At 59.0% G+C, this 57164-nt stretch carries 54 protein-coding genes, 1 pseudogene and 1 riboswitch; of the genes and pseudogenes, 26 read left to right on the top strand and 29 right to left on the bottom strand.

Annotated elements, in window-relative coordinates:
• Window positions 1-101 precede the first annotated feature (101 nt).
• The 8 genes from ahpC to H8F21_RS04615 all read right to left on the bottom strand — a co-directional run bounded on the left by ahpC (window position 102) and on the right by H8F21_RS04615 (window position 8921).
• On the bottom strand, window positions 102-665 hold the full coding sequence (ahpC, locus tag H8F21_RS04650; RefSeq protein WP_203480051.1) for an alkyl hydroperoxide reductase subunit C: 564 nt from the start codon (window positions 663-665) through the stop codon (window positions 102-104).
• Window positions 666-810: 145 nt separating this feature from the next.
• Complete coding sequence (locus tag H8F21_RS04645) at window positions 811-3339, bottom strand: fimbria/pilus outer membrane usher protein (protein WP_203480052.1); 2529 nt, start codon at window positions 3337-3339, stop codon at window positions 811-813.
• 20 nt (window positions 3340-3359) lie between these two features.
• On the bottom strand, window positions 3360-4100 hold the full coding sequence (locus tag H8F21_RS04640; RefSeq protein ID WP_203480053.1) for a fimbrial biogenesis chaperone: 741 nt from the start codon (window positions 4098-4100) through the stop codon (window positions 3360-3362).
• A gap of 63 nt (window positions 4101-4163) precedes the next feature.
• Window positions 4164-4610, bottom strand: coding sequence for a fimbrial protein (locus H8F21_RS04635; RefSeq protein WP_236042901.1), 447 nt, complete (start codon window positions 4608-4610; stop codon window positions 4164-4166).
• 273 nt (window positions 4611-4883) lie between these two features.
• Window positions 4884-6242, bottom strand: coding sequence for a glutathione-disulfide reductase (gorA, locus tag H8F21_RS04630; RefSeq protein WP_203480055.1), 1359 nt, complete (start codon window positions 6240-6242; stop codon window positions 4884-4886).
• 95 nt (window positions 6243-6337) lie between these two features.
• Window positions 6338-7177: a UTP--glucose-1-phosphate uridylyltransferase GalU gene (galU, locus tag H8F21_RS04625; RefSeq protein WP_136476857.1), complete on the bottom strand. Its 840-nt coding sequence runs from the start codon at window positions 7175-7177 to the stop codon at window positions 6338-6340.
• Between the two features lie 185 nt (window positions 7178-7362).
• Window positions 7363-8274 (bottom strand): c-type cytochrome, encoded by a 912-nt coding sequence (locus H8F21_RS04620; RefSeq protein WP_203480056.1) that lies wholly within the window; start codon window positions 8272-8274, stop codon window positions 7363-7365.
• The gene (locus H8F21_RS04615; protein ID WP_203480057.1) at window positions 8271-8921 is read right to left on the bottom strand and encodes a c-type cytochrome; all 651 of its coding nucleotides are present in this window, start codon (window positions 8919-8921) and stop codon (window positions 8271-8273) included. Before H8F21_RS04615 ends, H8F21_RS04620 begins: the two co-directional genes overlap by 4 nt.
• A 250-nt stretch (window positions 8922-9171) precedes the next feature.
• On the opposite strand from H8F21_RS04615, the gene H8F21_RS04610 reads away from it, so the two are divergent.
• The gene (locus tag H8F21_RS04610) at window positions 9172-9900 is read left to right on the top strand and encodes a DUF899 domain-containing protein (protein WP_203480058.1); all 729 of its coding nucleotides are present in this window, start codon (window positions 9172-9174) and stop codon (window positions 9898-9900) included.
• 7 nt (window positions 9901-9907) lie between these two features.
• On the opposite strand, the gene H8F21_RS04605 is transcribed toward H8F21_RS04610, so the two are convergent.
• Entirely contained in the window at window positions 9908-11050 is a 1143-nt protein-coding gene (locus H8F21_RS04605) for a DUF1624 domain-containing protein (protein WP_203480059.1), read from the bottom strand.
• Window positions 11051-11127: 77 nt separating this feature from the next.
• Between H8F21_RS04605 and H8F21_RS29495 the strand changes: the two genes are divergently transcribed.
• Window positions 11128-11223 (top strand): hypothetical protein, encoded by a 96-nt coding sequence (locus H8F21_RS29495; protein ID WP_332509650.1) that lies wholly within the window; start codon window positions 11128-11130, stop codon window positions 11221-11223.
• 9 nt (window positions 11224-11232) lie between these two features.
• Here H8F21_RS29495 and H8F21_RS04600 read toward each other — a convergent pair whose 3' ends face one another.
• On the bottom strand, window positions 11233-12225 hold the full coding sequence (locus H8F21_RS04600; protein WP_203480060.1) for a bile acid:sodium symporter family protein: 993 nt from the start codon (window positions 12223-12225) through the stop codon (window positions 11233-11235).
• A 79-nt stretch (window positions 12226-12304) separates the two neighbouring features.
• On the opposite strand from H8F21_RS04600, the gene H8F21_RS04595 reads away from it, so the two are divergent.
• Window positions 12305-13117, top strand: coding sequence for an AraC family transcriptional regulator (locus H8F21_RS04595; RefSeq protein ID WP_136476864.1), 813 nt, complete (start codon window positions 12305-12307; stop codon window positions 13115-13117).
• A gap of 100 nt (window positions 13118-13217) precedes the next feature.
• Window positions 13218-14384 carry a class C beta-lactamase gene (gene ampC, locus H8F21_RS04590; protein WP_203480061.1) on the top strand — a complete coding sequence of 389 codons (1167 nt, stop codon included), beginning with the start codon at window positions 13218-13220 and terminating at the stop codon, window positions 14382-14384.
• Window positions 14385-14386: 2 nt separating this feature from the next.
• Here the strand turns inward: ampC and H8F21_RS04585 are convergent, their stop codons facing one another.
• The gene (locus tag H8F21_RS04585; RefSeq protein WP_203480062.1) at window positions 14387-15010 is read right to left on the bottom strand and encodes a glutathione S-transferase family protein; all 624 of its coding nucleotides are present in this window, start codon (window positions 15008-15010) and stop codon (window positions 14387-14389) included.
• 343 nt (window positions 15011-15353) lie between these two features.
• Between H8F21_RS04585 and ppnN the strand changes: the two genes are divergently transcribed.
• The gene (gene ppnN, locus H8F21_RS04580; RefSeq protein WP_136476867.1) at window positions 15354-16727 is read left to right on the top strand and encodes a nucleotide 5'-monophosphate nucleosidase PpnN; all 1374 of its coding nucleotides are present in this window, start codon (window positions 15354-15356) and stop codon (window positions 16725-16727) included.
• A gap of 181 nt (window positions 16728-16908) precedes the next feature.
• Window positions 16909-17592 carry a TIGR04211 family SH3 domain-containing protein gene (locus H8F21_RS04575; protein ID WP_203480063.1) on the top strand — a complete coding sequence of 228 codons (684 nt, stop codon included), beginning with the start codon at window positions 16909-16911 and terminating at the stop codon, window positions 17590-17592.
• A 252-nt stretch (window positions 17593-17844) separates the two neighbouring features.
• Here H8F21_RS04575 and dsdC read toward each other — a convergent pair whose 3' ends face one another.
• Window positions 17845-18789: a DNA-binding transcriptional regulator DsdC gene (gene dsdC, locus H8F21_RS04565; RefSeq protein WP_203480064.1), complete on the bottom strand. Its 945-nt coding sequence runs from the start codon at window positions 18787-18789 to the stop codon at window positions 17845-17847.
• Between the two features lie 2 nt (window positions 18790-18791).
• Window positions 18792-20144, bottom strand: a complete 1353-nt coding sequence (dsdA, locus tag H8F21_RS04560) for a D-serine ammonia-lyase (RefSeq protein ID WP_203480065.1) — start codon at window positions 20142-20144, stop codon at window positions 18792-18794.
• 186 nt (window positions 20145-20330) lie between these two features.
• Here dsdA and fusA point away from each other — a divergent pair, with 186 nt between their 5' ends.
• On the top strand, window positions 20331-22436 hold the full coding sequence (gene fusA, locus H8F21_RS04555; RefSeq protein ID WP_203480066.1) for an elongation factor G: 2106 nt from the start codon (window positions 20331-20333) through the stop codon (window positions 22434-22436).
• 119 nt (window positions 22437-22555) lie between these two features.
• Window positions 22556-23278 carry a GNAT family N-acetyltransferase gene (locus H8F21_RS04550; protein ID WP_203584084.1) on the top strand — a complete coding sequence of 241 codons (723 nt, stop codon included), beginning with the start codon at window positions 22556-22558 and terminating at the stop codon, window positions 23276-23278.
• Here the strand turns inward: H8F21_RS04550 and H8F21_RS04545 are convergent.
• Window positions 23275-24168 carry a LysR family transcriptional regulator gene (locus H8F21_RS04545; RefSeq protein ID WP_203480068.1) on the bottom strand — a complete coding sequence of 298 codons (894 nt, stop codon included), beginning with the start codon at window positions 24166-24168 and terminating at the stop codon, window positions 23275-23277. The two genes, H8F21_RS04550 and H8F21_RS04545, sit on opposite strands and share 4 nt — an antisense overlap.
• A 111-nt stretch (window positions 24169-24279) precedes the next feature.
• Between H8F21_RS04545 and argC the strand changes: the two genes are divergently transcribed.
• Both argC and H8F21_RS04535 read left to right on the top strand, forming a co-directional pair.
• The gene (argC, locus tag H8F21_RS04540; RefSeq protein WP_203480069.1) at window positions 24280-25209 is read left to right on the top strand and encodes an N-acetyl-gamma-glutamyl-phosphate reductase; all 930 of its coding nucleotides are present in this window, start codon (window positions 24280-24282) and stop codon (window positions 25207-25209) included.
• Window positions 25210-25273: 64 nt separating this feature from the next.
• Entirely contained in the window at window positions 25274-26719 is a 1446-nt protein-coding gene (locus H8F21_RS04535) for a SulP family inorganic anion transporter (RefSeq protein WP_203480070.1), read from the top strand.
• An 8-nt stretch (window positions 26720-26727) separates the two neighbouring features.
• Here the strand turns inward: H8F21_RS04535 and H8F21_RS04530 are convergent, their stop codons facing one another.
• Window positions 26728-27579: a CAP domain-containing protein gene (locus H8F21_RS04530; RefSeq protein ID WP_203480071.1), complete on the bottom strand. Its 852-nt coding sequence runs from the start codon at window positions 27577-27579 to the stop codon at window positions 26728-26730.
• A 136-nt stretch (window positions 27580-27715) separates the two neighbouring features.
• Between H8F21_RS04530 and H8F21_RS04525 the strand changes: the two genes are divergently transcribed.
• Entirely contained in the window at window positions 27716-28330 is a 615-nt protein-coding gene (locus H8F21_RS04525) for a cell wall hydrolase (RefSeq protein ID WP_203480142.1), read from the top strand.
• A 69-nt stretch (window positions 28331-28399) separates the two neighbouring features.
• On the opposite strand, the gene H8F21_RS04520 is transcribed toward H8F21_RS04525, so the two are convergent.
• Window positions 28400-28942 (bottom strand): RrF2 family transcriptional regulator, encoded by a 543-nt coding sequence (locus H8F21_RS04520; protein ID WP_203541658.1) that lies wholly within the window; start codon window positions 28940-28942, stop codon window positions 28400-28402.
• A 248-nt stretch (window positions 28943-29190) separates the two neighbouring features.
• Between H8F21_RS04520 and H8F21_RS04515 the strand changes: the two genes are divergently transcribed.
• Entirely contained in the window at window positions 29191-30393 is a 1203-nt protein-coding gene (locus H8F21_RS04515) for an NAD(P)/FAD-dependent oxidoreductase (protein WP_203480074.1), read from the top strand.
• A 12-nt stretch (window positions 30394-30405) separates the two neighbouring features.
• On the opposite strand, the gene thpR is transcribed toward H8F21_RS04515, so the two are convergent.
• Window positions 30406-30945, bottom strand: a complete 540-nt coding sequence (thpR, locus tag H8F21_RS04510) for an RNA 2',3'-cyclic phosphodiesterase (RefSeq protein WP_203480076.1) — start codon at window positions 30943-30945, stop codon at window positions 30406-30408.
• A gap of 183 nt (window positions 30946-31128) precedes the next feature.
• Here thpR and lpxO point away from each other — a divergent pair, with 183 nt between their 5' ends.
• The 6 genes from lpxO to H8F21_RS04480 all read left to right on the top strand — a co-directional run bounded on the left by lpxO (window position 31129) and on the right by H8F21_RS04480 (window position 37955).
• Window positions 31129-32028: a lipid A hydroxylase LpxO gene (gene lpxO, locus H8F21_RS04505; RefSeq protein WP_203480080.1), complete on the top strand. Its 900-nt coding sequence runs from the start codon at window positions 31129-31131 to the stop codon at window positions 32026-32028.
• Between the two features lie 105 nt (window positions 32029-32133).
• A complete protein-coding gene (locus tag H8F21_RS04500) occupies window positions 32134-32478 on the top strand; it encodes a carboxymuconolactone decarboxylase family protein (RefSeq protein ID WP_136476882.1) in 345 nt (114 codons plus the stop codon).
• Between the two features lie 83 nt (window positions 32479-32561).
• Complete coding sequence (locus H8F21_RS04495) at window positions 32562-33119, top strand: GNAT family N-acetyltransferase (RefSeq protein WP_203480082.1); 558 nt, start codon at window positions 32562-32564, stop codon at window positions 33117-33119.
• Window positions 33120-33165: 46 nt separating this feature from the next.
• Window positions 33166-33372: riboswitch (cobalamin riboswitch) on the top strand.
• A 107-nt stretch (window positions 33373-33479) separates the two neighbouring features.
• Window positions 33480-35621: a TonB-dependent receptor gene (locus H8F21_RS04490; RefSeq protein WP_203480084.1), complete on the top strand. Its 2142-nt coding sequence runs from the start codon at window positions 33480-33482 to the stop codon at window positions 35619-35621.
• A gap of 154 nt (window positions 35622-35775) precedes the next feature.
• The gene (locus tag H8F21_RS04485) at window positions 35776-37449 is read left to right on the top strand and encodes an MFS transporter (RefSeq protein ID WP_203584083.1); all 1674 of its coding nucleotides are present in this window, start codon (window positions 35776-35778) and stop codon (window positions 37447-37449) included.
• 74 nt (window positions 37450-37523) lie between these two features.
• On the top strand, window positions 37524-37955 hold the full coding sequence (locus tag H8F21_RS04480; protein WP_203480089.1) for an MAPEG family protein: 432 nt from the start codon (window positions 37524-37526) through the stop codon (window positions 37953-37955).
• Window positions 37956-38036: 81 nt separating this feature from the next.
• On the opposite strand, the gene H8F21_RS04475 is transcribed toward H8F21_RS04480, so the two are convergent.
• The 7 genes from H8F21_RS04475 to H8F21_RS04445 form a co-directional block, all read right to left on the bottom strand.
• Window positions 38037-39272, bottom strand: coding sequence for a saccharopine dehydrogenase family protein (locus tag H8F21_RS04475; RefSeq protein WP_136476887.1), 1236 nt, complete (start codon window positions 39270-39272; stop codon window positions 38037-38039).
• A gap of 27 nt (window positions 39273-39299) precedes the next feature.
• Window positions 39300-40397, bottom strand: a complete 1098-nt coding sequence (locus tag H8F21_RS04470) for a carboxynorspermidine decarboxylase (protein ID WP_136478966.1) — start codon at window positions 40395-40397, stop codon at window positions 39300-39302.
• 153 nt (window positions 40398-40550) lie between these two features.
• Window positions 40551-41759: a sodium/glutamate symporter gene (gene gltS / locus H8F21_RS04465; RefSeq protein ID WP_203480092.1), complete on the bottom strand. Its 1209-nt coding sequence runs from the start codon at window positions 41757-41759 to the stop codon at window positions 40551-40553.
• Window positions 41760-41804: 45 nt separating this feature from the next.
• A complete protein-coding gene (hutG, locus tag H8F21_RS04460; protein ID WP_203480095.1) occupies window positions 41805-42743 on the bottom strand; it encodes a formimidoylglutamase in 939 nt (312 codons plus the stop codon).
• A 21-nt stretch (window positions 42744-42764) separates the two neighbouring features.
• Complete coding sequence (locus H8F21_RS04455; protein ID WP_203480098.1) at window positions 42765-43490, bottom strand: IclR family transcriptional regulator; 726 nt, start codon at window positions 43488-43490, stop codon at window positions 42765-42767.
• A gap of 136 nt (window positions 43491-43626) precedes the next feature.
• Window positions 43627-44190 carry a hypothetical protein gene (locus tag H8F21_RS04450; RefSeq protein WP_203480101.1) on the bottom strand — a complete coding sequence of 188 codons (564 nt, stop codon included), beginning with the start codon at window positions 44188-44190 and terminating at the stop codon, window positions 43627-43629.
• Window positions 44191-44267: 77 nt separating this feature from the next.
• Window positions 44268-44480, bottom strand: coding sequence for a PLD nuclease N-terminal domain-containing protein (locus tag H8F21_RS04445; RefSeq protein ID WP_136476892.1), 213 nt, complete (start codon window positions 44478-44480; stop codon window positions 44268-44270).
• A gap of 148 nt (window positions 44481-44628) precedes the next feature.
• Between H8F21_RS04445 and H8F21_RS04440 the strand changes: the two genes are divergently transcribed.
• Window positions 44629-45636, top strand: coding sequence for a GlxA family transcriptional regulator (locus H8F21_RS04440; protein ID WP_203480104.1), 1008 nt, complete (start codon window positions 44629-44631; stop codon window positions 45634-45636).
• Here H8F21_RS04440 and rarD read toward each other — a convergent pair.
• Window positions 45596-46537 carry an EamA family transporter RarD gene (gene rarD / locus H8F21_RS04435; protein ID WP_203480107.1) on the bottom strand — a complete coding sequence of 314 codons (942 nt, stop codon included), beginning with the start codon at window positions 46535-46537 and terminating at the stop codon, window positions 45596-45598. The two genes, H8F21_RS04440 and rarD, sit on opposite strands and share 41 nt — an antisense overlap.
• Window positions 46538-46636: 99 nt before the next feature.
• Between rarD and H8F21_RS04430 the strand changes: the two genes are divergently transcribed.
• Window positions 46637-47113: an Lrp/AsnC family transcriptional regulator gene (locus H8F21_RS04430; RefSeq protein ID WP_203480110.1), complete on the top strand. Its 477-nt coding sequence runs from the start codon at window positions 46637-46639 to the stop codon at window positions 47111-47113.
• Between the two features lie 12 nt (window positions 47114-47125).
• Here the strand turns inward: H8F21_RS04430 and H8F21_RS04425 are convergent, their stop codons facing one another.
• A complete protein-coding gene (locus tag H8F21_RS04425) occupies window positions 47126-47587 on the bottom strand; it encodes an FAD/FMN-containing dehydrogenase (RefSeq protein WP_203480113.1) in 462 nt (153 codons plus the stop codon).
• Between the two features lie 124 nt (window positions 47588-47711).
• Here H8F21_RS04425 and pdxR point away from each other — a divergent pair, with 124 nt between their 5' ends.
• The 3 genes from pdxR (at window position 47712) to H8F21_RS04410 (ending at window position 51402) form a co-directional block, all read left to right on the top strand.
• Window positions 47712-49205, top strand: coding sequence for a MocR-like pyridoxine biosynthesis transcription factor PdxR (gene pdxR / locus H8F21_RS04420; RefSeq protein WP_203480116.1), 1494 nt, complete (start codon window positions 47712-47714; stop codon window positions 49203-49205).
• A 189-nt stretch (window positions 49206-49394) separates the two neighbouring features.
• Window positions 49395-50231, top strand: coding sequence for a bifunctional allantoicase/(S)-ureidoglycine aminohydrolase (locus H8F21_RS04415; RefSeq protein ID WP_136476898.1), 837 nt, complete (start codon window positions 49395-49397; stop codon window positions 50229-50231).
• A gap of 544 nt (window positions 50232-50775) precedes the next feature.
• Window positions 50776-51402, top strand: coding sequence for an START domain-containing protein (locus H8F21_RS04410; protein WP_203480119.1), 627 nt, complete (start codon window positions 50776-50778; stop codon window positions 51400-51402).
• On the opposite strand, the gene H8F21_RS04405 is transcribed toward H8F21_RS04410, so the two are convergent.
• Window positions 51403-52284: a LysR substrate-binding domain-containing protein gene (locus H8F21_RS04405; protein WP_203480122.1), complete on the bottom strand. Its 882-nt coding sequence runs from the start codon at window positions 52282-52284 to the stop codon at window positions 51403-51405.
• A gap of 126 nt (window positions 52285-52410) precedes the next feature.
• On the opposite strand from H8F21_RS04405, the gene H8F21_RS04400 reads away from it, so the two are divergent.
• On the top strand, window positions 52411-53031 hold the full coding sequence (locus H8F21_RS04400; RefSeq protein WP_413242999.1) for an ankyrin repeat domain-containing protein: 621 nt from the start codon (window positions 52411-52413) through the stop codon (window positions 53029-53031).
• A gap of 69 nt (window positions 53032-53100) precedes the next feature.
• Here the strand turns inward: H8F21_RS04400 and tatA are convergent.
• Together tatA and pobA are read right to left on the bottom strand one after the other, a co-directional pair.
• Window positions 53101-53244 (bottom strand): annotated as a pseudogene (gene tatA / locus H8F21_RS04395) (twin-arginine translocase TatA/TatE family subunit); the annotation flags it as partial.
• A gap of 15 nt (window positions 53245-53259) precedes the next feature.
• On the bottom strand, window positions 53260-54447 hold the full coding sequence (pobA, locus tag H8F21_RS04390; protein WP_203480128.1) for a 4-hydroxybenzoate 3-monooxygenase: 1188 nt from the start codon (window positions 54445-54447) through the stop codon (window positions 53260-53262).
• Window positions 54448-54644: 197 nt separating this feature from the next.
• On the opposite strand from pobA, the gene H8F21_RS04385 reads away from it, so the two are divergent.
• On the top strand, window positions 54645-55550 hold the full coding sequence (locus H8F21_RS04385; RefSeq protein WP_203480131.1) for a helix-turn-helix domain-containing protein: 906 nt from the start codon (window positions 54645-54647) through the stop codon (window positions 55548-55550).
• 197 nt (window positions 55551-55747) lie between these two features.
• A partial coding sequence (gene tssI / locus H8F21_RS04380; protein ID WP_203584082.1) for a type VI secretion system tip protein TssI/VgrG occupies window positions 55748-57164 on the top strand: 1417 nt, incomplete at its 3' end.

Here is a 57164-nt window from a genome sequence, read left to right as displayed (position 1 = left end):
ACGGTAGAAATAAAAACGCCCGGGCGAAAGCGCCCGGGCGTTTTGCGGGGCGGTGACAACGTCAGGTGCGGTGGCTCACCGCCCTCGGCTGGATCACGGTCTTAGATCTTGCCGACCAGGTCCAGCGATGGCGCCAGGGTAGCTTCGCCTTCTTTCCACTTGGCCGGGCAGACTTCGCCTGGGTGGGCAGCGACGTACTGGGCAGCCTTGATCTTGCGCAGCAGTTCGCTGGCATCACGGCCTACACCGCCATCGTTGAGTTCAACGATTTTGATCTGACCTTGCGGGTTGATCACGAAGGTGCCACGGTCAGCGATACCGGCTTCTTCGATCAGCACGTCGAAGTTGCGCGAGATGACGTGGGTAGGGTCACCGATCAGCGGATACTGGATCTTGCCGATGGTTTCCGACGTGTCATGCCAGGCTTTGTGGGTGAAGTGGGTGTCGGTGGACACACCGTAGATTTCCACGCCCAGGTCTTTGAATTCGGCGTAGTTATCGGCCAGGTCGCCCAGCTCGGTCGGGCAGACGAAAGTGAAGTCGGCCGGGTAGAAGAACACAACGGACCATTTACCCTTGAGGTCGGCTTCAGACACTTCGACGAACTTGCCCTGGTGGTAAGCAGTGGCTTTGAACGGTTTTACCTGGCTGTTGATGATAGGCATAAGTGACTCTCCTTCAGGGGGTTGAAAAAACTGATGGGAGAATCGTAGCCAATACACTCACTCAATGCTCATTGGTAAACCTCATGTTGTTGATTGGTTTTGGCTATAAGCGCCCACCTCTATAGCTGAAAGGCGTCTTACAACATCAGGGCGAGACTCGGCCGCCTGGCTCACAGATCGCGACCAGTACGGCGGGACCATTGCCCTTGGCTTGAAGCGCAGGCAGTTGATAACTCACCCAGCAGCGTTGCTGTTTACCCTGCCCCCAACGCACTTGCAGGCTACCCTGCGTCTCGATTCCGCGCACATGCAGGCGGCTACCCTGCCCGACCATACCCAGTTCATCCCCCGCCTCATTGATAACGCTGGCACCGAATGGCAACACACTGCCATCGGCCAGCCGTGCATCGATCAACGCACTGCGCCCGCTACGCGTGGGGTAGTAAAGCAAGGGAGCAGCGCCAGCCCGCGGCACAACCTGCTGACTGCTGACCTGCAACTCTACATCCTGCGAAGTGCCCTTGGGGTCAAGTTCTACGGTATTGAGGCTGTAGGGCGACAACTGTGGCAGCACGCCGTATCCGTAACGATCGAGGCGCACCTGCGGCGCTTGCTTGAGCCGTGCGTGCTCCGCTCCGGGGGCATGCACGATGGCAAAGCTTTCGCCTAACGACTGCGCACCTGTCAACCCACCGGCATGAGCGACGACTGCGCCGCGAACACCCACGGAAACCTGCCGATAGTTGCTGTGCTGAAGCAACGAACCACTCATTTCGGAGGCTGCGCCGCTGTATCGCAGGCTTGCATCCACACCCGCAGTGTTGCGTTGCTGGTGATGTGCGGTGGACAGACCTAGGCCATAACTCCACTCGCTATGCTCACCCGCTGTTGTTGTCAAACGCGTGATACTGCTGCTCTGCCCCTTACCAACACCGTTCCAACTGCTGCTCAACGAGCTTCGCCTTTGTCGACCAAGCGGCATGCTTAGCGCCAAGCCAAACTGATTGAAATGCCCGGTCGAGGCAGACTGCTCTCGGGAGGCGGTTATGCCATAACCTAGTGAACCGTAACGATTGAAATAGCCCACTGAATAACTCAGACCACTACCTGCTTGCCGCGAATAGCGCATACGCGCGGCCTGCAGACTTAAACGACCACGTTGATCACCCAAACCCTGGTTGACAGCAACACTTGCGCGCACGCCTACCTGTTGATTGGTCAAATTGCCCGCAATATCACCCTGCCCGCGGGCGAAGTCATTGAAACCGTAATAGCCCGGGCGATTGCCGCTCAGACTGACGGTCAGATCGGTCATCGACGTCGCGATTACGTGTCGCCAATGGAGGCGTAGTGCTTCGCCACTGGAGGCTCCCAGCCCGGTCGGCTCTGCACGTGAACCCAGAACGGTCAGTGCAACTGCGCCTACCTGACTGTTGAGTGTCAGCCCCATGGCAGCCGAATGGTAGCCATCGGCACCCAGCACACCACCATGGAGACTTATGTAATTGCTCAAGCCCTGCTGCCAACTGCCTTGCAAATGCTCGGGCCCGACGTTGCCAAGGCCATCACGCCAACGCCCGAGGCTGAAGTCAAAACGACTGGCTCCTGGGCGAAGGGCCAGCGGCGCAGCCTGATAAGGCACGGTATAGATGCGCTGGTTGCCATCGGCTTCTCTGATTGTGACTTGCAGATCATCACTGTAGCCATTGGAATACAGATCGCTGATTTCGAACGGCCCAGGCTGAACTGTCGACTCATGCACCACAACGCCTCGCTGACGTATGGTCAGCAGCGCCGTACTGTAGGCAATGCCACTGACCGTCGGTGCGAAGCCACGCCGCGAAGCAGGTAGCATGCGTTCGTCGCTACCCACTCCGAGTCCCAGATAGCCGATGCTGTCGAAGACTTCACCTCGGCTGAAAGCCTCACCCAGTGTCAACTGCGCCTTCCACATCGGCACATCACGTCGCACATAGGTGGCAACCGGTTGGTAGCGCTGCTCGACACCTTCGCCCGCCTGCAGGTTACCTTCATGGCGCCAATACCAGGCGCCGGTATTGGCGCCGCTGCGCAGACCCAGAAAGGACTGGTTCCAATGCTGACTATCTGCCCTGCTCTGCTGGCTGAACAGGTTCAGGCGGTAATCGACGAATGCTGCTTGCGTCCCGCTGCTCCACTGCTGGGCAGGCAAATAGTCACGCGCATCGGACAACAATGCCTGCTGGGCGATCTGCAGATTTAGTCGTAACGCGGAGTGGTCCAGTTGCTCGCTGGCCTGCAGCCCCAGCGCAGACAAGGGTACGCAATTGTCGTTTTCACGCAGTTGCGCTTGCGCAGAGGCTGCCAGCCGGGATTGATCGATTGCCAATGCATCAAGCAAGGTTGCACTGTAACAAGGGTGGGCTTGGTTATCGTCGCCCTGCCGACGCAATAAAACCGGCCAGCGCCCGCTCCAGTCCTCATTGATCACAACATCCAGCAGTTGCTCACCCTCGGGTATGGCGTCGGCCAGCTGGAATCGGCTCACATCGGCGGCCGGGCCACCCTCGCCTTGCAGGAAGCGGGGATCGAATTCGAGTGCCAGCGCCTGCGCCGCACTGACCGCCAGCCACATGCCCAGGCAACATAGCGCCTGAGCCCGTCGCCATTGGCGACCGGTGCAATATCTGTTCATGGTTATTGGCCCCAGTGCACTCAGTACCTGGGCACCACTTCGGCTGGCGTGCGGGCGGGCAGCACCGTGCCGTAGTCGTTGACGCTGGCGAAGTGCACCACAGCAATCGCAGCCTGGACGCGCTGCAGGTCTTTCACCGCGAACAGCTGGACCGACAACGGCGCGATATGGCTGCTGATTGCCGGGTACTGGCGACCGTCGACATGCACCGACAACTCACTGAGGTTGACGTAGAAGTGGCTAGGGTTATGGGCTTCGAGCATCCACCCCTCAGCGCCTTGCAGCAAACGCCAGCTCACCGATTGCGCCGCTAGTTGAGCATTACCTTCAAGCCCTTGGGGGCGATAGAGCAGCTTGATACGAGAACGCACGGCCAGTTGCAACGCGTTACCCTGGCCCTTGGGAGGTATGTCCAACACGTTAAGCCAGTAAAGGCTCTCGCGGTCAGAAGCAAATTCATGTTCGCTCTGGAACAGCCGTAGCGTCTGCCCCTTGCCGGGATCGAGCCGGAACAACCCTGGCGTCAGACTGAATGGCACGTTCAGTTGCTCCACCGGCACATCTGCTTGTCCGTCATCGACCCACGCTTGCACTAACGAGGGATGCTGGCCTTTGTTGCTGAGGCTGACGGTAACCTCCCCAGCATCGGCCGGATAAATCACCCGCGTGGTGGCAATCACCACGTTTGCATTGACCGCCCCGCTGAACATGCAGGCAGCCAGCAGCCACCCGCGCCACATTGGCAGGCAAAATCCTTTCATATGGGTTTCCTGAAGCAACCAAAGCAGAAGAAGGCAGCCCGATTGAGGGCTGCCTCGGCGCAATTACGGGTACACCAGGGTGTATTGCACGCGAGTGTTTACCGGTCCTGGAGTCGTGCCCCCCAAGGAGTAGTACTCAGCGTAATAGTTGAGCACCGCCCGGCCGCTGACAATATCGACGACCTGGGAGTTCTGGTTGCCTTGGGCGCCTGCCAGATCCATCACTGCTTTATTGCCATTGCGCAATTGAACCTCGACATTGGTGCTGCCACTGGCATCAACAATCAACCGCCCTTGCGGGCTGATGGTTGGACCGGGTTCAAAATAGGTAGAGACGCGATTCAGGCCAGGAGAGCAGTTGGTCAGCCTCAAGTTGAACGGCGTTTCGCCGGCAACCTGACCAGGATTGATCAGCAGACTGGCAGCCACAGGCGGCAAGGTCACGGCGACATCACTGCTCCCGCCATTGACCAGACAGGTGCCGGCCAGAACGCTACCGCTGAAACTCATCTGACCATTGGCTTGCGCCAGCCCAGCCCCAAAGAGAAGGCAGCAGCTCACGGCGAGAAGGGATTTTTTTGAAGGTTTCATAGTGACATTCACTTGAGAAATGATTGGGACAATCAGGCCTCACCTGACTGGACGCTCGATTGCAGCGCCCGGCCAGTATCTGGAATGTCCCTATCGGCGAATGTCAGCTGCGGTCAACCGAGCCAACCGCTTTCGTTACGCTAAAAGTAGGAAACAGCACGTTCACTTCGCACGTAAACACGCAGTCTCGACTTAACGCGATACGGGTGTACGCAGTGTCACGAACTCTTCGGCAGCCGTCGGATGCACCCCGATGGTTTCGTCGAACTGCTGCTTGGTTGCCCCCGCCTTGAGCGCAATGCCCAGGCCCTGAATGATCTCGCCGGCCTCCGGACCGACCATATGGCATCCCAATACACGGTCGGTGTCGGCATCGACCACCAGTTTCATCAGGGTCTTTTCCTGAATATCGGTCAAGGTCAGCTTCATCGGCCGGAAGCGGCTCTCGAAAACCTGCACGTTGTGCCCTTGCTCCAGCGCCTGCTCTTCAGTCAAGCCGACGGTACCGATAGGCGGCTGGCTGAACACGGCGGTCGGTATGTTTTGGTAGTCCACCGGGCGGTACTGCTCGGGCTTGAACAAACGTCGGACCACAGCCATGCCTTCGGCCAGCGCCACGGGCGTCAGTTGCACCCGACCAATTACATCACCAATGGCCAGAATCGACGGTTCGGTTGTCTGGTACAAATCATCCACGCGTATGAAACCACGAGAATCCAGCTCCACACCGGTGTTTTCCAGGCCCAGATTGTCGAGCATCGGACGTCGACCCGTGGCGTAGAACACGCAGTCTGCAACGCGCTCGCTACCGTCTTTGAGTGTGGCCTTGAGGCTACCGTCATCCTGGCGCTCGATGCGTTGGATATCGCTGTTGAATTGCAGGTCCATGCCGCGCTTTTCCAGCTCTTCTTTAAGGTGCGTGCGCACAGCGCCATCGAAGCCGCGCAAGAACATGTCACCACGATAAAGCAGCGTGGTTTTCGCGCCCAACCCTTGAAAGATTCCGGCAAATTCCACAGCGATATAGCCACCGCCAACTACCAGAACACGCTTGGGCAACTCTTTGAGGAAGAAGGCTTCGTTGGAACTGATCGCCAGCTCTTTGCCCGGGATATCCGGAATCTGTGGCCAGCCGCCGGTAGCAACGAGGATGTGTTCGGCGGTGTAGCGCTGGCCGTCGACTTCCACTGTGTGGGCATCGGCAAGCTTGGCATGACCTTCGAGCAAGGTAACGCCACTGTTGACCAACAAGTTGCGGTAGATACCGTTAAGTCGTTCGATTTCACGGTTTTTGTTGGCGATCAACTGGCCCCAGTCGAACTGAGCATCCTCAAGTGACCAGCCAAAACCTGCGGCCTGCTCGAAGTCATCGGAAAAGTGCGCACCGTAGACCAGCAGTTTTTTCGGCACACAGCCGACGTTGACACAGGTACCGCCCAGGTAACGGCTTTCGGCAACCGCCACCTTTTTACCGAAACCGGCGGCGAAACGCGCAGCACGCACACCACCGGACCCGGCACCAATCACAAACAGATCAAAATCGTAGGACATATCGACGCTCTCAAGTTGCAAGTTTCAAGCTACCAGCCACAAGAAAAAGCCGTATGCGATCCACTTGCAGCTTGTAGCTTGCCGCTTGAAGCTATTTAGTAGGCCTTACCGGTCTTGTAGAAATTCTCGAAGCAGAAGTTGGTGGCATCGATGTAGCCTTCGGCGCCGCCGCAGTCAAAACGCTTGCCTTTGAATTTGTAGGCAATGACGCAACCGTTCTGCGCCTGCTTCATCAAGGCGTCGGTGATCTGGATCTCACCGCCTTTGCCTGGCTCGGTTTCTTCGATCAGCTTGAAGATGTCCGGGGTCAGGATGTAGCGACCGATGATTGCCAGGTTCGATGGCGCATCTTCCGGCGCAGGTTTCTCGACCATGCTGTTCACCCGGTAAATGTCGTCACGGATCATTTCGCCGGAGATCACACCGTACTTGTTGGTCTCTTGAGGATCAACTTCCTGAATGGCGACAATCGAGCAACGGAACTGGTTGTACAGCTTGACCATCTGTTGCAGCACGCCATCACCTTCAAGGTTGACGCACAGGTCGTCCGCCAGCACGACGGCAAAGGGCTCGTCGCCGATCAGAGGGCGACCGGTCAGAATTGCGTGGCCCAGGCCTTTCATTTCGGTCTGACGGGTGTAGGAGAACGAGCATTCATCGAGCAGACGACGGATGCCGACCAGGTATTTTTCCTTGTCGGTGCCTTTAATCTGGTTTTCCAGCTCGTAGCTGATGTCGAAGTGGTCTTCCAGTGCCCGCTTGCCACGACCTGTAACGATGGAGATCTCGGTCAGACCCGCTTCCAGCGCTTCTTCAACGCCGTACTGGATCAGTGGCTTGTTTACCACCGGCAGCATTTCCTTGGGCATGGCTTTGGTAGCAGGCAGGAAGCGAGTGCCGTAACCGGCTGCCGGGAACAAGCATTTCTTGATCATATACGTCCTTAACAGGGGCTTTGCGTACGAAATTCGGCGCAGTCTAATCAGGCGGCAGTCACCTTACAATGCCCTGCCACCGCTGGCCGATGCCATGATAGAGAAATCCTAGTGTAGATAGTTCTCATCGAAGGTAAATATTGCGCTGCTCGCAGGCCGTATTAAGCCTGCGATAGCGAGTTTTCCTAAAGGACGCCCTTTCCGATCAGCACCCCTTCAACCGTTTGCCCGTAGAGATTGACCCCGTCGTTGGCGTGATACTTGACGCGGGTTTTCTCGATCGAACCGTCCACCAGACGTGGATCCTGAGGGCGTTCGTGGCGGTTGATATAGGCTGCAACGTCCCAGGCTTGCTGGTCACTCAGGCTGCCGGGCTTGCCCAGGGGCATGTTGTACTTGATAAACGAGGCCGCAGTATTGATCCTATGCATGCCTGCGCCCCAATTGTAGGAATCTTTTCCCCAAAGGGGTGGCATCACATAGTCCGCAGCAACTTTTTGCCCCTGGCCGTCAGCACCGTGACAAATAGCACACTGCTGCTGATAGACCTGCTCCCCGCGCTTGAAGTCATATCCCTGCGCCGGCTGCGCCACCTCCGGGTAGCCGCGCCCCGGGGTTTCCACCGCAATCGGCGCTTTGCTCGCCAACCAGTAGGCATACACCGACAACGCTGTCATTTCCGCGCTGTCAGCCGCAGGCGGCGTGCCGTTCATGCTGAACTGAAAGCAGCCCTGAATGCGTTCGGCAAAGGTGTTGACCTTGTCGTTTTTCTTGCGATAAGCCGGGTACATCGGGTACGCGCCCCAGAGCGGCGCCGAATTACCTAGGCGGCCTTGATCGAGGTGACAGTTGCTGCAGTTGAGGCCGTTGCCGACTTTGTCCGGCAGCAGCCGCTTGGTATCGACGAACAGGGCATGACCCTGGCGGACCATCTTGCCAAACGCGTTGTCCGGCAGCTCGCTTTCGGCAGGCGGGGTAAAGCCTGGGGCAGCACTCGCCGCAGGCACCTTGATCTGCGACTGGTCGTCCATGGCAATCGGTGCGGCGTGAGCGCTGCCCACTGCCAGCGCCAGGGCGCAAAACATCAATGGCTTCATGGTTTCACCTCCTGGCTGGCCGGATTGGCAAAATACTCGGCTACCGCCTTCACCTCTTCTTCGCTCATGGCCTTGGCTACGCCAACCATCAGTTGGTTCGGGTCATTACTGCGACTGCCATCACGCCAGGCATTGAGTTGCGCGACCAGATAGGCAGCAGGCTGCTGCGCCAAGGGCGGGAAATGCTCGCCCACGCCGACGCCACCTGGCCCGTGACATTGCACGCAGCCTGGAATCTTGCGGTTCCAATCGCCATAAAGGGCAAGCTTCTGCGTGGCATTGATCGCCATCTGCTGCCTGCCCGGACCTGCCACAACATCGCTGGGCATGGCCGCCAAGGTCGTAGTCACCGCCTGGATTTCCTCATCGCTGAGGGCTTTGGCCAGAGGCTCCATGATCGGGTTCTTGCGACTGCCATCGCGAAAATCATGCAGCTGTTTGCTCAGGTAGGCGGCTGGCAAACCGGCCAATCGTGGGAAACCAGCGGCCGCCATGCCCTTGCCATCTACCCCATGACATCCCAGGCAGGCCATGGCGGCGGGGTTCTGCCCACCTTGACTGAAGATTTTTTGGCCGTCGGCGGCCTGGGCTGCGGTCACGGAAAACAACAGCAGGCCACTCATCAGGATTCGATCCAGTGGGATCATCACAGACTCCATTTTTTTGTTATAAGCTTAGGCTTATTATTCATAAGCCTATGAATAGTAGGCCTATCCATCCGCAGCAACAACGTTGAAGGCACGACAAAGTGGCTAATCGCCAGATGAATCGTTTTAGCCTCTATGGTTTGCGCCATCGCGCCACCACTCATCAGCCAATCACGACCAATACGTAGAGACTGTCGAAACGCACCTGCCCCGGACGACCATAGATACATTCCTCCCCTGGAGCGTAACCATGGACAACTACAACAACCCACAGGTGGTTTCTCGCAGTGAATGGCTCAGTGCCCGCCGGCAACTGCTCTTGCATGAAAAAGCCGTCACCCACCAACGCGATGAACTGGCCAAGGCCCGCCGTGCCCTGCCATGGGTACGCGTCGAGCAGAACTTCAGTTTTGCAGGCCCCACAGGGCAACTGAGCCTGGCCGATCTGTTCGCCGGACGCAGTCAGCTACTGATTTATCACTTCATGTTCGCCGATGGCTGGAACGAGGGGTGTGGTGGATGCTCATTCCTGGCCGACCACTTCGACGGCGCCAACCTGCACCTGGCGCATCACGATGTGTCGCTGGTCGCTGTATCGCACGCGCCCTTCGCGCAATTCCAGGCATTCAAGCAACGCATGGGCTGGAAGTTTCCCTGGGTGTCGTCACACGGCAGCCACTTCAATCAAGAATTCGGCGTCAGCGTTAGCGCTGATGGCAGCAGCCAATACAACTACGAAGCCTACGCGGGGAACGAGACCGAGCTACCGGGCTTGAGCGTGTTCTATCGCGATGGCGCCGGAACGATCTTCCACACCTACTCAAGCTATGCCAGGGGCCTGGACATCCTGGTCGGTGCCTACAACTTCCTCGACTTGATGCCCAAGGGCCGCAATGAGCAAGGCACCATGGACTGGGTACGCCATCACGACCGTTACCAGGGGGTCGACACAGACAAATCTCACTGCTGCCACGATTGAGCAGAATTCAGAAGTATTTGAGCCAGGCCACATCCCGACGTTGCTGTTTCAACGCAGCGAACCAGCGCGTCGGGTAATACAGCGCCACTGCCAATCCCAGGCTGAACAGCCAGACGCTGGCAATTTGATCAAAACCGAAATGCGCACCCTGGTTCAACCCCCACCAGGTCACTGCTACCAGGTACATTGCCTTGAGCACGTAAAGGTGCAGCAGATAGAAAAACATCGGTGCAGCGCCGAACAGCGCCAATAGTGTCACCCAGCGGCGCGCCTGATAACGCTCCAGCGCCGCGAGCAGGATCAAGCAAAGACCCAGCGTAGGCAGCAGGAACATCAGTGATGGCGGATATTTGCGCGCCGCGAGAAAGCTCATGGTGGTGCGCAGTGCATCGCCTGTAGCGACCCAAGGTTGGTCGCCATAGACGTTCAGCAATCGGATGCTCACAAACGCCAACAGCAACCCCATCCCCCAACCAAGCAACATTCCCAGGCGCCTTGCCGGTGCGACACTTTGAGCGAACCAGGGGCCTGCGCACCAACCAAGGAAAATCACCCCAATCCATGGCAATACCGGATAGGTAGTGCGGGCCTGGGTGATGCCACCTAGCTCGATGAACGCTCGCTGGTGCAGGATCGCCCAAGGGGCAAACCAGCTTGAATCGTTGTCGAGCACCAATGGATCAAGCAGGTTATGACCAGCCACGATCAGAACGCCAAGGCCGAGCAATACCCGGCCCGGCAGATGCAAGGCAGCAGCCAGGACAATCATGCAGATACCGATGCACCAGATCACCTGCAGCCACAAGGTTTGCGGCAGCAAGGTACCGTTCCAGGCCAGGTTGACCAGCGTCAGCTCCAACAGCACCAGGAACAGTCCACGCTTGAGCAGGAACACCGAGGTCTCTACGCGGCTGTGCTTTTGGCTGTAGAGCCAAGCAGAGAGTCCGGTAAGAAAGATGAACACGGGTGCGCACAGGGCACTGAGCAGACGCGTAAAGAACAGCTCGGGAGCAACGTTCAGGGCATCGATAGGGTCACTCACCTGACGATGCAGGAAGAAGGTTTCACGAACATGGTCGAGCAACATCAAAAGCATGACCAACCCCCGGAGGGCGTCGATTGATTGCAGGCGGGCATGAGGGGTAGACATGAGCAACTCACGGACGGTTATTACGATATAATGTAACACTATATCGCTATCAAACTGTATCCCTACCCTACCCCTACATTCTGAAGCTGCACCGTATCCTCCATGTCTACTGCTTCCTGTTGCCGTTTTGCCTGATCGACAGTACCGGCGGGGCCGTCCCGTTTACCGTTTGACGCAGCTGGTCAAGGGCATTCTGCTCTGAGCACCGGCGCTTCACTGCGCGCCGCGTAGCGCTGGGCCAATACCGCGCAGACCATCAGTTGAATCTGGTGGAAGATCATCAACGGCAAGATCATCGCGCCAATACCACCACCGACAAACAGCACCTGAGCCATCGGCACACCGGTGGCCATGCTTTTTTTCGAACCTGCAAACAAAATCGTAATGCGGTCTTCAAGATTGAAGCCCAGCCTGCGCGCAAGCGTTGAGGTGCACCAGAGCACCACGGCCAGCAGCAGGCAACAGACCAACACCAACCCGGCCAGGCGCGAGGGCGGTACCGACTGCCACAAGCCACTGACCACCGCATCACTGAAGGCGGTGTAAACCACCAGCAGAATCGAACCCTGATCGACCACTTTCAACCAACGTGCATTGCGCATCACCCACTGCCCAATCCAGCGTCGTGCAAGTTGGCCTGCAACAAACGGCACCAGCAGTTGCAAAACAATCTTCAACACTGCCTCCAGGCCCGAGCCGCTGTCACCTTCCACGCCCATCAACAACACCACCAGCAATGGCGTGAGGGCAATGCCCAGCAAGCTCGACGCCGCAGCACTGCAGATAGCCGCCGGAACGTTGCCTCGGGCCAATGAGGTAAAGGCAATGGCTGACTGCACCGTCGCCGGCAAAGCGCACAAGTACAGCACCCCCAGGTACAGCTCATCACCCACCAGTGGCAACACCAAGGGTTTGAGCGCCATGCCGAGCAACGGGAACATCACAAAGGTGCAGGCGAATACCAACAGGTGCAGGCGCCAATGCCCTGCCCCGGCAGCCACGGCTTCACGCGACAACTTGGCCCCATGCAAAAAGAACAACAGGCCGATGGCAAGGTTGGTCAACCAGCCGAACAGTACGGCACCGTCGCCTTCGCAGGGCAACAAGGTGGCCACGAGAATCACCCCCAGCAGCGCCAGGGTGAAATTGTCGAACAGCATCCGCAGGTACTTCATCATCGATCCTGACTTGTTATTGTGTGGCGCCAGACGATAAGGTCTTTTCGATTCCTCCACTAACGCCAGAACGCTGCCAGTGTCGCCAAACGGACAAACCACCTCGCAGGAGCCACAAGCGCTCGAGCATCTGCCCCAGCTCCCACGCCCGGTCTATGGCCATGTCCAGACCTTGCCAAATATCATTCTGGGCTACCGTCATAGCCATCCCTGGGGGCAATTGTCCTATGCCATTGGTGGCGTCGTGCAGGTGCATACCGACAACGGCTTCTACATGGTGCCGCCACAACGTGCGGTGTGGGTTCCGGCACACGTTGCACACCGCGTCAGTTGCACCGGCAATACCTGCCTGCGCAGCCTGTACCTGGAGCATGCCCCCGACCGTTGGTCGTCCACGCAATGCCGGGTGATTGCGGTCAGTGCGCTGCTGCGCGAGCTGATCCGAACTTTCAGTGAGTTGCCTGTGCACTACGACCTCAAGGGTGCCGACGGGCGCCTGGTGCAGGTGCTACTCGACCAACTGAGCCTGGCCAGCGAGCAGCACCTGATGCTGCCACTTCCACGCGACAAGCGCTTGCGCGAGTTGTGCCTGCATTTGCAGGAGCAACCGGATGCGCAAACAGGGCTCAATGACTGGGCGCAGCAAGCGGGCGTATCGGAAAAAACCTTGAGCCGCCTGTTTCAACGCGAGACAGGCCTGAGCTTTCGCCTTTGGCGCCAACGCATGCGCCTGCTCAGCGCATTGCCGGCCCTGGAGCGTGGCGAGCGCGTTACCGACGTGGCCCTGGCCTGTGGCTACGATTCTCTGTCGGCCTTTATCGCCGCGTTCGGCAAGCTATTCGGCCTGCCCCCGGGCGAATACTTTCGTGTCCGAGCCGATCAGCCGCAATAGCCAGGCGCGCTTCAGAAACCGCGGACAGGCCTGTTACCCTTGGGCCTTACCTCTTCACTCGTTGGCGCCGAGCGGCCGCCATCTTCCGAGTACTGTTTGTATGATCAGAACCCCATCCGTAGCAACACTCCTGACTATTTTCGCATTCGCCTTTGGCACAAGCCAAAACGCCGCTGCGGCGCTTGAAGAGGGGCAGATCGAATCAAGCGTAAATGCTGCTATCGCCCCGCTGATGAAGCACCAAGCCATACCCGGTATGGCCGTGGCGGTATCCTTCAACGGCAAGCAGCATTATTTCAACTACGGCGTAGCCTCCAGGCAGACGGGCCAGCCAGTGAACGCCGACACCTTGTTTGAAATTGGCTCGGTGAGCAAAACCTTCACCGCAACCCTCGCCGCCTATGCCCAGGCCAACGGCAACCTGTCACTGGGCGACGCGGCCAGCAAGTACTGGCCGGATCTCAAAGGCACCTCGTTCGAGGGTGTCACGTTGCTCAATCTTGGCACCTACAGCGCTGGCGGTTTGCCGTTGCAATTTCCCGAGCAGGTCAAGGACCAGGCAAGCCTGCGCGACTACTACCGCCACTGGAAAGCCGACTTTGCCCCTGGCACTTACCGGCTGTATTCCAACCCCAGCCTGGGGCTGTTTGGCTACCTTGCAGCCAGGAGCATGGGCACACCGTTCAGCGAGCTGATGCACAAGCAGCTGCTGCCACAGCTGGGTTTGCAGCATACCTTCGTGCAGGTGCCCGAGGCTCAAGCAGGGAACTATGCCTGGGGCTACGACAATAACGATCAACCGGTGCGGGTCGGGCCGGGGGCACTGGATGCCGAGGCTTACGGACTGAAAACCACATCGGCAGATTTGCTCCGCTACGTCGAAGCCAACATGCAGCCAAAGGGCCTTGAGCCTTTGTTACAGCAGGCCATCGCCACCACCCAGACCGGCTACTATCGCGTCGGCGAGATGACTCAAGGCCTGGGCTGGGAGCTGTATCGCTATCCGCTGACGCTGGATCAATTGCTGGCCGGCAACTCTGCCTCCATGACGCTTGATCCTCATAAAGTGGCCTGGCTCAAGCCGCCGCAGCCGTTGCAGGAGGGCACGCTGCTGAACAAGACCGGCTCAACCAACGGTTTCGGCGCCTACGTGGTTTTCGTACCCTCAAAGCGTATCGGTATTGTCTTGCTGGCGAACAAAAACTACCCGAACGCCGAGCGGGTAAAAGTGGCTCACGCCATTCTTGCCACCCTGGACCCGCAATAACCTCAGGACGTGCCGTTGCGACCGTGCAAACGGTAGCCCTGGCGTTCTGTCAAACGCTCGTAGTATGCCTGGACGCCAGGCAGCGGCGGATGCTCCAGCGGCGTCTGGAACCAGCGGTTGACCGATAGGCCAATGGCGATGTCAGCCAGCGAGAACGCATCACCGCTGACGTAGGCACCGGTGCGCTGCAACTGACGATCGAGGATTGTCATGTTTCGCGCCCAATTGTCGCACGCCGCCGCCAGGGCCTCGGGGTCCTGGTGTTTGGGCGACTGGCGCACCAACGACAGGAATGCATAGCTCCAGGCTCCATTGAGGTCGGTAGCCTGCCAGTCCAACCACTGATCCACGCGGGCCCGCAAGTGTGCTGGGGCCGGGTACAAGTGTTTGCCACCATACTGGTTGGCAAGGTAGCGGATGATGCTGTTGGACTCCCATAAAACGAAATCGCCATCCTCGATCACCGGCACCATGGCGTTGGGATTGAGCGCCAGGAAAGCCTCGCTGTGTGTCGACTGGAACCCTGAGCCCCAGTCTTCGCGCTCGAATGCCAGGTTCAGTTCGGCGCAGGTCCACAGCACCTTGCGCACATTGATCGATGAAGCCTTGCCCAATATTCGCAGCATCCTTTCACTCCTGTGCTTGCTGTTGATTCAGCTGTCGCAAAAACAGACTGAACAATTGCGACTGTGATGAAACACCGAGCTTGGCGTACAGGTTTCGACGATACAGGATCAGGGTCAACTGTAGCTCGTCTTCACCGATCACCGACCGAAAGTAGTTTTGAAAGTAGTTGCTGGCGTGCAAGACGCTATTCTCACTGCAATACTTGCCGTGTCCGACCTACAGACAAATGGCCGCCAAGGGCGCTGGAAAAGCCTTACGCACAAAGGCACTCGTTGCTGCGACATTTTGTCGGTATGGTGGTGTGCAGAAGATGGACGTTTACCCGCTCACAGGAAAACCAGAATGCCCCAACGTGAAGTAATCAATGCATCTGTAAGCCCAAAAGGCAGCCTGGAAACACTGTCTCAACGTGAAGTACAGCAATTGAGTGAAGCCGGTTCCGGCAGCCTGTACACCCTGTTTCGCCAGTGCGCCCTGGCAATCCTCAACACTGGCGCTCATGTCGATAATGCCAAGACCATCCTTGAAGCCTACAAAGACTTCGAAGTACGTATTCACCAGCAGGATCGCGGCGTGCGCCTGGAGCTGTTGAATGCTCCCGCGGACGCCTTCGTTGATGGCGAAATGATCGCCAGTACCCGCGAAATGCTCTTCAGCGCCCTACGCGACATTGTCTATACCGAAAGCGAACTGGCCAGCCAGCGCATCGACCTGGAAAGCTCCCAGGGCATCACCGACTATGTCTTCCACCTGCTACGCAACGCCCGCACTCTGCGCCCGGGTGTAGAGCCGAAAATGGTCGTGTGTTGGGGTGGCCACTCGATCAGCACTGAAGAATACCAGTACACCAAAAAGGTCGGTCACGAACTGGGCCTGCGCAAGCTGGACGTCTGCACCGGCTGCGGCCCAGGCGTAATGAAAGGGCCGATGAAAGGCGCCACTATTGCCCATGCCAAGCAGCGCATGAGCGGCAGCCGCTACCTGGGTCTGACCGAGCCTGGCATCATCGCCGCCGAGGCGCCCAACCCTATCGTCAACGAACTGGTGATTCTCCCGGATATTGAAAAGCGCCTCGAGGCCTTCGTGCGCGTCGGTCACGGCATTATCATCTTCCCCGGTGGTGCTGGTACCGCCGAAGAGTTCCTTTACCTGCTCGGCATCCTCATGCACCCGGACAACCGCGACTTGCCGTTCCCGGTAATTCTCACGGGTCCGAAAAGTGCCGAGCCGTACCTGCAGCAGTTGCACGCCTTCGTGCATGCAACCTTGGGTGATGAAGCACAGAACCACTATCAGATCATCATCGACAACCCGGCCGAAGTGGCCCGACAAATGGTCGATGGCCTCAAGGAGGTCAAGCAGTTCCGCCGCGAGCGTAACGATGCCTTCCATTTCAACTGGCTGTTGAAAATTGAGGAAAGCTTTCAGCGTCCCTTCGACCCGACGCACGAAAACATGGCGAGCCTGCAATTGCGCCGTGAATTACCGGCCCACGAACTGGCTGCAAACCTGCGCCGAGCGTTCTCCGGGATCGTCGCCGGCAACGTCAAGGACAACGGTATCCGCCTGATTGAAGAGAAAGGCCCGTATGAAATCCACGGCGATACTGCCGTGTTGCAGCCACTGGGCAAATTGCTTGAAGCCTTCGTGGCCCAGCACCGCATGAAGTTGCCTGGTGGTGCCGAGTATGTTCCCTGCTATCGCGTTGTAACTTGATCTTCGCCCTCCCCTGAGTTGCGGGCACAGTCTGTGCCCGCAATATTTGCTGTTATTTTCCCTCCTCCTTCAGTGAACCTGCCTACAGAAAAATGGTCTTTCTGCTGGCGGCTTGCGTGCACGCCCGTGTTCACCGGCCCAGTCATCGGGCTTTTATTTTTTATTTCACGCGAAGACCACAATGCCTATCTCTCGTCCTGTTCCTGCGGCGCTTGCCTCTGTTTCGACCTTTTCCCTGCGCCCGCGCAACAGACTCGCCCTCGGCCTGATCGCTGCGCTGACAGCCCTTGGCAGCCCAGTGCATGCCGAAGAAACCACCAGCAACGAGCGCTGGGTCAGTGACAGCCTGACCACCTTCGTACGCAGCGGCCCTACCAACGGTCACCGCATCGTCGGCAACCTCAAGTCTGGGCAGAAAGTCACCTTGATCGACACCCAGGGTAACTACAGCCAGGTGCGCGGCGAGTCCGGCGATATCGTATGGATTACCAGCAGCGACCTGCAATCTGCTCCCGGCCAGGCCGAGCGAGTACCGCAACTCATCGAGCAAGTCAGCCAACTCAGCGAACAACTCAAGACCATCGATGACAGCTGGAAAACTCGTGTGCAAGGCATGCAAGAGACCCTGGACTCACGCAAGGCCCTGATCGATGAACTGGAAGCGCGCAGCAAGGCGCTTAATGCCGAACTGAGTGACACCCAGTCGGAACTGCGCAGCACCCAGGCGCGCCTGGGCGATGAGAACAAACAAGTACTGATGCGCTACATGGTATACGGCGGCGCAATTGCCGGTGCAGGCTTGCTTGCCGGCCTGATCCTGCCTGCCTTAAGCCGTGGGCGCAAACGCAACGACCGTTGGTTTTGACGGTGAACGGGCCCTGGCGGCTGATAGGCGCTGACGGTCTTGAGCACCTGAGCGACCAGCCGGGGCAGTTCGGTGGGCACCGACGCAGCAAAATCTACGGGCGCCTGGATTGCCCGGGCGCACTGCGAGCGATTGCACGCGGTGGTTATGCAAAGCATCGGGTGTTTTTTTCTCGATGCCGAGGCTGCCCGGGCAGCGGGCTATCGACCCTGTGCGGTATGCCTGCCTGTGCAATACAAACGGTGGAAAATGTCAGCCGCGGGCTTGCCCGGCGATCACGCGTAGCCACTCCATCATCACCCGAACTCGCACCGGCACAGTTTCGCGCCGTGGATGCACAAGGTAGTAGCCCTGCCCTGCTATTGACTCGAAATCGCCAAACGGCAAGATCAACTGGCCTTGATCAATCAATGGCTGCACCAACTGTCGACGTCCCATGGCCACGCCCGCATGATGACTCGCAGCCAGCGCACACAAATCCGCGCGGTCGAAAGTCATTGCGCTATTTGGCAGATAGCCTTGAGCATTGTGGTGACGCGCCCAGCGCTGCCATTCGGCGTCGAACGCCGCATGCTCCCAGGCCAGGGCGTCATGCAAGAGCGTGCATTGCTGCAAACGCTGTGGCGCATCGATCAGGTCATGACGCTCGGCATACTGAGGGCTGCACACTGGCGCAACCTGCTCAGCCATCAGCAGTTCACTGACCAGGCCGGGAAACTCGCCGTCCCCATACAACAGCGCCAGATCGACATGACGGGCACGAAAATCCAGCGGATCGTTGCCGCTGCGTACGTCGAGGCTGATCTGCGGGTAGCGCTGCTGAAAATCCACCAGCCGCGGCACCAGCCAACATTGGGTAATCGACGGTCGCGCATAGAGCGTCAGCGCGCCACTCACCGTGGACGTCGAGTCAGGTTGCAGGGCCTCTTGCAGATCTTCGACCAGCCCTTGCACCAGGCGGTACAAGCGCTCACCTTCAGCTGTAAGGCGTATGCGTCGAGTCAGCCGTTCGAACAAGCGCTGTTCAAGTGCCTGTTCGAGTCGGGCGATGCGATGGCTGACCGCGCTCGGCGTCAGACACAATTCCTCTGCCGCCAAGGTAAAACTCAAATGCCGTGCAGCCACCGCGAAGGTATGCAGATTGGCAAACTGCGCGCCGGTCAGGCGGGCACCCAGGCGCGGCGGCAAGTTGAGCATGATTACTGCCCAGCCAGCACGACACGGCCTTTGGCCAGGTAAGCGTCCATTTCGGCGCGGGGTACCATGCTGCCACCCGTGCCCCATACCAGGTGAGTAGCCCGACTCATGCGTGCTTCATCCAGACCCAGGCGGTGGCGGTAGCCTTGCTGCTCCTGGAGTACACGTACCATACCGGGCACCCCGGCAAGCGCCGACGGCTCCAGTTCATGACTCTCGCACGCCTGCATCTGCGCGAGCAGACGGTACAAGGTGTCATCATCGACGGTGTAATAGCCATCGATCAATCGCTGCATCGCCCGTCCGACAAAACCGGATGGGCGGCCCACCGCCAAGCCGTCGGCAGCCGTCTGGTTGTCGATGCCAAAGTCGTACACCGAGACCTCATCGTGCAGCCCGGTATAAACGCCGAGGAACATGCAAGGTGAATGGGTGGGCTCGGCGAACACGCAATGCACCGCATCGCCAAACACCCATTTCAGGCCATAGGCAACGCCACCAGGCCCGCCGCCTACGCCGCAAGGCAGATAGACAAACAACGGGTGCTCAGCATCGACCTGGATGCCTTGCTCGGCAAACTGACGCTGCAAGCGTTCGGCCGCAACAGCGTAACCGAGGAACAAGTTAAGCGAGTTTTCGTCGTCGACGAAATGGCAATGCGGGTCTGCCTCGGCTTCGCGCCGGCCTTGCTCCACCGCCACACTGTAGTCGGCACTGTATTCGCGAACCTCGACACCATGGGCACGCAGTCGATCCTTCTTCCACTGCCGGGCGTCAGCCGACATGTGCACGGTGGCCTTGAACCCCAGGCGCGCACTGATAATCCCGATCGACAGCCCAAGGTTGCCGGTAGAACCTACCGCAATGCTGTACTGGCCAAAGAAAGACCGCGCCGCTTCGCTGTCCAGGCTCGCGTAGTCATCGCCAGGCTGCAGCAAACCGCCTGCCAGTGCCAGGTCCTCGGCATGCTTGAGCACCTCGTAAATGCCACCGCGCGCCTTGATCGAACCTGAAATAGGCAGCAAATTGTCAGCCTTGAGCCACAGCGCGCCGCCTTCGGGCAGTTGATGCTCGGCGCGCAGTACGGCCTGCAGCGCCGGCAGTGGCAACAAGGGCGATTCGATAATGCCCGCGCTGGCTGCCGTTTGCGCGAAGGCCGACTGAATGAACGGTGCAAAACGCTGAAGGCGATCACTGGCCTCACGCACATCCTCCTGGCTCAGAGGAACATCAGCCAACGCCTGCGCACTGGGTGCCAGCTTGGGATTGAACCAACTGGTAGAACGCAAGGCCACCAGATCGGCAATCAATGGGTGAGTCTGGCACCAGGTGTTGACGGAGTGTTCCAGCGGCATTGTCATGCTCCATAGGCAAGCGGATAGAACGATTAAGCGTCAGCAGCGGGTGCATTACAACCGATGGTTACTCACGCCATGGATGATCGTGGTTCAAGCATGCGCCAGCGTGCAGAGCGGCTCACTTCTGCTACCTTGGGAATACCCTCCTCTTCGTCTAACGTATTCTTGCGCAGGTGACCCATCATGGCGCGCACCACCCCCATCGAGCTGTACCGCAACATCGGCATCGTCGCTCATGTTGACGCAGGCAAGACCACCACCACCGAACGCATCCTGTTCTACACCGGGGTCAATCATAAAATGGGCGAGGTGCACGACGGTGCGGCGACCATGGACTGGATGGCGCAGGAACAAGAGCGGGGCATCACCATTACCTCGGCTGCCACCACTGCGTTCTGGCAGGGTTCAATCAAACAATTTCCGGAAAAATTCCGCTTCAACATCATCGACACCCCCGGCCACGTCGACTTCACCATTGAAGTAGAACGCTCGCTGCGGGTGCTGGACGGCGCCGTGGTGGTGTTCAGTGGTGCCGATGGCGTTGAACCCCAGTCGGAAACGGTCTGGCGCCAAGCCAACAAGTACCATGTGCCGCGCATGGCCTATGTCAACAAAATGGACCGCCAGGGCGCCGATTTTCTGCGGGTGGTCAAACAGATCGACCAACGTCTGGGACATCACCCGGTACCGATTCAACTGGCCATTGGCGCCGAGGAACACTTCATCGGCCAGATCGACCTGGTAAAAATGAAAGCCATCTACTGGAATGAGGCCGACCAGGGCACCAGCTATCGCGAAGAGGACATTCCGGCAGACATGCTGGAGCTGGCCAACACGTGGCGTGCGCACATGATCGAAGCGGCTGCCGAAGCCAATGACGAGTTCATGGAGCTTTACCTGAACGGCGAAGAATTGAGCAACGAACAAATCAAGGCCGGCCTGCGCAAGCGTACCCTGGCCAACGAAATCGTTCCGGCCATCTGCGGCTCCTCGTTCAAGAACAAAGGCGTGCCGTTGATGCTCGATGCGGTAATCGACTACCTGCCAGCACCGTCGGAAATCCCGGCAATCAACGGCACCGACCCTGATCACGAAGATAAGCATCTAGAGCGTCATGCCGACGACAATGAACCCTTCTCGGCCCTGGCGTTCAAGATCGCCACCGACCCCTTCGTCGGCACCCTGACCTTTGCCCGGGTTTACTCAGGCGTGCTCAGTTCCGGCGATGCCGTACTCAATTCGGTCAAAGGCAAAAAAGAGCGCGTGGGCCGTATGGTGCAGATGCACGCCAACCAGCGTGCGGAGATCAAAGCGGTTTGCGCCGGTGATATCGCGGCGTTGATCGGCATGAAGGATGTGACCACCGGCGATACCCTATGTGATATCAACAAACCGATTGTGCTGGAGCGCATGGACTTTCCTGATCCGGTGATTTCGGTGGCGGTCGAGCCGAAAACCAAGGCCGACCAGGAAAAAATGGGTATCGCCTTGAGCAAACTGGCCCAGGAGGACCCCTCGTTCCGGGTACGCACCGACGAAGAAACGGCGCAGACCATCATCTCCGGCATGGGCGAATTGCACCTGGACATCATCGTTGACCGTATGCGACGCGAATTCGGTGTCGAGGCCAATATCGGTAAACCGCAGGTGGCCTACCGCGAAAAAATACGCAATACCTGTGAGATCGAAGGCAAGTTCGTCCGCCAGTCCGGTGGCCGTGGCCAATATGGCCATTGCTGGATTCGCTTCGCACCTGGAGAGGAAGGCAAGGAAGGCCTGGAATTCGTCAACGAGGTCGTTGGCGGTGTCATCCCGCGCGAATACATTCCGGCGATTCAAAAAGGTATCGAGGAGCAGATGAAGAACGGGGTTCTAGCCGGTTATCCGCTGATCGGTCTGAAAGCCACCGTGTTCGATGGTTCCTACCACGACGTCGATTCCAATGAGATGGCGTTCAAGGTCGCTGCCTCCATGGCCACCAAGCAACTGGCGCAAAAAGGCGGTGCGGTGCTGCTCGAGCCGGTAATGAAAGTCGAGGTGGTAACGCCTGAGGAATATCAGGGCGATATCATGGGTGACCTGAGCCGTCGTCGCGGGCTGATTCAGGAAGGCGGCGAAACACCCGCAGGTAAGGTCGTCCGTGCCGAAGTACCGTTGGGCGAAATGTTCGGCTACTCCACGCAAATGCGCTCCATGACCCAAGGCCGCGCCAGCTACACCATGGAGTTCACCAAATACGCCGAAGCGCCGGCAAGCATTGCCGATGCGATCATCAAAAGACAAGGCTGATCGCTAAGCGCAACCCAAGCTCGCGCCCCTCAGTGGGGCGGGCTTACCCACGATACAAGCAGCAACGATGCCAGACCTGTAGACTTGCCGCAAAGCCCAAGCCTGCGGAGTTTGCCCCCATGTTCGCCCTCACCCATTTTGTCGCCCCGCCCGAGGAGTCGATCAAGAGCCAGATCCTGCAAATGGTGGTCGATTACCTGACCGATATCAGCCCTGTCGGCATAACACCGAGCAACCCGCTGTTCAATCTCTACCAGTACAGCACCGGCCTTGAGGTCCACCGCTACTTGCAAGCCATGGGCGAACCTGGCGAGCTGTGTGTTGAACTGATCGTGGCCACCGATACGCGAGACCCGCAGACCGTCACCGGCTTTCTTCTCTACCTACCTGTGCACGATGATCCCGAGGCCTGCGCTGTCGCCTACCTCGCCGTACACAACCACTATCGCCGACAGGGCGCCGCTCGCGCCATGCTGGGGCAGATGACCGAACGTTATCCCCATGCGGAACTGGCCTGCACGGTGGGCAAGGTTGCGTATTTTGAAGCAATGGGGTTTGCAGTCATTGCTGCGCGTGGCCCACAAGTGCTGATGAACACCCGTGACCACGCCAGCGAAGGTCAGGTAGCGGTGTTGGATGTGGCGCCAATCTACCGCACCCTCGAAGTGCAGCAGATTCATACCTATCTGCTCCAGCAACATGGCAAGCGAGCGATGATCGATGCCGAGAAACAACGCGACCGGCACCTGGACCAGTTGCAGCGTAAAGCACAGGCTTTTGTCCAGGAGCGCTTGGGCGAACGTGCCTGGCAAAACCGTGGTACGCCTGTACGCCTGGTTTAAGCTGCGCGCTGCAACGCAAGCTCCACCAGCACTTGCAGAACGAAGCGAGTGCTCTGCTCCACCTGCCCTTGGCGACTGGCAATACCCAGGTGACGCCACAAGCCCGGACGCAAAGGACGCATGCACAAGCGTGGGTCCGACTCCGGCACGCTGGACTCGTGGGGCAATAAGGTGGCGCCATAGCCGGCAGCGACCAGGCTTTTCACTGCGTCGTTGTAATTGAGCTGGATTCGCGCATCCGCTTGCAACCCTGCGCTGGCAAACCAGTCACTGGTCACGCGCGACAACTGCGTGGTGCTGTCATTGAGGATCAGCGCCCTACCGGCCAGCCAGGCGGGTGTGATACGCGCAGGTGGCGCCCAGCTCGCAGGCACGAAGGCCATGATCGGGTCACGGCGCCACGGCTGTACCTGCACCCCTTTGAGCGCCGCTTGCGGCAACGCCACCAATCCCAGATCAAGCGTTCCGTCTTGCAAGCGCAGCAGCGATTCTCGCGAGGTCAGCACTTGCACCTGCACATCGATTCCGGGGTGACGCACCCGCAAGATATCCAATGCTTGCGGGAGCAAGTGGGCAATGGCGCCGGTGGAAGCCCCGAGGCGTACCCGGCCACTCAGGCCCTGTACCTGACGTTGAACTTCATCCAGCGCCTGCTCGGCGTCGGCGAGCAGCCGACGCGCGCGCTCCAGCAAGGTTTCACCGATGCTCGTCGGGTGAATCTGCCCGCGTTTGCGCGACAACAGCGGCGCCCCAATGCGCGCCTCCAGATCGGCGATGTGCAGGCTGACAGTCGGTGGCGCCAGGTTGAGCGCCCGCGCGGCCTGGGCAAAGGAGCCGAGGTCGGCAATCACCACTAGGGTTCTGAGGCGGTCCAGGCTGATTTCACGCATAGCTTCCGGTCATTCAGAATTAATGAATGACAGCATCATGATATTCAAATTTTCTTTCGTCCAGTTCAACGCCAGCATAGGCACTCCCTGAACTTATTCATTGAGAGCAACATGCACCAGCCACTTGTGTTTATTGATGGCGACCAAGGCACCACCGGCCTGTTGATCCACTCCCGCTTGCAGGGGCGCGACAATCTACGCCTGCTGACCTTGCCCGACAGCGAACGCAAGGACCCAAAGCGTCGCGCCGAGGCCATCAACAGTGTCGATGTGGCGATTCTGTGCCTGCCCGATGATGCCGCGCGCCAGGCGGTGGCAACGATCAACAGCGCAAAAGTGCGCGTGATCGATGCCAGTTCCGCTCATCGCACGGCGCCAGGCTGGGTCTACGGCCTGCCCGAACTTGACGAGCAACAGGCCGAACGGATCGCCCAGGCCCAGCGCGTGAGCAATCCAGGCTGTTACCCCACGGGCGCCATTGCCCTGTTGCGACCATTGCTCAGCGCAGGTTTGGTGCCTGCTGACTACCCGCTGACGGTCAACGCGGTATCGGGCTATTCCGGAGGGGGGCGTGCCGCCGTTGAGCGTCACGAAAGCGCAGAACAGAAAGCGGACCAGGGCGTTCTGGTTTATGGACTGAACCTGGATCACAAACATGTGCCGGAAATCCAGGTGCATGCCGGTCTGTCACATCGACCGGTGTTCATCCCAAGCTATGGTAGCTACCGCCAGGGCATCGCCCTGACCATTGCCCTGCAGACGCGCCTGTTGCCGGCAGGTGTCAACGCGACCCATCTGCATGAGCGCCTGCGCCAGTACTATCATGGTTCACGCTATGTACACGTGGCAGCGCTGGAACAGGGTGAAGCCGCGCCGATGCTGGATCCGCAAACAGTGAACGACAGCAATGAGCTGCAGTTGGCGGTGTTCGCCAATCCTGCCCATGGTCAAATAGTATTGACTGCGGTGTTCGATAACCTGGGCAAGGGTGCCTCGGGTGCTGCGGTGCAAAACCTGGAGTTGATGCTGGCCTCTATTTGAACACTGGCCCAGGCCGGCGAATTTCCGTAGCATCCTCCCCTTTTCGCCGGCAGCTTCCCCGACCATGAAAACAACCTCCCTACGCGCCGATGTCCTGGCTGGGCTCACCACGTCCTTTGCGCTGGTGCCCGAATGCATTGCCTTTGCTTTGGTGGCGCATCTGAACCCGCTGATGGGTCTCTATGGCGCGTTCATCATTTGTACGCTCACCGCCTTGCTCGGTGGTCGTCCGGGGATGATCTCTGGGGCGGCTGGGTCCATGGCGGTGGTCATCGTCGCCTTGGTGGTTCAGCACGGCGTGCAGTACCTGTTGGCAACAGTACTGCTCGGCGGGTTAATCATGATTGCCTTTGGCGTGCTGCGCCTGGGCAAACTGGTACGTATGGTGCCTTACTCGGTGATGCTCGGTTTCGTCAACGGCCTGGCGATCATCATCGCCCTCGCCCAGCTTGAGCATTTTAAACACGACGGCGCCTGGCTGTCGGGCTCAACCTTGTACCTGATGATCGGCCTGGTCGCGCTGACCATGGCCATCGTTTATTTGCTGCCACGCCTGACCCGTAGTGTGCCGCCGGCTTTGATCGCGATCCTTGGCGTTGGCGCCGGCGTCTACCTGCTCGATCTGCCCACCCATACCCTGGGCGATCTGGCCCATATCGCTGGCGGCCTGCCTGCACTGAGCTGGCCGGACATTCCCTGGACCCTGGAAACCCTGCAGATCATCGCGCCTTACGCGATCCTGATGGCGCTGGTGGGTTTGCTGGAAACGTTGCTGACCCTCAACCTGACCGATGAAATCACCGAAAGCCGCGGCTACCCCAACCGCGAGTGCGTGGCCCTGGGTGTGGCCAACATGACGTCCGGCATGTTCGGCGGCATGGGCGGTTGCGCCATGATCGGCCAGACCGCCATCAACCTGAGCTCTGGTGGACGCGGCCGACTGTCCGGCGTGGTGGCAGGTGTCATGATTTTGCTGTTCGTGCTGTTTCTCTCACCGCTGATCGAGCGAATCCCGCTGGCAGCCCTGGTTGGCGTGATGTTCGTGGTGTCGCAGCAGACATTCTCGTGGGCATCGCTGCGCGTGCTGCACAAGGTGCCGGTGAACGACATGCTGGCAATCATTGCAGTGACCGTGGTTACCGTACTCACTGATCTGGCCACGGCGGTGCTGATTGGTATCGTGATCGCCGCTATAAACTTCGCCTGGCAGCAAGCTCGCGAACTGTATGCTGACAGCCACCTGGAAAGTGATGGCAGCAAGCTCTATCGGGTCCACGGTACGTTATTCTTCGCCTCGACGACGCCCTTCCTCAATCAGTTCGACCCCGTCAACGACCCAGCCCAGGTGACTCTCGATTGCCAGCACTTGAACTTTGTCGATTACTCGGCAATTGCGGCGCTGAAAACCTTGCGCGAGCGCTACAGCAATAACGGCAAGCACTTGCGCGTGGTGCACCTGTCCGAGCGCTGTAAGCAACTGCTCAAGCGCACGGATCTGCATTACGGCTAAATGCAACCTCAGGGTGCACCGAACATTGCCGTCCAGTAGATCCCGGCATCGCTCTTGGGATCGACGGCGTAGGCGGCGCCCAACTCGGTGAACTGCGGGTTCATCACGTTGGCGCAATGGCCAGGGCTGGCCAACCACCCATCGACCACCTTGCGCGGGGTGTCCTGCCCGGCGGCGATGTTTTCGCCCGTCAGCTGTCCTGCGTATCCGGCCAGCTCAGCTCTGTCGCCGGGTGTACGACCATCGCGATCGATGTGATCGAGAAAGTTCTTATTGGCCATTGTTCGGGTATGGGTTTCAGCAACGCCAGCCAACACTGCGTTCCAGGCCAACGGTGCGCTGGCCGCGAACGTCTGGCTGCCACATTGGCGCTGCTGGCTGCGTGCACTGTTGATCATGTTCAACAACTTCTGGCCTTCGGCCTGCCAGTCACCCAGCTTTCCGGCAAGCAGCGGCCGCGCCAGCACGATGCGCCAATCGCGAGCTTGCTGACTGACGCCAATATCGACGAACTGTGGATCAAGCACTACCTGACAGAAGCTTTCCCGCACCGCTTGCATGGCCGCTTGAGCGTCACGAGGGCCATTGAGAGTAATAGCCTGGACATTGACCATCGGGTAACTGACTTGAGCCAGGGCACTGCGCAAATCCACGCTACCGGTGGCCGGCAACACCAGGCGAGGATCGCTGGTCAGTGGCGGCAGCTCTAGCGATGCCTGTCCGCCACAGCGTTGGGCCTGACTGCGATAGCTATTGATTGCATCGATTAACTGCGATGGCTCACTGGCCTGGACTGCCGTGGCGACCAGCAGCGCCATAGGCAGGCAGGCGAGACGCAGAACGGATGACAGGACACGCATGTAAATCTCCCTTGAACGGACTGCACCCATGATGCGCGATGCGCTCGTCGTCGAACAGTTGGAATGTTTTGAGCGCCTTGCGGTCGACCCTGTAACGGGAAGCTTCATCTTTCTCTCGCTACTCAAGAGCCAGATCATGCGCCTTATAACGATTGTAACCTGCCTGGCGCTAAGCCTCTGCAGCCCGCTCGTTGCAGGGAGTGAAGGCAAAGCCCAGGTGGCTGAAGAAAAAGCCCAGGCACTGGAGCAAAAAGCAGCCGCACAACCGGATGCACCGTCTGCCAGCAAAAGCAAAGCCATCAGCCAACCCGAAGCCCAGGCAGTAGACCCTGCAGGTCAGGCGGCATTGGACGACGCCATCACCTGCATGGCACGCAGCATCTATTGGGAATCGAAGGGTGGCAAGGCGCCGGACATGGAAGCGGTGGCCAGCGTGGTGATGAACCGCCTGGGTCATGAGGGCTTTCCCGACACCGTGTGCGGGGTCGTCAAGCAGGGTTCCGAGACCGGCAACTGCCAGTTTTCCTGGTGGTGCGACGGGCGTTCTGACTCAGTCCAGGAAGAAGCCCGTTATGCCATTGCCAAAGAAATCGCACGCAAGGCGCTCAACCGGCAGTTGGATGACCGTACCCGCGGCGCACTGTATTTTCATGACCGCCATGTATCGCCGGATTGGGCGCGCGGCTATGTGAAGACCACAGAGACCAGCGACTTCCTGTTCTACAAGCCGCGAAATGGCACGGCGCGCTAACCGGAGCGCGGGTTCGGGCGGTGTTGGACAGGGGCTTGCATTACCCAATCCTGGGGCAAGCCCACCGCTTCAGGATATATCGACGACGGGTATGTCGCCGATGGTCTTGCCCGCGCGACGGTCACTCATCCAGTTGACCAACTGAGTGGAAAACTCAGGCGGCGCCTTGCGACCAACGCGTCGGGCGATATCCAGGATGGTCTGCTGCGCCAACGCCTCTTCCATGCGTTTTTGCGCCGTAAGCATTACCGCATGAATGGAGCAGGTGCCCTCCTGGGCCCAACTTGGCGGCGAACCTTCAAACAGCGCACAGCGATCGCGCACATCACGGCACTCGAAGATCATCTTGCGCCCGTCTATGGCGGTAACGATATCCAGCACACTGATTTCGTCCGCCGGACGCGCCAGCTTGAACCCTCCGCGCACGCCTTCGGTGGCCGCCACAAGCCCGGCCTTGGCGAGCTTGGTGAAGACCTTGGCCAGGTACTCCTGAGGCACACCCTGCAGGTCGGCAAGGTCACGCACACTGGCTTCACGGCTATCACCCAGCTCATCGACCAGGAAGGTAAGGCAATGGATGCCGTACTCCACGCCAGCGCTATACAAAGACATGACAATCTCCGACTAACTTTGTCGCCAATGCTATCAGATTTTCATGCATGGCGAACGACTTGCGGCCCCTCAAATAGAGCCTCCTTGAGAGAAATCAGCCAATCGACGGCAAGAATCGCTTAAAAATAGTGCTTGCTCAAATTAACTACGACTAATACAGTCGTAGTTACTCGCTGCCATGGCTTGACCTGCACCCCCCCCCATGAGCAACCAGTCAAAAAACAATTTCCTCTCTGTGGAGCAGCCAAATGAAACAGCACATTCTGATTGTCGGCGCAGGTTTTGGTGGTGTCTGGAGCGCGCTGAGCGCAGCTCGTCTGCTGGACCAATATGGCCGCGACGACGTTGCCATCAGTGTTCTCGCACCACAGGCCCAATTGCGTATTCGCCCGCGCTTCTACGAACCTGATGTGCACCAGATGCAAGCACCCTTGGCCGAGCTCTTCAACGCAGTAGGCGTTGCCTTTATCCAGGGCGCGGCCGAACAGATCGACGTGAACGGCAAGCGCGTCAGTTACGTCGATGCCCAGGGCAACCGCAGCGATATCAGCTATGACCGCCTGGTGATGGCTGCCGGTAGCGGCGTGTGGCGTCCGGATATCGACGGTCTGAACACACACGCCTTCGATGTCGATCAGATCGAATCGGCGGCGCGCCTGGAGCAACACCTCAAGTCGCTGGCCAGCCAGCCGGAATCAACCGCGCGTAACACCGTAGTGGTCGCTGGTGGAGGTTTCACCGGTATCGAAACCGCCACGGAAATGCCCGGTCGCCTGCGCGCTATTCTGGGTGCCGATACCAATGTCCGGGTAATCATTGTCGACCGCGGCGCCAGGATCGGTGCTGCCTTGGGTGAAGGCATCAGCCCAACCATCATCGAGGCGTCCGCGGCGCTGGGCGTGCAATGGCGAGTCAATGCTTCGGTAGCGGGTGTGGATGCCGGTGGTGTCACCCTCGCGGACGGTGAGCGGATTGAAGCAAATACCGTGGTCTGGACCGTTGGCGTACGTGCCAGCTCGCTGACGGCGCAAGTGCCGGGCGAACGCGATGCACAAGGTCGCCTGCACGTCGACCGCAACCTTAAGGTAAAGGGCCAGGAGCATGTCTATGCCACCGGCGATGTGGCCTACGCGGCTACCGACGACAAAGGCAACTTTGCCGTCATGTCTTGCCAGCATGCCATCGTGCTAGGCCGTCACAGCGGAAACAACGTGGCTGCAGACCTGCTCGGTGTCGAGCCCACGCCTTATCGCCAACCCAAGTACGTAACCTGTCTGGACCTGGGAGCCTGGGGCGCGGTTTACACCGAGGGCTGGGATCGTCAGGTCAAGTTGTTGCGCAAGGAAGCCAAAGACCTCAAGACCCAGATCAACACCACCTGGATCTACCCGCCCGCAGCTGACCGTACCAGCGCACTGGCCGCCGCCGATCCGCTGATTCCGATCGCTTGATGGCAGAGCCTGCTACAACTGCCATTGCGCCAATGGCCAGTAGCGGCCCTTACGCGACTCGTACAGGATAAAGTTCTGCGTGCGCAGGGTGAATTCAGCCGCTACCAGTGCTTCCGGTACCTGCCCCTGGTAATCCCGAGCCAGGGTCAGGTGCGGACGAAACTCCCTGGGGGCCTCGGTGAAGCCAAGCGGTAGCAATGCCTGCTGCAGGTTGTAGACCAAATGACGCAAGGTTGCAGGCGTTTGGCTGGGTGCCAACACCAAGGCCTTGGCCGGGCGCCAGACTTCCAGTCGATCAAGCGCTACGGTAATGGGCTCACCGGGCACCTTGACTGCAGCCGCTGCCGCAAGAACGGCCGGCAATTGTGCTGTGTCCACTGCCCCGAGGAACATCAGGGTCAAGTGGAAGTTCGACGACGGCACCGGCCGTCCGCTGCTCAAACCTAGGTCACTGCGCCACTGGGCAATGCCCCGACGTTGCGCTGGTGTGCAATCGAAGGCAAAGAACAATCGCTTGAATGGCTGGCCGGTTTCGCGAGTGTCTTGCTCCATACCCTCCCCCTTTCCTGTTGTCTTTGCGCTCAGTCTAACGGTGGACGTTGGCAGCGCAAACCTTTGCGCCTGGGACTAATGTCTGGCGTCAAAGCAGTAACATTTTGTACAAACCGCGGTCGCGATTGTTTATGCTGGCGAGCTTATGCCATGGCGCATCGCCACATCGATAAGTACCCGCCCATGAAAATTTTTCTGGTTCTACTGTTTGTCTTCTCAATTGCTTTTGTCCATTTTCGCGGACGCGTCAGGCACAAGATCACCCGCCAACTGGGCGATCACTCAAGCTTCCTGGCCCCGGTAAACGTTTTCCTCTACCTGTTCTCCAAGCTTGAGGCCAAACCCTACCTGCCGGTCGAGTCGTTTCCCGAGCTCAAGCCGTTGCAGGACAACTGGCAGGAGATTCGCGCTGAAGCGCAACAGCTTCTGCATGTAGGCGAAATCAAAAGCTCGCAGAACTACGACGACGTAGGCTTCAACTCTTTCTTCAAGAGCGGCTGGAAGCGCTTCTACCTTAAATGGTACGGCGAGAGCCACCCTTCGGCGATGAAACTGTGCCCACGCACCACCGAGCTGCTGCAAAGTATCGGCACAGTCAAGGCCGCCATGTTCGCTACCTTGCCGCCAGGCTCCAAACTGGTTCGCCACCGCGACCCTTATGCGGGCTCCTACCGCTACCACCTGGGCCTGGACACGCCAAACGATGATGCCTGCTACATCTGCGTGGACGGCGAAAACTACTCATGGCGAGACGGCGAAGGTGTGGTCTTCGACGAGACCTACATTCACTACGCCTCCAACCAGACCGAGCACAACCGCATCATTCTGTTCTGCGATGTCGAGCGTCCATTGAAGTATCGCTGGGCCACCGCTTTCAACCGCTGGTTCAGCCGTAGTGTGATGGCGGCCGCCGCCGCGCCGAACGATGCCGGTGACAAGACCGGCGGCATCAACCGTCTGTTCACGCGCATCTACAAGATCCGCGAGCGTGGCAAGGCCCTGAAGAAACGTAACCGCACCCGTTACTACCTGGAAAAATGGGCAGTGGTCGCGGTATTGCTGCTGGTGTTTATTTATATCTGACCCGTTTACCCGGCCAACGAGCCGTGCTGCCTTCGACCAACGGCGCCCCACCCACGGAAAAACTAGCTTCACTGTTGATGTTGCCAACAGCACAAGGTGAAGACGATGAGCATGATGGACTGGGACGCCTACCGTAAGCAGTTGATGGCAGGTATCGGCGACCTCAAGCAACTGTCCCCCGACACAGTCAACGGTTACATGACCGCCAGCGGCGCCGGGGCTAAGACCAACCACCTCGACGCCAAGACCCGCGAACTGATTTCGCTGGCCGTGGCGGTAACCACGCGATGCGACGGGTGCATTGCCGTGCACTCGGCCCAGGCGCTCAAGCAAGGGGCCAGCCGTGAGGAAATTGCCGAAGCCCTCGGCGTTGCTGTCGCAATGAATGCCGGGGCTGCCCTGGTGTATTCGGCACGCGCCATGGATGCATTGGGCAAGGTCGACAGCTAGCGACAACGGTGCCGGCAGGCACAAACAGTTGCATGCCGGCACCAACGCTTTCAGACTCGCGGCTCACGTTGCTAGGAACCGCCATGATTCACATCCGCCCCATGACCGCTGCCGACTTCGACCGTTTCTGGCCAACCTTCCAGGCCATTGTCGCAGCGCGCGAAACCTATGCCTTCGATCCGACCCTGAACCAGGATCAAGCCCGCCAACTGTGGCTTGAATCCCCCCTGCAGACCCTGGTGGCGGAAGAGGATGGGCAGTTGCTTGGTTCCTATTACCTCAAAGCCAATGCCGCAGGTCCCGGTAGTCATGTCAGTAACTGTGGGTACATGGTCACCGAAGCTGCGCGTGGACGTGGCGTTGCCCGGGCCCTGTGCGAGCACTCGCAACAGCTGGCGCGCGAGCAGGGTTTCTTGGCCATGCAGTTCAATTCGGTGGTGTCGAGCAACGCAGCAGCCGTGGCACTGTGGCAGAAACTTGGCTTTGCCATTGTCGGGCGCTTGCCTCGCGCCTATCGGCACGCTCAGCTAGGGCTGGTCGATTGCCTGGTGATGTACAAATGGCTGGAGCAGCCCCAGCAACCCATGCTGATCGGGCGCAAGAACATTGAAGCTGTGGTATCACGCAAGCGCGGGCGATAAGCCAGGGGTTTGTCCAACTCATTGACTGCAAAGACTTTCAATGTTCAGATGCGCGCCAGTTTCAGGTGTCCTGCGCCGTCGTGCGCAGGGTGAAACGGGAAGCCGGTGCATCACTTCAGGTGACTAGTCCGGCGCTGCCCCCGCAACGGTAAGCGAGCGAAGCCTTCGAAACACCACTGTGCTCAGGCATGGGAAGGTGAAGGCCTTCACGACCCTCGCAAGCCCGGAGACCGGCCTGAAGCTTCGTTTGGCAACCCCGCGGTGGGCGGGCGCAGGCCGGTTTGCGCTCGCCTGCGCGCGCAATTCCTTCATGCGTTGTTCCCTCCGGGATCCATTTCTTCCAGTAGACAGTGGAACGATATGTCCCGTAACTCCAAGCTTCACACTCTGGCGGCCAATACCCTGGCCCCCTGCCTGGCATTCTGCGTGCCGACCTTTGCCGCTGAATCTGGCAGCACCGCCCTTGCGCTTCCTTCCACGGCCATCACCAGCAGCAGCGACAACGAGGTGATCAGCCTGGCTACCCCGTTGCCGGCCGGTTCGCGGCTGAATCTCAGCGCCATGGATACCCCGGCCAGCACCAGCAGCATCAGTGCCGACGCCATCGACAAGCGCAACAACCTCACCGTCCAGGACGCCGTCACACGTTCGCCGGGCATCACTTCGGTGGCGACGCCTGGCAATGGCGGCACCGCCCTCTCGGCCCGTGGCTTCGAAGGTCATGGCTCGGTGATGACGTTGTTCGATGGCTCGCGGATGTATACCGGTGCCGGCACCCAGACATTCCCGGTTGATCCGTGGATGGTCGAACGCATCGACGTGATCCGCGGTCCGGCCTCGGTGCTCTATGGTGAAGGCGCCACCGGTGCGGTCATCAACGTGATTGCCAAAAAGCCTTTTGCCGGTGACATCCGCAACCATCTGCGGCTGGGCTACGGCGCCTACGACCGTCAGCAACTGGGCCTGGACAGCGGCGGTTCGCTGAGCGAGCGCCTGAGCTACCGAGTGACCTTGAACAACCAGCAGAGCAACGGCTGGGTCGATCGTGGCGACTCGAAAAACCTAGCGATGAGCGCCGCCCTGCGTTTCGACGCCAGTGACGACTTGAGTTTTACCCTGGCCCACGAGCGCGGCGATGCCGAGCCGATGAACTACTTCGGTACGCCGCTGATTGACGGCCACTACCGCGACAGCCTGGGCAAAAAGAACTACAACGTGCAAAACGATGTGCAGCGCTACCACGACGAGTGGACGCGCCTGAACACTGACTGGACTATCAGCGATTCGATCAGCGCCAGCAACCAGCTCTATTACATCAAGAGTCGCCGACACTGGCGCAACGCCGAAGACTACACCTGGAACAGCGGCGCAGGACAACTGGAGCGCGGCAGCTACCTGGAGATCAAGCACGACCAGGAGCAAATCGGTGATCGCCAGAGCTTCTCCTTTGATCACTCGCTGTTCGGACTGGCCAGCAAGACCGTGGTCGGTGCCGAGTACAACCGCATTCGCTTCGGCATCGACAGCAACTCACCTTACAACGACATTGGCGGCGACTTGGTCGACCCATGGAACCCGGCCCCAGGCTACTTCCACAGCAAGGACCCCACCCGCCCTCAAAGTCAGAGCACTACCCGCACCTTTGCCCTGTTCGCCGAAAACCGTACCCAGCTGACTGATCGCTGGTCGCTGGTAACCGGTATCCGCCGTGACCAGAACCACATCGACCGCGACAACTTGATTGATGGCAGCCGCACCGACCGTAGCCTTGGCGGTGGAAACTGGCGTGCAGGGCTGGTCTTTGCGGTCACCGATGATCTGTCGTTGTACGGCCAGTACTCCACCAGTGAAGACGGCGTCAGTGACCTGGTTACGCTCAGCCCAAGCCAGCAGAACTTCGACCTCACCGAAGCCAAACAGACCGAGTTTGGTCTCAAGCAATTGTTCTGGGACGGTCGCGGCGAATGGACCCTAGCGGCGTATCACATCGTCAAAAAGAAGCTGTTGGTCAGCAACCCCGTCACCCACCTCAAGGAACAAGCCGGACAGCAAACCTCCGATGGCCTGGAAGCGACCCTGGAACTGGCCCTGGCCAACCAATGGCAAGTTTCTGCCAACGCCTCGGTCGTGCGAGCCAAGTACGACGACTTCGATCAGGTGGTCAACGGCCAAACGGTTTCGTACGCTCACAATCGCCCAAGCAATGTGCCACGGCGCACTGCCAACCTGTGGGTCAGCAAAGGCCTTGAGCATGGCGTCGACCTCGGCATGGGCCTGCGTTATGTCGACGAGCGCTATGCCAACACCGCCAATACCCAGACCGTTCCTGGCTTCACCGTGGTTGATGCCAACCTTGGCTGGCAGGTGCTTGCCGATGTGCGCCTGGGACTGCAGTTGAACAATCTGCTGGACCGTCGCTATGCCGCCACGGCGCACAGTGGCGAACAATGGATCATGGGCGAGCCTCGGTCGTACTTCGCCACCGTGGACTACAGCTTCTAAGCGCCACGGCGCATCGCGGCCACGCTGGATATCCGAAAAAAGATGATTATGCTTGAAGAAACCTTGCAGCGATGCAAGACCGCGAACCCCCAGGCCAGGGTGCGGTAAATGTCAGTGGGTGCTCCGGCCTATAAAAACCAGGCGGAGAACACTCATGGCAACAGTCGAAGGCTCCACAGGCAGCGCACCTCACCGTGCGATCACCAAGGAGGAGCGAAAAGTCATTTTCGCTTCGTCCTTGGGCACGGTGTTCGAGTGGTACGACTTTTACCTCTACGGCTCCCTCGCAGCAATTATCGCCAAGCACTTCTTTGCCGGGGTCAACGAGACCACCTCATTCATCTTCGCCCTCCTCGCTTTTGCCGCAGGCTTTGCCGTACGCCCGTTCGGCGCCATCGTGTTCGGGCGGCTCGGCGACATGATCGGGCGTAAGTACACCTTCCTGATCACCATTGTGATCATGGGCGTGTCGACTGCAATCGTCGGCTTGCTACCCAGCTATGCCACCATCGGTGTAGCAGCGCCGATCATTCTGATTACCCTGCGCCTCCTGCAAGGCTTGGCCCTGGGCGGCGAATACGGCGGTGCGGCAACCTATGTAGCCGAGCATGCCCCGCAGGGTAAACGTGGCTACTTTACCTCCTGGATCCAGACCACCGCGACCCTGGGACTGTTTCTGTCGCTGTTGGTTATCCTCGCCTGCCGTACCGTTCTTGGCACTGAAGCCTTCGAGGCCTGGGGCTGGCGAATTCCGTTCTTGCTGTCGATCGTGCTGCTGATCGTTTCGGTGTACATCCGCCTGCAACTGAGCGAGTCACCCGTATTTCTGAAGATGAAAGCCGAGGGCAAAGCCTCCAAGGCGCCGCTGACCGAGTCTTTTGCACGCTGGGACAATCTCAAGGTGGTGATCATGGCGCTGCTTGGCGGCACCGCCGGCCAGGCTGTGGTTTGGTACACCGGGCAGTTCTACGCACTGTTTTTTCTGTTGCAGACGCTGAGGATCGACCCACAAACCGCCAACCTGCTGATTGCAGGCTCACTGCTGATCGGTACACCGTTCTTCATTCTGTTCGGCAGCCTGTCTGACCGCATCGGACGCAAGGGCATCATCATGGCGGGCTGCATCATTGCCGCGCTAACGTACTTTCCGATCTTCAAGGCATTGACCGAATACGGTAATCCAGACGTGTTCCTCGCCCAGGAGCGAAACCCGGTAACGGTGATTGCCGACCCCAACCAGTGTTCGTTCCAGTTCGATCCGGTGGGCAAGGCAAAATTCACCAGCTCCTGCGACCTGGCCAAGAGTGTGTTAGCCAAGCGCGCCATTCCCTACGACAACGTCAAGGCTGAACCCGGCACTGTCGCGCAAATTCGCATCGGCGAGAACGTGCTGCAGAGCTTTGAAGGAACCGGCATGCCGGCCGCCGACTTCAAGGTCCAGAACGACGCGTTCGTCGCCGCCCTCGGGACTGCACTCAAGGACGCGGGCTACCCGGAAAAAGCCGACCCCGCCAAAACCAACTACCCGATGGTGTTGTTGCTGCTGACCATCCTGGTGATCTACGTGACCATGGTTTACGGACCGATTGCCGCCTGGCTGGTGGAGCTGTTCCCGACGCGCATCCGCTACACCTCGATGTCACTGCCTTATCACATTGGCAACGGCTGGTTCGGCGGCTTCCTGCCCACGGTAGCGTTCGCCATGGTCGCGGCCACGGGTGATATCTATTACGGGCTGTGGTACCCGATCGTGATCGCGGTGATGACCGCCATCCTGGGTATTTTCTTTCTGCCGGAAACCAAGGACCGGGATATCCATCACGACTGAAGCTCAGGCGCAGGCTATACGCACGATTGCGGATTGGGCGATGATCACGCTCCCCCGCTTTCAATGGAATGAGCATGCACGATATTTTGGCCGTCTTTGCGTTGTGTGTAGTCGTACTCTTTATGAAAATGCTGGCGATTTCCTGCTACCAGGGCTTCTACCGCATTAGCCGCATGACCTTCAAGAACGGTGAGGATGCAGGCTTGGTTGGGCGCCAGCCAAGCCCGGAGGAGTTGCCGCAGGTCAGTCGAGCGGCGCAGGCCTGGGCCAACGACCTGGAGAATATCCCGTTGTTCTTCGTCCTGGGTGGGCTGTGCCTGGTGTTCAATCCACCGGCTTTGCTCACCAGCGGATTAATGGTCCTGTTCACCGGTGCCCGGGTAATGCATACCGTGAGCTATCTGGCACGCTGGCAGCCTTGGCGAACCGTTGCCTACGCCATTGCAATGGTTTGTCTGTTGGGGCTCGCCGCGCTGGTGACAATGGGTGCTGTCCGCCACCTATAGCCGCAGGTCGAGCACAACGAAAAACGGGATTGGCACCCTCAATGGGCCAATCCCGTTCAGTTACAGCGGCGAACTGATCACTCAGTTCCAGGGACGGTCGCCATTCTCGTCTTTGATGCGAGTTGGCAGGCCCATCTCGTCCAGCGCCTTGAGGAACGGCTCTGCCGGCAGTTCCTCGACGTTGGCCATGCGCTGCACGTCCCACTCTCCACGGGCGACCAGCAAGGCTGCAGCCACGGGTGGCACACCTGCGGTATAGGAAATACCCTGGCTGTCGGTCTCGACGTAAGCTTCTTCGTGGTCTGCCACGTTGTAGATGAAGATCTCACGTGGCTGGCCGTCCTTGGTGCCCTTGACCAGGTCACCAATGCAGGTTTTGCCGGTGTAACCCGGTGCCAGCGAAGACGGATCAGGCAGCACGGCCTTGACCACTTTCAGTGGTACCACTTCCAGGCCTTCTGCAGTCTTGACCGGTTGCTCGGAGAGCAGGCCCAGGTTCTTGAGCACGGTGAACACATTGATGTAGTGCTCGCCAAAGCTCATCCAGAAACGCACGTTGGGCACGTCGAGGTTTTTCGACAGCGAGTGCACTTCATCGTGGCCAGTCAGGTACAGGTTCTGCGAACCTACTACCGGCAGATCATCGGTACGCTTGACTTCGAACATGGTGTTGCTGGTCCACTGGCTGTTCTGCCAGCTCCACACCTGTCCTGTGAACTCACGGAAGTTGATTTCCGGGTCGAAGTTGGTGGCGAAGTACTTGCCATGGGAACCGGCATTGACGTCGAGAATATCGATGGAATCAATGCGGTCGAAATACTGTTGCTGCGCCAATGCTGCATAGGCGTTGACCACACCTGGGTCGAAACCTACGCCAAGAATGGCGGTGATGTTCTTCTGCTGGCATTCCTCGAGGTGTTTCCACTCGTAGTTGCCGTACCAAGGCGGGGTTTCGCAGATTTTGCCCGGTTCTTCGTGGATGGCGGTGTCCAGGTAGGCCACGCCGGTATCGATGCAGGCACGCAGCACCGACATGTTGAGAAACGCAGAGCCGACGTTGATGACGATCTGCGATTCGGTTTCGCGGATCAGCGCCTTAGTCGCTTCGACATCCAGGGCGTTCAGCGCGAAAGCCTTGATTTCAGCAGGCTGTTTCAGGCTGCCCTTGGCGTTGACGCTGTCGATGATGGCCTGGCATTTGGAGATGTTGCGCGACGCGATAGCAATACGACCGAGTTCGTCGTTGTGCTGTGCGCACTTGTGGGCCACCACCTTGGCGACACCTCCTGCACCAATGATAAGGACGTTCTTCTTCAATTTCTCTTTCTCTCCTTTACTGCCAGCTTACGACAGGCTGGACAAGTAGTCTTCGAACCCGAATTCGCGAACAACCTCAACAGTACCGTCGAGTTGTTTCACTACGATGGACGGCATCTTCAAGCCGTTGAACCAGTTTTTCTTGACCATGGTGTAACCCGCTGCGTCAACAAACGACAGCCGATCGCCGATGGCCAGCGGACGATCAAATTGGTATTCGCCAAAGATATCCCCGGCCAGGCAGGACTTGCCGCACACCATGTAGGTATGTTCGCCTTCGCTGGGCGCCAGCTTGGCGTTGAGGCGATAGATCAGCAGGTCGAGCATGTGCGCCTCGATAGAGCTGTCGACGACGGCCAGGTGCTTGCCGTTGTAGAGGGTATCGAGCACGGTGACTTCCAGCGAGGCGCTCTGGGTGATGGCTGCCTCGCCCGGCTCCAGGTAAACCTGCACGCCGTACTTTTCGGAGAAGGACTTAAGGCGCGCACAGAAGGCGTCCAGCGCGTAGTCTTCGCCCGTGAAGTGGATACCGCCACCCAGGCTGACCCACTCGACCTTGTGCAGCAGATGTCCGAAGCGCTCTTCGATGGTGCACAGCATCTGGTCGAACAGGCCGAAATCGCCGTTCTCGCAGTTGTTGTGGAACATGAAGCCGGAGATCTGTTCGATGACTGCTTCGACTTTTACCGGATCCCACTCACCCAGGCGGCTGAATGGGCGCGCAGGGTCAGCCAGCAAGTAGTCGGAGCTGCTTACCTGCGGGTTGACGCGCAGGCCGCGCACGGTGCCTTCGGTTTGCTCGGCGAAGCGTTGCAACTGACCGATGGAGTTGAAAATGATCTTGTCGCAGTTCTCGACCATCTCGCCGATTTCGTCGTCGGCCCAGGCTACGCTGTAGGCGTGCGTCTCACCGGCGAACTTCTGGCGACCCAGCTTGAGCTCGTAGAGCGAAGACGAGGTGGTACCGTCCATGTACTGCTGCATCAAGTCGAATACCGACCAGGTGGCGAAGCACTTGAGGGCCAGCAGCGCCTTGGCACCGGAGTTTTCACGCACGTAGGCGATCTTCTCCATGTTGCGCAGCAGCTTGGTTTTGTCGATGAGGTAATACGGCGTTTTGATCATTTCGAGGCCCCCGGCAAGGCCGGCCAAAAAAAGGACACGCATTGTGCCCTCCCTTGACGGAACTCGAAAGGGAGAAAAGCGTTTTTCGCCACGTCAGTGGTCGAGCGGAGGGGTTTGAGCACCACCGCCCGTCCCCTGACGGGTCATTGGGTGTCAACTGAACGCGTTGATGAACCAGGTAATCAACGGCAAGGCAACGATATCGATCAACACCGCGCCACACAGGGGCACGATGATAAACGCCTTGTAGGAGAACACCTTGTAGTGATCACAAATGGCACCCATGTTGGCCACCGCATTGGGCGTGGCGCCCAGGCCATGCCCCATGTAGCCCGCGCAGAGCACGGCAGCATCGTAGTTACCGCCGAACAGGCGAAACAGCACGAAGATGCACAGCAGCACCATGATCACCACCTGTACTACCAGAATCACCAGCAGCGGCAGGCCCAACTGCTCCAACTCCCAGAACTTCAGGCTCATCATAGCCATGGTCAAGAACATGCCCAGGCTGATATCGCCTACAGTGCTGACCGCATTGTCCGGCAACTCGATAACCCGTGCGCGATCATTGAGATTACGCAGGATGATGGCGACAAACATCGCGCCGACGTACACCGGCAAAACAATACCCAAGTGCGCTTTCAAGGCATCGCCGATCCAGAAGCCAAGTACCATGATGACCAGCATGCAGGTCAGCAAGCGCAGCAGTACCGCCGCATCCAGGGTTACGCTCGGAGTTTCGTTGGCTTTTTCCAGCGCCTGCAACGTATCGACCCGGTCGGCTTTGACCGCCAGCTTCTTGCGATCAATCAGATAACGCGCCACCGGGCTGCCAAGCAAACCGCCAGCAACCATGCCAAAGGTCGCCGAAGCCAGCGCTGCCGTTGTGGCACCCGTGGTGCCAAGGCTCTCTGCAATCGGGCCAAAGGCTGCCGCCGCACCGAAACCGCCTTCCAGTGACACTGCACCGGCCATGATCCCCAGCAGCGGATCGATACCCAGCGCCTTGGCCATGCCGACACCCACCAGGTTCTGCAGCAGCGCCAGGCCCCAGCAGGCACCCAGATAGATGAACAGGATCTTGCCGCCCTGGCGTAGCAGGCCAAGGCTGCCACCCAGGCCGACGGTGGTGAAGAACGCCACCATCAACGGGGTTTGCATGGCCGTATCCAGCTTGATGTCCAGCCACTGCTGGTTACGCAGTAGCCATACCAGCAGGGCAAAACCAAAACCACCGATTACCGGCGCGGGTACGCAGAGCTGGCGCAGCCAGTAACTGTGTTTTTTAAGTTGTGCCCCCAATGCCAGCAGCACAAGTGCCAGGGCAACGGTGGTCAATGCATCGAGTTGCAGGGTCAGCATGAAGTAATACTCTTGTTTTTATACTGGATTGAATGGGGGAACGGCTTAGTCGACCAGGCTTGCCAGCAACCTCGCGCCAATGCGCGCCGTGCGCTGGTCCTGGTCAAGACCGGGGTTAAGTTCAGCGATGTCGGCCATGCGCAGCTTGCCGCTGGCCTTGGCATGCCTGACCAGGTGCTCGACCACCATCAGGTCCACACCATGGGCCGACGGTGCACTGACGCCGGGTGCTTGGCTGGCGGGCAGCACATCCAGGCAAATGGTCATATAGAGGTGGTCGATACCGCCGAGGAACGCATCGACAAACGCCTCGATGGCCCCGACATTCCAGGGTTGCATCTGCCGGTCGAGGCGATAGCGCACGTTCAGGCGATCGGCCTGATCAAACAGGGCTTGCGTGTTGTTCAGCTCACTCACGCCCAGGCAGCAATAGTCAAACACCATGCCCGCCTGCTCGCAGTACTCAGCGATCTGTCGGAACGGCGTGCCGGAGCTGCTTTGCGCGGCATGACGCAAATCGAAATGGGCGTCAAAATTAAGAACACCCACCCGTGGGCTGGCTTCGTGCTTACGCAGGTGCTCGGCCAGGCCGAGAAAGCTGGCATAAGCGATTTCATGCCCACCACCTATCCCCAACGGCAAATGACCGTGGTCGAGAAGTTCATTGACGCGCTGGGCATAGCCCTGCTGCGCGCCTTCCAGATCGCTACCGGTGCAGGCAATGTCGCCGCTGTCATACACTGCTCGCTGGCCGCGCCAGGCGAGGTTGGCCAACGCCTTGCGCAATGCCGGTGGCCCTTGGCGGGCACCGCTGCGACCCTGGTTGCGGGTGACACCTTCATCGCAGGCCAGACCTATCAATGCGGTGCCAGGGGCTTGGGCGCTGTGATAAGGCCGCACCCACTGGTGCCAGCGCAATGCAGACGAACCTTCGCCTGCGTCAATACGGCCTTGCCACTCAGGCATGGACAGATGTGCGGTCATGCTCAAAAACTCCAGGTTGATTCAGTCCAGCCGTGCACCCACGCGCAGGGCGACTTCGCGAGTCCAGCGGGTCAGGCGCTCACTGTTGTGCTGGGCACGAAAGGCCGGGGCCATGAGGCTGATTGCGCCGTACAAGCGGTTGCGGCTGTCGAGCACCGGCGCGCTGACGCCCCAGATGCCGTCGTCGATTTCGCCAAGGCTTATGGCAAAGCCCTGGTCGCGAATGGGGATGAAGCTTTGCCGATAAAGCTCGAAGCCTTCGGCATCCACGCCGTGCTCATGAAGGATCGCCTCGCTTCGCTCTGGCGCCATATGGGCCAGCAGCACCCGCGCCGAAGCGCCGACCAGCAGCGGCTGCGCCAGCCCCTTCTGATAACAGCAACGCAGCGGCTGGGGGCTATCGATCAATTCGATACAAATAGCCTGGCCGTTGCTGGGCACCATCAACGCAACACTTTCGCGGCTCAGTTCGGCCAAGCGTTTGAGCTCGGGCATGGCCTGCGATACCAGCAGCGCCTCGCGGTCGAATTTGTTTGCCAATTGCAAGCAAGCAGGCCCCGGCAGATAACGGCCGTGACCATTGTCTTCGGCCAAGCCCCAGCGCAGCAGGGTTTTCAAATGCCGATACGTGCTGCTCAAGGGCTGTTCCAGCTGCAGGCTCAGCTCCTTGGCCGACACGGCTTCGTTAGCCTGGCCTAGGGCGACAAGAATCTGCAGCAAGCGATCGGTGGGGCTGTTGTAGTTCATATGTGCTCCTTGCGAACATGGTGCACAGGGTTTTCTCAAAGGGTGAAACAAGATTCCCATTGAATGGGAAATTTCTCACTAAAAGCGACGATGGGTGTGTAGACAGGACCTGGACGGTCACAGAAGGCAGGCACTATCAGGACGCCAAGGTTTTCGCGCAGCGCCCGTACACCAGCACTTCCCCGGCAGTGGCAATCACCAGGCTCAAGCCGGTATAGGAAAAACCGAACGCCCTCACTTCAAGCTCTACCCCAAGCTTGTGAAACAGCGCCGGGCGGTGGTAACGCGCACCGTGCAACCACGAGCCAGGCTCGACCAGCAACAGGTGCTGTTCCGGCCAGGCCAGGGTGATGTCCTCGACCATCCAGCCATCGGCGGTGGCTACCGGCAGGCCACCCCCATTGATCCCGGCCATGCGTATTACACGATCCTGCAGCGGCCCGATGCCACGGGTCTGCAGGTGGCGGTCACTGCCAAGGTTATCGGTGCGATCACGCGCGACTTTTTCCCCGCTCTGACAATCGATCACGCTCCGCCCGGAGCTGGACGCAACCAGAAGCAGTTCGCTGTCAGCATCGAAGCCGATCTCCAGCAGGCCCGTGATGCTCAGCCTGGCCTTGAGTTGCCACGGCGCCGGTGCCGGGGCGATCTGACGTTGTTCGATCTCCCGTCGCAGCGGGTCAAGGTGGGATGAAGACATGTCACAACTCTGCGCTGTGGGTCGGAGGCCATATCGGCACCCTACACACAGGCAGGTACTTTTGCTACGCAGGGCACCTACCCTTCCCGCGAAATAGGAACGCCGGCACTCGATTTTGGACCTGCCACAGCCCAGGCGATCAAACCGAGCACAGGCACAAAAACGATAAACACTATCCATAGCATCTTCCGATCTGCCCGACTTTTACTCCCGATAATGCGCTTGATGGCCCACAGTTCGACAAGGGTGAGCAGTACTGCAAGCGTGATCCAGATATGACCGTTTTCCATGCGTTGCCTCCAGTAGGGTACGCAGGTTAGGTCTGCGCCAGCGGCCAGGGTTCATTCTGTTTTCGGCTAGGCCCGCAAGTTCGCCACGGACAATGAACTTCTGAGTAAACTCGACAACCTCGACCTCCTCTTTGCCTGCGGAGCTTCAATGCCCACCCCACGCCAGTTCAGTAGTAAAACCAGTACAACGAATATGCTGAACCTCAAGCACCCGCAAGCGGCCTCCTCACCCGCTTACCGCGTCGGCTTCCTGTTGCTGGAAAACTTCTCCATGGCCAGCTTTACCGTTGCCATGGATGTGCTGGTTACCGCCAACCTGTTGCAGAACAACCTTTTTGTGATCACGCCATTGTCTCTGGGCGGCGAGCGCGTCATCAGCGACCTGGGGTTGGAGATCTATGCCGCAGGCCTGGAGCGGGCCACCCTTGATGAGCTGGACATGTTGATTGTCTGCGGAGGGCTGCGTACCCCCCTCAAGTATCCCCTGCTGGATCGACTGCTGGCCGATGCGGCAAGCCACGGCCTGGCGTTGGGCGGCCTGTGGAATGGCGCCTATTTTCTCGGCCGTGCCGGGGTGCTGGCGGACTACAGTTGCACCATCCATCCCGAACAGCGGGCAAGCCTGGCCGAACGCAGCGCGCAAAGCACGATTACCCCGGCAAGCTTTGTCCTGGATCGTGACCGCCTCACCGCTGCCAGCCCCAATGGCGCGCTGGAGATGATGCTGGCCCTTTTGCGGCTGCAACAGGGCGATGCACTGGCCGCGGGAGTGGAGGAAATCCTGGCGTTCTCCGGGGCACGATTTCGCCGGGTCGACAGCAGCTCGAAAAAATCCATGAGTGCGCCGCTGCGTACCATCGTCGAGCTGATGGAGAACAACCTTGAGGAAACCCTCAGCCTCGACCAACTCGCCAACTACAGCGGCCGCTCGCGACGGCAGATCGATCGTTTGTTCCAGGCACAGCTGGGCACCTCCCCGAGCCGCTATTACATGGAACTGCGCATTACCAAGAGCCGTCGTTTGCTGCAGTATTCCGACCTGCCGCTAATGGACGTAGCGATTGCCTGCGGCTTTGTTTCAGTCTCGCATTTCAGCAAATGCTACAGCGCCTACTTCAGCTATCCACCTTCGCGAGAACAGCGGCTTGGCGAATAGCCCGACGGTTGTTGCTCAGGCTCAGGCCGCCTTCCACCACCAGTACCAACACGGCCAGCCAAATGGCAAGGTAGGTGGGCCATTGCGCCGCAGCGATGCTTTCACCGAGCATGATTGCCGCCAGCACCAGAAGGATGGGTTCAACATAGATCAGCAGGCCAAACAGGGTCAGGTTCAGCCGCGGCCCCGATAGCGCTTGCAGGGCCAGGGCCGACGCACTGATGGCGCCCAGCCCGGCCACCAGCCACGGCAGCGACGAGCCGCTGCCTACAGCGGCCAGCACTACCCCGCCCTTGAGCACCAGCCCCAGGCTGACCGGCAAGCTCAGGCTCATGTCGAACCACAGCCCGCCCATATTGTTGCTGTCGCTGACCCGACGCAGCCAGAAGTACAACGGATACCCCAGCGCCACCGCCAACACCGGCCAACTGATGGCCTTGGCAATTGCGATCTGGTTGATGATGCCCAACGCCGCCAACCCACACGCCAGCAGTTGCAGGCGGCTGATGCTGTCATTGAAGGCCAGGCGACCGACGATCACCATGGTCAGTGGCATGAGGAAGTAGCCCAGCGAGACATCGAGGCCATAGCCATTGATCGGTGCCCACATGAACAACCACAACTGAACGCCAAGCAGCGCCGCCGAGACCAGGCGCACAGCCCAGAACCAGCGTTCTTCGAACAATCGCTGGAAAAGCCGACGGACTTCGTGCCAGTGACCACTGGCAAGCACCATCAGCGTCAGGCACGGCACGGTCAGCAAAATGCGCCAGCCATAGATTTCTTCACCGTTGAGGGGTTCAAGCAGGTGGGTGTAGGCGTACATCAGCGCAAACAGTACCGAGGCGAGTACGTTGAGCAGTACGCCAAGCGAGACGTTGGGGGTGGCGGGCCGGTGCATTGCGATGTCCTTCTCGGAGCGTTGAGTCGGTGATAATTTATTGCGTTAGCACTGAAAAGTGCCCTCTTATTTCGCCCCGCCAATGAGAAATTTTTGCACATGAAGCCTGCATTGGATGACTTCGACCTTGCCTTGCTCGACGCCCTGCAGCAAGACAACAGCCTGGCCCTGCGCCAGCTTGCTGAACAGGTGCACCTGTCCACCGCATCGGTGCAACGGCGAATTCAGCGTTTGAACGCCAATGGCGTTATCCAGGCCAATGCGGCGGTGATCGACCCGGAAAAAATCGGCCAGGTCATTACCTTGATGGTGGAGGTGCATGCCGAACGCACCCAGTCGCCGGATCTGGAACTGATGAAGCAAACCTTCTCCGGCCCCCAGATCCAACAGTGCTACTACGTGACAGGCGACGCCGACTTCATGCTGGTACTCACCGTGGCAAGCATGAGCGAATACCAGGCGCTGACCCAGCGGCTATTTCATGACAACCCGAACGTGAAGTGGTTTCGAACCATTGTCGTGCTCGAGCGGGTGAAGTCGACGTTGCAGGTGCCGATTGACAGATCGCAGCGCTGAGCCGGGATCAACTCACTGCTTTTCCAGGGCCTGGCGCAATTCCTCTGCGCTGGTGAACTCACGCTGGCTGACCACCTGCCCTTTATCCAACTGCAGCCACAGTACTTTGTCTTCGGCAGGGGCATAGCGCGTTGCTACGCTGCCGTCACGGTCCAGCAACACCCGGTAGCTGTAGTCACGCATGGCCGGAATGGCGAAAAGCTTGGAAATCAACGCCGGCATACGCTGGATATCGGCAACGAACACGGTATTACGCGTTTCCAGATAACCCTTGGGACGGTCTTCCAAAGCAGCCTTGACCAACTTGGCGCCGTCCATGTTGCTCGCCACCAACAAGGTACGGGTCTGATCGTTGAGGCTATAGGCCTGGTCGTATTGGTCGAGCAGCGTCCAGGGTTTGAGCTGCTCACCAACTTCGACCGCCTGGGCCAGGAGCGGGGACAAACTCAGCAGTAGTGCGATAGCGTATTTCACAAGTAACCTCGATGGATGTTTTCACAGTTTATAGAGCCTTAATGCAAGGCCATTGCGAGCGCCCGGAGCCACGCATAGACTGGCCTGCCAGCACGGGCCAGTTTAAGGACGAACGGCAGACCACATGGCAAAAGCATTCGAACTCGACACACTCAAAATCCGCCTTAACGACGCCGAACTTCACGCGCTGGAATTGCATCAACGGATTCAACGCGCCCTGCGCGAGCTGATTCTTCAGGGCGTGCTGGAGCCGGGGCTGAAACTCCCAGCAACACGGGCGTTGGCGCAGGCGTTGGGCTATGCCCGGGACACCGTGGAAAACGCCTACATCCAGTTGCAGCGCGATGGTTTTATCGAACGACGCAAAGGCTCTGGCAGCTATGTATCACAGACCATGGGCATGGAGTTGCGCGGCATTGCACGTAGACGCATCCGGCAACAAAAACACCCGCAACCGGCGACCGCCACCGCTGAGGGGCTGAGCCTGCGCGGTCATATGATCCACGCCAGCGGAGGCGTCAGCGATCAGCAAGCGATCAAGGCGTTCGCCACCGGACTGCCCGAAACCCGCTCCTTCCCGGTAGATGTCTGGGAGCGCATGCAGCGTCAGGCGATGAAGGATTATCGCCCGAGCATATTGCTGCATGGTGACCCGCAAGGCGCCGAGCCGCTGCGAAAGGCGATTGCGCTGTACCTGAACCTGGAACGTGGCGCCAAAGTGACGCCCGAGCAGATCTTGGTGCTGAGCAGTACCCGCCAGGCACTTTACCTGTGTGCACAACTGCTGGTAGATGCCGGTCGACCGATCCTGATGGAAAACCCAGGTTACTTTGGTGCGCGCAAAGCCTTTGAAGCGGCCGAGGCTCGCGTGGTGCCGATTGACGTCGATGCCCAGGGCATCCGTACCGAACTGCTGCTGGCCGATCGCAGTGGTGCAAACTGTGTCTATGTCACCCCGTCACATCAGTACCCCACGGGGGCAACCCTGTCGCTGGAGCGCAGGCTGGAGCTGATCAACTGGGCCGCCAGCCAGGGCAAGTGGATCATCGAGGATGACTACGACAGCGAATTTCACTACGACGGCCTGCCAACAGCCTGCGTCCAGGGCCTGGACAGCTACCAGCGCACCCTATACATCGGTACTTTCAGCAAAACCCTGTACCCAGGGCTGCGCCTGGGCTACATGGTACTGCCACGCGAATTGGTCCCACCCTTCAGCCATGCGCGGAGCATTATCGATGGGCATACCCCGCAAATCCTGCAACTGACCCTGGCGCGCTTCATGGAAGACGGACATTACAATGCCCATGTGCGCGCCATGCGCAAACTCTACGCAGCGCGCAGAACAAGCATGCTCACGGCCATCGATAGCCATCTGTCCGGCATCGTCAGCGCCCTGCGTCCTCCCGGAGGGCTGCAGATACCCTGTCTGTTGAACGATCGCTGGAGCGAGGCGCACACCATCGCCAAGGCAGCCTCGGCTGGCCTGCACTTGCCAGGGCTGAGCCGCCTGTATGCTGGTGCGCAAAAGCAACAGGGTTGGCTTCTGGGCTATTCCTCGTTGACGGCCCACGAGATCGAAACGGCCATGCTTCGGCTGGCCAACGCGTTGAAATAACCCACCTCAAACACGGCGTCACTTGGGCAAATGAGTCCCCGCCACCGACATTCACTAATCAAATACCGGGTATTTCAACATTTAATTTGTGCATGAGAGGAGCTTGTCTATATCGTGTCAATGCATCCCCACGCAGCGCCGGCCGGTGCTGCCAGGCACGGGGACACAACAACAAAGTAGAGACTGTCCATGTCTAAATCTTCTTACTACGCCCCTCACGGTGGGCACCCAGCTCAAACCGAGCTGCTCACAGACCGTGCCATGTTCACCGAAGCCTATGCCGTCATCCCCAAGGGCGTAATGCGTGACATCGTCACCAGCCACCTGCCGTTCTGGGACAAAATGCGCATGTGGGTCATCGCCCGCCCGCTGACCGGCTTCTCGGAAACCTTCTCGCAGTACATCGTGGAACTGGCGCCAGAAGGCGGCAGCGAGCGTCCTGAACTGGACAAGAATGCCGAGGCAGTGCTGTTCGTCGTCGAAGGCGAAATGGACATCACCCTGCAAGGCAAGCCGTACACCCTGAAAGAAGGCGGCTATGCCTTCATTCCGCCGGCTGCCGACTGGAGCCTGCGCAACAACAGCGGCAAGAACGTCACGTTCCACTGGATCCGCAAGCATTACCAGGTTGTTGAAGGCCTGGCCCTGCCGGAAGCCTTCGTCACCAACGAGAAAGACATCGAGCCGATCCCGATGCCGGGCACCGACGGCGCCTGGGTTACCACCCGCTTCGTCGACATGGCCGACATGCGCCACGACATGCACGTGAACATCGTGACCTTCCAGCCTGGCGGTGTGATTCCGTTTGCCGAAACCCACGTCATGGAACACGGCCTGTATGTCCTTGAAGGTAAAGCGGTGTACCGCCTGAACCAGGACTGGGTCGAAGTAGAAGCCGGCGACTTCATGTGGCTGCGCGCCTTCTGCCCGCAAGCTTGCTACTCCGGCGGCCCTGGTCCATTCCGCTACCTGCTGTACAAAGACGTAAACCGTCACATGAACCTGGTACTGAACCCTCAGCGCTGAGTCCAGATTCCCGGTACAAAACCCGCCGCCATGGCGGGTTTTTTTATGATTTTTCACCGAGTCCAGGGGGGCGCCTGCACTGGCACATCTTCAAAATCAATGTCTCGCTCTAGATCTTGATCTTGATCTTGATCTTCATGCACGTCAGCACAGGCGCCGCAGAGTGCGACTTCAGAAGGCCGAGAGGAGGTGCCTGTAGGGGTCAGTGCGCAGCACCTTCGGCGTTAGCCGAAGACGCGAGACGTAGACTTGGCGAAGCAAGTCGTAGGCCGCGTGGCCCCGGAAGGTGCCGTATCGAGGGGACCCGAAGCGCAGCGTAGGGCCGTATGTAGGAGCGAGCGGTTTTGGTTCCTTTTGCCAAGACAAAAGGGACCCGCCGTAAGGGCGGAAGGGGCCAACAGCGGCACCGGATAAAATGGATAAGCCCGCAGCCTCAAGCCCAGCCCAACCCAACCCAACCCAGCCCAGCCCAGCCCAAAGATCATACTCCCCGCTTCCACGGCCTATGCTTGGGTGACTTGACGTTAGCGATGGAGCCTGCCCGATGAGTCCCAGGTACCTACTGTTGATCATCCTGTTCGCCGGCATCGCACAGGCCGAGGCCTGGCACTTGGCCAAAGACGAGGATGGCATTCAGGTCTACCTGGATGAGGTGCCCGGGTCGAAGTACCAGCGCTTTCGCGGAGTAACCCTGATCAAGGCCAGTGTGCGCACCCTCGGCGACCTGCAAGAAAACCTGAGGGTCGCGTGCAAATGGCTGTATGGCTGCGCCAGCATGCGTTTGCTCGAAGTCGAAGGCGACAGCACCTGGGTTTACCTGACCACCGAACTGCCCTGGCCGGCCAGTCCGCGCGACATGGTGATTCGTGTGCAAACCGAACGCCGCGACGACGGCAGTTTGCTACGGCACCTCAGCGCCGTAACCGGCAAGGTCGAACGCCAACCACAACTGATCCGCGTCAGCCAGCTAAAAGGCCTGTGGACCCTGGTGCCCAAGGGGGAGCAACTCACCGAGGTGACCTACCAGTTGGAGGCCGAGCCTGCCGGAGACATACCCTCATGGCTGGCCAACCAATTCGTCATTGATGCGCCCATGGTGTCGCTGAGAACGTTGCGCGCAGTGGCAGAACGCCAAGGCGCAGCTGCGACGCAAGAGGCACCGGGTGAATAACTACACCTCATGGGCCTGAAGCAAACTTGCCAGCACCCCTGCCAGTTCCTTGACCATCGGATCCGCCGTGGGACGATGGACAATGACAATTTCGTAGCTGTCGATCACCGGCAGCCCGTTCTGCTCACCCAGCACGGCGTGGTCAGCGGTTGCGGCGCGAGGCGGTAGCAGGCTGATGCCCATGCCATCGGCCACGGCAGCCTGGATACCGCTCAAACTCGAACTGGTGAAGCTGATACGCCAGCGTCGGCCCATGCTCTCGATAGCGTTGATCATGTCATCACGGTACAGGCCGCGTGGCGGAAAGGTCACCAGCGGTATCGGGTCAAGGTCAATCGAAGGTGTTCCGGCACTGTCGATCCACTGCAATTCTTCTGGCCAACAAGCCACCCCTTCGCGGCTGTTGCGCCGTTGCTTGAGCAGGACCAGATCGAGTTCGCCATTGTCGTAGCTCTGGCTCAGGTCGCGGCACAAGCCGCTGGTGACTTCCAGCTTGACCTGCTGGTATTTGCGATTGAAGGCCGACAAGGCGTTGGTGGTGCGCCCCCCCACGAAGTCCTCGGGCACCCCCAGGCGCACCGTCACACCGACTGTGGCGCCAGCCAGGGCCTCGAGCATCTGGTCATTCAAGGCCAGCATATGTCGGGCGTAACCCAGCAAGGTCTGGCCCGCATCCGTAGGCAGCACATCGCGATTGCCACGCACCAGGAGGCGATGGCCAACCATGTCTTCCAGGCGTCGCACTTTCTGGCTGACGGTCGACTGGGTGGAGTGCAGCCTTGCAGCAGCGGTTGTAAAACTGCCGCAGTCGGCCACCACGACGATGGCCCGAAGCAGATCAAGATCGAACAAAGACCTATTCGGTTTTACACTGATACTCATGAAAACATTTAACTTCTAAATAGTAAGGCTCATTTCTATCATGAGCCCCTTCCCAGGACAACTCACGCAGACGAGCGAATGTGCATGGAACACTTGAATGTCTTTTTCGCATTTCTATTGGCCTTGATGGTCTCACTGACCGCCAGTGCCGAAGGCGGTGTGCTTGAAAGCCAGTTGCGCGACGCCGCAGCGAGCGGCCATGTCGATCAAGTACGCAACCTGCTGAACCAAGGCGCAAACCGTGAAGCGCGCGATAAGCAGGGGCGCACGCCGCTGCTGCTGGCTACCCACGGCAACCGGATCGAGGCAGCCCGGGTGCTGATCGAGGCCGGTGCCGACGTCAATGCCAAGGACAACATTGACGACAGTCCCTACCTGTATGCCGGTGCGCGCGGATTCAACCAGATCTTGCGCCTGACCTTGAATCACGGTGCCGACCTCAAGAGCACCAACCGCTATGGCGGCACGGCACTGATTCCGGCTGCCGAACGTGGTCACGTCGAAAATGTGCGCACCTTGATAGCCGCTGGCGTTGACGTAAACCATGTGAATCGCCTGCACTGGACGGCGTTGATGGAAGCCATCGTGCTAAGCGACGGCGGCCCCAGGCATGTCGAGATCGTCAAGCTGTTGGTAGCCGCCGGAGCCGACGTGAACATCACCGACAAGGCTGGCGTAACACCCTTGGCCCACGCGCGCGAGCGCGGCTATACCGCCATGGTGAATATTCTGGAAGCGGCTCGGTAGGACCGAGTGAGCCCCGCTCCTGCCAAGCTGCAAGTTTCACACCTTGTCAATTTTCGCCGCGGGCGTCGCTTCATCCTCGGTGTTCACCGAGTTGCGAAAGCCCTTGATCGACTCGCCCAGGTCGCTACCCAGCGACTTGAGACGCTTGCTACCAAATACCAACACCACCACAACCAACAGTACTGCCCAGTGTTTCCAGTCGAACACCCCCATCACGCCCTCTCCTTCTTATTCGATGCTTTCGAATGGCAGGCCCACGTAGTTCTCGGCAATGTTGACAAGGCCGGCGTCAGAATTGAAAAAGTATTCACGGTCGGCCTGTTGCATCTTGTGATCCCAGGCGTCCTTGTGGTCGCCAAAGTCATGCAGCAGGTTGGTCATGAACCAACTGAAACGTTCTCCCTTCCATACCCGGCGCAAGGCTATTTCGGAGTATTTTTCGAGTAGATCGGTACGGCCTTCACGGTAGACCTTGACCAGGATCCGGTACAGGTAGCAAACATCCGAAGCAGCCAGGTTCAAGCCCTTGGCACCGGTTGGCGGGACGATGTGCGCAGCGTCACCCACCAGGAACATTTTGCCGTACTGCATTGGCTCGACCACATAGCTGCGCAGCGGCGCAATGCTCTTCTCCAGTGCCGGCCCGGTCACCAACCGATCACCGACTTCCTTGGGTAGGCGCGCCTTCAGTTCGGTCCAGAAACGGTCATCGGACCAATCGTCGACGTGGTCGGTCAATGGCACTTGCAAGTAGTAGCGGCTGCGCGTCAACGAACGCTGGCTGCACAGGACAAAGCCACGATCATGATGGGCGTAGATAAGCTCGTGATTCACCGGTGGTGTATCGGACAACAGTCCCAGCCAGCCGAACGGATAGACCCGCTCATAGTGGCTCAGTACCGATTCGGGAATGCTCTTGCGCGCGATGCCATGAAAGCCATCGCAACCTGCGATGTAGTCGCAGTCGATACGATGGGTCTGGCCGTCTTTTTCATAGGTGATGTAGGGCTGCTCACCCTTCATTTCATGCGGCTGTACATTTTCGGCTGCGTAAACGATCGGCGCATCGCTGGCGGCGCGGGCGTGCATCAGGTCGCGGGTAACTTCGGTCTGGCCGTAGACCATCACCGTCTTGCCACCGGTCAACGCCTTGAGGTCGACGCGAATACGCTGGCCGCCTACCAACAATTCAACCCCGTCATGTACCAGGCCTTCAGCGTCCATGCGCTCGGACACACCGGCTTCACGCAACAGATCGACAGTGCCCTGCTCAAGCACCCCGGCACGAATACGGCCGAGTACATAGTCGGGCGTCTGGCGTTCGACAATCACAGTGTCGATACCAGCTTTGTGTAACAGCTGGCCCAGCAGGAGGCCAGAAGGGCCGGCACCAATAATGGCTACCTGAGTTCTCATTGTTTTTGTCTCGCTTGAGGGCCCCAGGCGCTTGGACATAAGCATCCTGGAAGCTATTGTTGTTGTATGCCCCTGCATTTTTGCTGACAGAAACCGGAAAAAAAGGTGATATTTCTTCAACAAATTGCACTTTTACAAATACAGTTCGATTATCGGACACGCGACGAAACCCACCGTCTCAGCAGCCAGGTTGCCCAATGACAAGCGCTACCCTTCCGCGGATTCCCGTGTTCAAGCTTTACGGCGAAAGCAAAGCCTGGCCTACACCCGACCTGCTGCATTGCGAGTCAATCCCGAAACGCAGCAGCCTGCACCACTGGGAAATCAAGGCGCATCGGCATGCCGACCTGTTTCAGTTGCTGTACGTGCGGCGAGGGCAAGCGCTGATTGAAGTGGAAGGTCGACGCAGCACCGTGCGTGAAGCTGCAATCCAGGTGATACCGCCGATGACCGTGCACGGTTTTCAGTTCTCTGCGGATATCGATGGCTACGTGCTGACGCTCGGCGCACCACTGGTGGCCCAGCTAGAAGGCCAACTGGGTGTGCCCCTCACGGTGATGGCGTCGGCAGGTTGTTATCGACTGGGGGCTGACCGCGGTGCGTTGCACACCCTGATCAGCGTGTTGCATCAGGAATACGAAGGCAGCGCCCCGGCCCGCGAACTGCTGCTGCATTCACTGGTCACCTCGCTGATGGTGTGGATCAGTCGCCGTAGCCAGCAACGCACATTGCCGAGCAACAGGGACGAGCGTAACCAACAGTTGCTCGCAGGATTTATCAAGCAGGTAGAGCTGCACTACAAGGAACATTTGTCCGTTGAGTTGTTCGCACATCGACTGGGTGTTTCCAGCGTCCATCTGAACACCCTGTGCCGTGAATTGGCCGGTCAGACGGCGTTGCAAATCATCCATCAACGGCTGTTGCTCGAAGCGCGGCGCAACCTGATCTACACCAACATGAGCATCAGCCAGCTGTCCGACAGCCTGGGCTTTAGCGACCCTACGTACTTCTCACGTTTTTTTCGACGCCTGTGTGGGCAGACACCCAATGCATTTCGTCAGGCCGCCGTCGCCGCCTCTCTAGGCGAACCCATGGCGCGCTAAAAAGCTTGGGCTGAATAGGATTACGCCCTAAGTGGTTCGTTAGCAGATAGCGGATATCGAGAAACCCGAATTCACTTTGGGAAGCGTACTACATAATTTTTTTTTCGCTCTTGCTAGCTTTCGAGGATGTTTGCGCACGCCCATCAATGCCCGCCCGGGGCAGCGCATTTTTCCTACTCAAGCTAAAGGACGAGCCCATGTTCGCGTCGGCCAATACCGCGCAGTTCGAACTACTCATCCCCTCGGTGCGCAACGACTTCAAGGTACTGGCGTTCGAGGGCAGCGAAGCCATCAGCACCCTCTACGCGCTGCGCATTGAACTGGTCAGCGAGTACCCCAACATCGAACTGGAAAGTTTGCTCAACCAGCCAGCCTTCCTGCGCTGGGGCTTGCGCGGTGAAGGGCTTCACGGGTTCATCGACGATGTGGCGGTGGGCGAATCGGGCAAGCGCCTGACGCGGTATCAACTGACCCTGGTGCCGGCGCTGCATTACTTGCAGTTCAGCTACAACGCACGCATTTTCCAGGACATGGATGTACCGCAGATTGTCACCCAGGTCCTCAAGGGCCATGGCATCCAGGCCGACGCCTTTACCTTCAATATCACTCAGAGCCCCAAGCGCGCCTATTGCACGCAATACGACGAAAGCGACTTCGCGTTCATCCAGCGGCTGTGCAGCGAAGACGGCATCGCCTGGCATCACCAGCACAGTGTCGATGGCCACCGATTGGTCTTCAGCGAAGACCAGACCTACTTTCCCAGGCTCGGTAGCACGCCTTATCAGCAGGGCAGCGGCCTGGTCGCGGACGAGCCGGTGGTCAGCCACTTTTGCCACCGTGTCAGAACCCGCACCAGTGCGGTGACGCGCCGCGACTACGACCTGCAGCGTCCCAGTCGCTTGCTGCAAAGCCGCGCGAGCGCCGAGTTCAACCCAGTGCTGGAAGACTATCGCTATCCACTGCTGCTCGAAACGCAAAAGCGCGGCCAGCAACTCGCCCGTCATGCCCTTGAACGCCATCGTCATGACTACAACTTGGCCGAGGGCGAAAGCGATCAGCCAACGTTACGCAGCGGCCATTTTTTCACCCTCCGCGACCACCCGCGCGAACAGCACAACGACCTGTGGCTGTTGCTCAGCGTGACGCATGAAGGCAAGCAACCGCAGGTGCTTGAAGAGTCGATCAGCAGTAACAGCCAGGCCGCGGACGGCTTCACCCAAGGCTACCGCAACAGCTTTCGCGCCATTCCCTGGGACGCCATCTACCGACCTGCGCGGGTTCAACGTCAGTCCGTACTGGTCAGTCAGACCGCCCGTGTCACCGGACCGGAGGGTGAGGAAATCCATTGTGATGAGTACGGACGGGTGAAGGTCGAGTTCCATTGGGACCGCGCCGAACTGAACAGCGACAAGAGCAGCTGCTGGCTGCGGGTGTCATCCGCCTGGGCCGGTAAAGGTTTTAGCGCAATGGCTATTCCGCGTGTCGGTATGGAAGTGGTGGTGACCTTTCTGGAGGGCAACCCCGATCACCCGCTGATTACCGGCTGTGTGGCCAACAAGGTCACGGCGCTGCCCTATCCCTTGCCTGCCAACAAGACCCGGACCGTGCTGCGCA

The organism is Pseudomonas arcuscaelestis (assembly GCF_016881005.1).
GTDB classification, from domain to species: domain Bacteria; phylum Pseudomonadota; class Gammaproteobacteria; order Pseudomonadales; family Pseudomonadaceae; genus Aquipseudomonas; species Aquipseudomonas arcuscaelestis.
This window is presented reverse-complemented; position numbering and strand designations above follow the sequence as displayed.

Coding starts and splice junctions, on each gene's coding strand:
- H8F21_RS04545 (WP_203480068.1), bottom strand. CDS start 24,168: ATGCGTGAAATCAGCCTGGACCGCCTCAGAACCCTAGTGGTGATTGCC.
- H8F21_RS04515 (WP_203480074.1), top strand. CDS start 29,191: ATGAAACAGCACATTCTGATTGTCGGCGCAGGTTTTGGTGGTGTCTGG.
- H8F21_RS04525 (WP_203480142.1), top strand. CDS start 27,716: ATGCGCCTTATAACGATTGTAACCTGCCTGGCGCTAAGCCTCTGCAGC.
- H8F21_RS04535 (WP_203480070.1), top strand. CDS start 25,274: ATGAAAACAACCTCCCTACGCGCCGATGTCCTGGCTGGGCTCACCACG.
- lpxO (WP_203480080.1), top strand. CDS start 31,129: ATGAAAATTTTTCTGGTTCTACTGTTTGTCTTCTCAATTGCTTTTGTC.
- H8F21_RS04455 (WP_203480098.1), bottom strand. CDS start 43,490: ATGAACTACAACAGCCCCACCGATCGCTTGCTGCAGATTCTTGTCGCC.
- H8F21_RS04485 (WP_203584083.1), top strand. CDS start 35,776: ATGGCAACAGTCGAAGGCTCCACAGGCAGCGCACCTCACCGTGCGATC.
- H8F21_RS04640 (WP_203480053.1), bottom strand. CDS start 4,100: ATGAAAGGATTTTGCCTGCCAATGTGGCGCGGGTGGCTGCTGGCTGCC.
- H8F21_RS04450 (WP_203480101.1), bottom strand. CDS start 44,190: ATGTCTTCATCCCACCTTGACCCGCTGCGACGGGAGATCGAACAACGT.
- pobA (WP_203480128.1), bottom strand. CDS start 54,447: ATGAGAACTCAGGTAGCCATTATTGGTGCCGGCCCTTCTGGCCTCCTG.
- H8F21_RS04575 (WP_203480063.1), top strand. CDS start 16,909: ATGCCTATCTCTCGTCCTGTTCCTGCGGCGCTTGCCTCTGTTTCGACC.
- H8F21_RS04400 (WP_413242999.1), top strand. CDS start 52,411: ATGGTCTCACTGACCGCCAGTGCCGAAGGCGGTGTGCTTGAAAGCCAG.
- H8F21_RS04430 (WP_203480110.1), top strand. CDS start 46,637: ATGAAGCCTGCATTGGATGACTTCGACCTTGCCTTGCTCGACGCCCTG.
- H8F21_RS04600 (WP_203480060.1), bottom strand. CDS start 12,225: ATGAAGTACCTGCGGATGCTGTTCGACAATTTCACCCTGGCGCTGCTG.
- H8F21_RS04445 (WP_136476892.1), bottom strand. CDS start 44,480: ATGGAAAACGGTCATATCTGGATCACGCTTGCAGTACTGCTCACCCTT.
- argC (WP_203480069.1), top strand. CDS start 24,280: ATGCACCAGCCACTTGTGTTTATTGATGGCGACCAAGGCACCACCGGC.
- H8F21_RS04500 (WP_136476882.1), top strand. CDS start 32,134: ATGAGCATGATGGACTGGGACGCCTACCGTAAGCAGTTGATGGCAGGT.
- H8F21_RS04385 (WP_203480131.1), top strand. CDS start 54,645: ATGACAAGCGCTACCCTTCCGCGGATTCCCGTGTTCAAGCTTTACGGC.
- H8F21_RS04620 (WP_203480056.1), bottom strand. CDS start 8,274: ATGAAGCCATTGATGTTTTGCGCCCTGGCGCTGGCAGTGGGCAGCGCT.
- galU (WP_136476857.1), bottom strand. CDS start 7,177: ATGATCAAGAAATGCTTGTTCCCGGCAGCCGGTTACGGCACTCGCTTC.
- H8F21_RS04470 (WP_136478966.1), bottom strand. CDS start 40,397: ATGATCAAAACGCCGTATTACCTCATCGACAAAACCAAGCTGCTGCGC.
- H8F21_RS04530 (WP_203480071.1), bottom strand. CDS start 27,579: ATGCGTGTCCTGTCATCCGTTCTGCGTCTCGCCTGCCTGCCTATGGCG.
- H8F21_RS04550 (WP_203584084.1), top strand. CDS start 22,556: ATGTTCGCCCTCACCCATTTTGTCGCCCCGCCCGAGGAGTCGATCAAG.
- dsdA (WP_203480065.1), bottom strand. CDS start 20,144: ATGCCGCTGGAACACTCCGTCAACACCTGGTGCCAGACTCACCCATTG.
- thpR (WP_203480076.1), bottom strand. CDS start 30,945: ATGGAGCAAGACACTCGCGAAACCGGCCAGCCATTCAAGCGATTGTTC.
- ppnN (WP_136476867.1), top strand. CDS start 15,354: ATGCCCCAACGTGAAGTAATCAATGCATCTGTAAGCCCAAAAGGCAGC.
- H8F21_RS04645 (WP_203480052.1), bottom strand. CDS start 3,339: ATGAACAGATATTGCACCGGTCGCCAATGGCGACGGGCTCAGGCGCTA.
- ahpC (WP_203480051.1), bottom strand. CDS start 665: ATGCCTATCATCAACAGCCAGGTAAAACCGTTCAAAGCCACTGCTTAC.
- fusA (WP_203480066.1), top strand. CDS start 20,331: ATGGCGCGCACCACCCCCATCGAGCTGTACCGCAACATCGGCATCGTC.
- H8F21_RS04410 (WP_203480119.1), top strand. CDS start 50,776: ATGAGTCCCAGGTACCTACTGTTGATCATCCTGTTCGCCGGCATCGCA.
- rarD (WP_203480107.1), bottom strand. CDS start 46,537: ATGCACCGGCCCGCCACCCCCAACGTCTCGCTTGGCGTACTGCTCAAC.
- H8F21_RS04520 (WP_203541658.1), bottom strand. CDS start 28,942: ATGTCTTTGTATAGCGCTGGCGTGGAGTACGGCATCCATTGCCTTACC.
- H8F21_RS04415 (WP_136476898.1), top strand. CDS start 49,395: ATGTCTAAATCTTCTTACTACGCCCCTCACGGTGGGCACCCAGCTCAA.
- hutG (WP_203480095.1), bottom strand. CDS start 42,743: ATGACCGCACATCTGTCCATGCCTGAGTGGCAAGGCCGTATTGACGCA.
- H8F21_RS04615 (WP_203480057.1), bottom strand. CDS start 8,921: ATGATCCCACTGGATCGAATCCTGATGAGTGGCCTGCTGTTGTTTTCC.
- dsdC (WP_203480064.1), bottom strand. CDS start 18,789: ATGCTCAACTTGCCGCCGCGCCTGGGTGCCCGCCTGACCGGCGCGCAG.
- gorA (WP_203480055.1), bottom strand. CDS start 6,242: ATGTCCTACGATTTTGATCTGTTTGTGATTGGTGCCGGGTCCGGTGGT.
- H8F21_RS04495 (WP_203480082.1), top strand. CDS start 32,562: ATGATTCACATCCGCCCCATGACCGCTGCCGACTTCGACCGTTTCTGG.
- H8F21_RS04635 (WP_236042901.1), bottom strand. CDS start 4,610: ATGAGTTTCAGCGGTAGCGTTCTGGCCGGCACCTGTCTGGTCAATGGC.
- H8F21_RS04610 (WP_203480058.1), top strand. CDS start 9,172: ATGGACAACTACAACAACCCACAGGTGGTTTCTCGCAGTGAATGGCTC.
- gltS (WP_203480092.1), bottom strand. CDS start 41,759: ATGCTGACCCTGCAACTCGATGCATTGACCACCGTTGCCCTGGCACTT.
- H8F21_RS04480 (WP_203480089.1), top strand. CDS start 37,524: ATGCACGATATTTTGGCCGTCTTTGCGTTGTGTGTAGTCGTACTCTTT.
- H8F21_RS04440 (WP_203480104.1), top strand. CDS start 44,629: ATGCCCACCCCACGCCAGTTCAGTAGTAAAACCAGTACAACGAATATG.
- H8F21_RS04405 (WP_203480122.1), bottom strand. CDS start 52,284: ATGAGTATCAGTGTAAAACCGAATAGGTCTTTGTTCGATCTTGATCTG.
- pdxR (WP_203480116.1), top strand. CDS start 47,712: ATGGCAAAAGCATTCGAACTCGACACACTCAAAATCCGCCTTAACGAC.
- H8F21_RS04605 (WP_203480059.1), bottom strand. CDS start 11,050: ATGTCTACCCCTCATGCCCGCCTGCAATCAATCGACGCCCTCCGGGGG.
- H8F21_RS04490 (WP_203480084.1), top strand. CDS start 33,480: ATGTCCCGTAACTCCAAGCTTCACACTCTGGCGGCCAATACCCTGGCC.
- ampC (WP_203480061.1), top strand. CDS start 13,218: ATGATCAGAACCCCATCCGTAGCAACACTCCTGACTATTTTCGCATTC.
- H8F21_RS04585 (WP_203480062.1), bottom strand. CDS start 15,010: ATGCTGCGAATATTGGGCAAGGCTTCATCGATCAATGTGCGCAAGGTG.